Raw genomic sequence first — 57,671 nt, 5'->3', positions numbered from 1 at the left:
GACGTCCTGCCATGTGCGCGGATGATATTCGGCGAGGATGAGCGCCTCCCGCGACGCCCGGTAAGGATCGTCGGACATCAACCTCCAAGCCGTCTCCGCGACGGCTTTGACCGAGTCCGCGGGACAATAATCCGCGAATTTGCCGCCGGCTTCGGGCAGGGAGGAATGGCTCAAGGTGACGCAGGCCTTGCCGTAGCAAAGGCTTTCGGTGATTGGCAGGCCCCAGCCCTCGTAGGTCGAGGAGTAGATTGTAAACAGGCAATTCGAATATAGGCTGCTGAGCTCGCCATCCGAAACCTTCGACAGGAGGATGACCTTGTCCGCGACGTCGGGATGCGCGTTCAAGAAGGCTTGGGTTTGATCGAACTGCCATCCGGCCTTTCCGACGCAGACCAGGGACGGGATGGCGTCCGCACCCTCTTGCGCGATCAAGCGGGCCCAGGCTTGAAGGACCACGAGGTGGTTCTTGCGGGCCTCCAGCGTGGCGACGAATAGAACGAAACGACCGGCCACCCGCAGCCGTTCCAGAATGCTTCGATGCTCGGTCACGGAGAGGCCGAGTTGCACTGCGCTGAAATCGGCATCGAGCGCCATGACGACCGGTTCTCGTGCCACGGGGCGGACGGCGAGCGCCGCCTTGATGACGTCCCGCCGGGTCGAACACGAGATGACCGCCACGGCGTCGGCATGCATGAGCGCACCGCCGAGCCATTGAGCGCATTCGGAGGGCATTTTCGCCGGCAAGAACTCCGGCGTGATGAGCGGAACCAGGTCGTAGATGACGGGGACGTAACGGATGCCGAAGACGTTCTTCGCGTGGCGAAGGTAGAGCATGTAGTCGATGTTCCACCATGGCGCGAGGTTCACTAGAACCCCGCCGCGTACCATCTGCATCGGCGGCGCATCATCGACCGTGGTGAGGAAGCGGTTGATGGCCGCAAGCCAAACCGTTTCGGGCTGGTCCCCTGCCCTACCGGCAAGTTCGCAAACCTGGCGAAGCGCATCCGGGTTTACTTCGATCCACGCGCTGACCGACGGAGAGTAGGTGCACAGCTGCAGGGGGATTGATCCCCGCCAGTCCTTCACCGCCTTCAGGAGCTCAATCTCGACGCGCTGGATGCCCGTCGGATACCGGCCAGTGCGGAAATATGCGACCAGGTCGGAGAAGTCCAGGTAGAAGGCCGGGACCTGATCGCCGAGGCCGGCCATTGATCGGGCGTCCGCTTCTGGGACTTGCCGGTGAGTGATCCGGAATGGAGGAGGCTGATGGGAGCCAGGGGCCGCGGCCTTTGTGATGAAGTCTTGGGCATTGGGATCGTGCGAACCATGCTCGATGGCGGATTGATAATGGGCCAGGGCGTGGGGGAGGTTTCCGCTGACCTTGTAGAAATGCCCGAGCTGCACGAGGAGATCGGCGTCATGCGGGGTGAGCGTCAGCGCCTTCAAATAGGCCCGCTCCGCATCGGGGAAATCACCGGCTTCTTTGAGGGCGTGGCCCAGTTGAACGAGGATGCCGGCGTCATCGGGCTTGACCTGCAAGGCCTCGCCGTAATGTTCGGCAGCCTTGTACCACAGGGCAAGATCGCGGGCGGCATTGCCCGACCGGACCCTCGATGCAAACCTGCTTTTCCGGCCCGGCAGATGGAAGCTGATCGTTAGCTCTGGCATGGGAGAATGCCTCGTGAGGGTTCAGGCATCTTCAAGCGTCATCAGCGCGCATTCGAGGATGGCGAGCCGGGCGTCGTCATCCTCGACGGCGCAGGCCATGAACATCTCGACACCGATGCCGACCTGTCGCGTGTTCGCTGGATCGTATTTCGCCATGGACACCAGCTGGTCCACTTGCAGCAGGATAACGATCGGTCGCTCGCCTGTGGATGGGCCGGCGAGCGGGGCCTGGGAGAGATCGAGCCGGACGATACGCGCCTCGCCGGGCCGTAGGGTTAGCCGGGCGGATAAGGTGCCTGCCAGGGATAGTGTTAGCGACGTCTTCTCCGGCGGGGCGCGTAGCTTCAGGAAGACCACGTGGTCGGTATCGGCCACCGGTGGCAGTTGGAAGGCCAGCCGGGCGCGACGGTCCTTCGACCATGCCGTTGCTGCATCGACACCGTACCAGCCACCGCCCGCGCGAAGCATCTCGGCGATGGCGGCGCCTCGGTCGAGCCGGCGGAAGAATGGCTGGTTTCCTATACGGTAGATGGTTGCCGGGACGATCGGGGCTGCCAAGATGGCGGGCACGGCAGGGGTCGGGAAATGGCTGATGGTCGCGAGCACAAGCGTTTGCAGGGCCGTCTGCCAGTCTTGGGATTGACGCTGCGTTGCAATCAGGTGTTCGCGGCTTTCACGATAGGAGCGATCGAAGATCAGCCGTTCGGCCTGCGACGTCAGGCTTTTGACGGAATCGCCCTCGTAATAATCGGCAAACTGGCCGCCGGCTTCGGGTAGGGAGGAGTGATCGGCGGTGAGGCACGCTTTGCCGTGATGAAGGCTCTCCGTCACGGGCAGCCCCCAGCCCTCGTAGAGCGAGGCGTAGAGGGTGAATTGGCATTCTGCATAAAGCGTTGCCAATTCGGCGTCGGAGATCCCGGATAGGATCATCACCTTGCCATCGAGCTCCGGATGGGCCTCGAGGTAGCTTTGGGCGCGTTCGAATTTCCAGCCCCGCTTACCGACGCAAACCAGCACTGGCACGTCCGAGCGGTCGTGGCTTGCCAGTAGTTTTACCCAGGCCTGGAAGACGAGATAGTGGTTCTTGCGCGCCTCCATCGTGCCGACGAAGAGGACGAAGTCGGTATTTGCCAGACCAAGCCGTTCACGGGTTTGCGCGGTGTGGGCGCCACCATGGCCCTGGCGCGGCGCGCTGGGTGCCGCGTCGAGCGGCATGGCGATGGGGTCATGGGATAGCGGCCGGATCTGGGCCGCGGCCTTGACCAGGTCGTTCCTGGTGGAACTGGACGTCACCGCGAAGAGATCGCCGTGTAGGATCGCGCTGCTGAGCCAGGCGTTAAATGCCGCGGTCACACCGTGATCGACATATTCCGGCGTCATCAATGGAATGAGGTCATGGACGAATGGGACGTAGCGGAGGCCGAAGCGCGCCTTCATGGTCCGGATCGCGGCCATGTAGTTCTCGATGCCCCAGGACGTGCCGAGGTTGATCAAGGCAGCGCCGACGGGAAAGACGCAGGCTGCGCGGGTGTCGAGCGCGGTGAAGAACCGGGCCAGTGCTTCCTGCCAATCCGGGTCGGCGACATTGCCGCGCTGGGCGCCTAGATCGAGCAGAGCCAGAAGTTCGTCCGGATTGACGTCCACCCAGCCCCGCTTTTGATCGGCATAGGCGCAGGCGCGGATCGGGACTGGGCTATCCCATAGGAGGGAGGCCCGAAACAGTTCGATCTGGACGCGCTGTATTCCTGTTGGCGTCCGGTTCGACCGGCAATGATCGAGCAGATCGGTGTATTCGAAGTAGATTGCGGGGATTGCGGTGCTGGCACTCTGCCGGGCCGGGTCCGCCGCCCGGCAATGAACGGATTGGGCGATATAGCGCAGTGCGTGCTCGTCCTGGGACCCGGCGGTCACGGCGCGCTGGTAGTAATCCAGCGCCTTTGGCGTCGCGTCCCGAAGGGCGTGGAAGTGGCCGAGCTGAACCAGCAGGCCCACATCGCCGGGATTGAGGCTATGCGCCTTCAAATAGGCCGCCCCGGCCTGGGAGAAGCTGCCATGCTCCTTGTAGGCGTGGCCTAACTGTTCCCAGATGCCGGCGACGCCGGGCTGGATGCCGACGGCCAGTTCGTAGTAGTGAGCCGCCTCCATCCATTGACCGACGTCGCGGCTTGCATCGCCGAGCGTGACGAGATGGTTGAACCCGGGGGAGGGGTCGGCCCGATCGCGGACATCATCCTGCAGCATGGACATGATTGCGACCCTAGGCCGCGGCGACGAGGTTGCTGGACATCTTGATACTCCGTTCGATGATCCTGAGCCTTGCAGCGGTGTCACCGGTTCGGCAGAGCGCGAAGGATTGGAACCCGACGCCGAGCCGTCGCGTGTCCGCGATATCGACAGGCGCAACCAGGTCGTCGATATCGAGATGGACGATCATCGGGCCGCCATCCTGGTGGTTCGACGCGATCTTGAACGGGATTTGGAGCCGTATCGCGAGGCTTTCATCGGGGTCGATCGTCACAAGCTGGGTTTGACCGGCGACTTTGACGGTGACCGCGACGCGGCTATTCGGTGCACAGAGCTTGAGGTAGAGGATGAGGTCATCGGCCGGGCCCTCCAGCGGCGGGAGCCGGAATGCCAGCTTTGCGTATTTCTTGTTCGCCCAGACCCCCCATGATTCGAGGGGGTGCCAGGTTCCATCATAGCGGAGCATTTCTGCGATCGCACCTTCCTTATCGGGGCGGCGGGCGCGGTGATCTTGGCCGATGTCATAGATTTCGCCGAACGATATCGGGGCCACCAATGGCTCGGCATGAACCAAGCCCACGCAATGGGTCTCAATACCGTCGACCAGGCCGGCCAGGACGTCATGCCAGGGGCGCGGCCGGAACTCGGCGACGATCTGGTGTTCACGCGCCTGCCGGTAGTCATGGTCGAAAAGCAGTCGCTCGGCGTGCTGCACGAAGCTTTTGACTGAATTTGCCTCGAAGTAGTCGGCGAACACGCCGCCGGCTTCGGGAAGGGATGAGTGATCCGCCGAGAGACAGACCTTGCCATGGCAGAGGCTTTCCGTGACCGGCAGTCCCCAGCCCTCGTAGGTCGACGCGAAGGCCGTGAACAAGCAATCGGCGTAAAGCGCATTCAGCTCAACGTCCGATAGGCCGGAGAGCATGATGACCTTGTCTTGCAATTCGGGATGCGACCGCAGGAAGTTCTGGCCGAATTCGAAGCCGTGGCCGATCTTGCCGACGCAGACCAGGGTGGGCATGGCGGCGGCACCATGCAGTTCGATCAGCTTGGCCCAAGCCTGGAAGATGAGCATCTGGTTCTTGCGTATTTCCAATGTGCCGACGACCAGCACGTAGAAGCCGTTTCGTAAGCCGAAGCCGTCCAGTAGGCCGGCACGGTCGGCAGTTCCGGCGGCGCCGTCCTGCATGCCGAATTCGGCGTCGAGCGGAACGATGATCGGTTGACGGGTGAGATGCTTGATGCCGTCGGCCGCTTTGATGACGTCCTGTTGGGTCGATTTCGAGATGGCCAGGATGAGGTCGGCATGGCTGAACACGCTGTTGATCCAGTAGCCAAATGCCGCCACCAGGTCCTGCCCGCAATATTCTGGCGTGATCATGGGGATGAGATCGTAGATCAACGGAATATACCGAATGCCGTAGCGTGACTTCGCTTCCCGGATCAGCGGCATGTAATCTGCTGCCCACCAAGACGCACCGACGTTCACCAGGGCCGATCCCTCGGGCATGATGCACGCGGAACGCTGGTCGATACGGCGCAAGAAGCCGTTGAAGGTTTCCTGCCATTCGTCGTCGAGATGGCTGCCGGGCGTCGAGGCAAGCCGGCAGAGTTTGCTGAAGCCGATCGTGTCGATGTCTACCCAGAATCCGGCCCGTGCGGAGTAGGTGCAGCCGCAGATCGGCGTCGGGCTGTTCCATTCCAGCGATGCCTTGAAGAACTCGATCTGGACACGCTGGATTCCCGTCGGAAACCGGTTGTGCCGAAAATATTCGACCAGGTCGCTATAGTCGAAATAGACCGCCGGGAGCGCACGGCTTCGGATGAAATTCACAGGTCAATGCCTTCGCTAATATACCGTTCGGGCTGATCGACATCGACGGTGATATCGATGAATTTTGCCCGAAATCCGATGTCACAGAAGACCCGGAATTCGACATCCAACGCGGCGGCGTCGATCGAAAACTCGAGACGGATACGATGGTGATTGCAAGCTTCGTGGCCGAAATCGACGGCGCGAGACGCGATAGGATCCAAGCCACCATTCATCGCAACTTCGAACCGGGCAGATCCGCTCAGTCCGGAGAGCTTGTCGAAGGCGAATTCGACGGTGTACTGGCCCGGCGACAATCGCATATAGGGGCCGGATACCCCGTAACCCTCGGAAATGCCATTGAACCAACGCGACTTGCCTTGCATGAGGCCGACGACGCTGAAGAGCAGCGGGCTATCGGCGGCAAAGACCATCGGCCATTGCCGGCCGAAGGAGGATGGTTGCTGATGGATACCTTCGATCATGCCGAATAATTGGCCCGAGACCACATTCCAGTCGTGTTCGCGCAGCCATTGCTCGGCGGCGGCCACGACAGACAAACGCTTGGCGTCGTTGTCGAGGAGGCCCGTGATAGCGTCGCCGAGGCTACTGGCCGTGGTGGCGTCGACCCGGTGCACCGACCCGCCCAGATCGTCGAATATCGGGCTCATGGAAACAGCGACGGGAACGCCGCTTGCCAACGCCAGACGCACTGCGCCGCTGGCAGATTCGGGGGTGGCGCCGTATGGCATGACGATCAGGTCGCATCCGGCAAGCAGGGCGATCGCGTCGGTGTCGGCCAGGTAGTCCTGTTCCCATTCGATCGACTCATAGATCGCAAGCTGCCGTGCCAGAGTTTGACAGGTGCTGCGTTCGATGGCGGAAAGTGGGCTGGGGTATTCCGCATTCACCAGTCGGAGAGTTGCGCTTGGCCATGTCTCCAGGATCTGGGCGAATGCTGCGATCAGGGTCGCGATGCCCTTATGCGGCAGGAAAAAACCGTAGCAGCCGATGATTGGGCTGGCAGTGAGATTTCGCGTCGGGCGCCGAGCGGTTATATCCGTCACGCCCGCCCCGTGGGGGATGAGTGCCACGTTCTGGATAATGCCGAACCGGCGGAGCGTTTCGAGGTCATGCAGGGAATGCACGACGACCCGTTCGACCGCCGCGAGGCCGAGGAGAACGGAGGCCCGCAGGGCGGTTTCGATCAGCGCAATGCTGGCCGTCGAGTGCAGGGTGACGACCGTCTTAATGCAGATAACCCGCGTAAGATCGATGATTTCCACGAGGTCCAGCCAGGAAATAAGGCCAGGCTGGTGCTGAATGACCAGCATTTGTGGCTCGGAGCGCAAGAGCTCGCCGGAAATCTGTCTTGCGATTGAACCGGAGGCGACGTGCCAGGCGGGAACGACACGTCCGCCATGGATCTTCGGGATAGAGGGCATGAAGCCAGTTCTGATATCGCAGAGCACTATGAGCTCTGGCACTTTTGCCAGCCCGCGAAGCGGGCGATGATCGAGGAGAAATCTCGAATACTCTGCGATGCCGCACCTGATCCCCCAACTTGAAAGCCACGCAATACGAGCAGCCGGCGTGGATCGTGTCTGGATAAGACCGGCACACGCATCGATCGTTCGTTCCGCCCAAGCCCGCGTGTCGAATTGGCGGCGCGCAATCGCCCGTGCCGCCGAACTGCGCTCAAGCGCCTGCGATCCGCCTGCCAAATGGTCGTCGAGCGCTTCGCGCAGTGCCAGCGTCAGATCACCGAGGCTTGGCTCGACCCAGAACGAGTGGGCACTGGTGACGTGGCTGCGCGACGGGCGGAAGGTGAAATCGAGAAGCCGGGCGGATCGTGCGTCGACGAAATCCATGTGTCCGCCGTGACCGGTAACGATCAATGGCAGATTTGCGGCCATTGCCTCGGCGGCGACCATGTTGAACCCCTCGCCTCGCGTTGGGAGCACCATGCAGTCGGCGTCACGATAGAGATCGGCGAGCTGGAACGCAGACAACTCCTCGTTGATCAGTTCGATCGGTGCAAGAGTGTCGTCGCTGAGTGACAGGGTTGCGATCTGTTCCGCCGTTTGATTGTGCTCGTTGTGGAATCCCTTGATGACCAGCCGCACAGGGTCGGCACTGGTGAAGGCCCGTGCCCAGGCTGCGAGCAGCAGGTCCACGCCTTTGCGCGGGAAGCAGGACGAGATGTGCAGGAAGACCATCGGCGCCCGGGGAGTGATGCCGTGCGCGGCATTGGCCAGGCGTTCATCCCCAATCCGCAGAAAGGCACCCAATTCGATGGCAAGGCCGGTGATCCGGAGTGGAACGCGCAGGCCGGAATCGACCAGCGCCTTTGCCACCATGGCCGATGCAGCCATCACGCCGGTGAATTTGTTGAGGCTGCGGATGAGGTTTGCGGGGATCAGGCTTTCTTCCCAGGCGAAGAGGGCGATCGCGAAGTCATGGTCGATCGTCGGTAGCCAGGGCGGGTAATGCTGGCTGATGACGATCCTCGGGATGCCCAGGCGACCCGGGCGCTTGAACAATTCGTCCATCAAGGCAGCATCGTTGGCCGGGATCGTGCCGAGTGTGGTGAGCGGTTCGAATTGCACGGGCAGCACGCCGACCCGGCCGGGCAAATGCTGCTCGATCGAGGAGGCGAGAAGCCGGTTTATGGCCGATAGGCTATAGCTGCCGGAGAAATGCCCGGCGACCAGGAAGCTGGCTTTGGCGACGATGGCAGCATGCTCGGTTGGCGTCGCCGGCAGCGCTAGCCCGCATTGGCCGAGCGCATTCCAGATCAGGCTCTCGGGACGCACCGCCGGGTCGATGATAAAATTGTCCTGTTGTGCCTGCGCCAGATCGTCGATGCCTTGGGGGCTGCAGGCGAAATGGTGCAGCAGCAGCGCGATCTCCGCAGCGTTCGGCGTGGTGTCGGCAGCGGATTGGGGCAGGCCGGCGGGCTGCAGAAGGAACGTGATGGACGGAACGGGACGCGCCAGCACCGCCAGACCAGCCTCCACCGCTTCGAGCAGGAAGTCCGGGAACGACGCCGGGTCTTCCAGGAAAAGACCTAGGTTCGCGTTGACGAGACAGGTTTCCCGGTGGGCGGCATCAAGGCTGCCGGTGACGGTGACGCTTTCGGTCAGCCCGTGCGTCGTGATCCGCTGCTGCAGATCCTTGGCGGCCTTTGGCTCCAGCGTTCGTCCCAGGAGGACGAGTTTGGCGGGCTGTTGCCAGAGATGCAGGAAATCGGCGAACGCATCGATGATCAGGCAGATCTGTCGGGCCGACGTGACGTCGCCGGGCACAAGTATGGTGAATGGCGATGCCTCGGCTGGCATGGCCGTCCGTGTGGCGCGAAGTTGCGTGCGCAGTGGCCAGGTGGCGGCGACCGGAAATCCGGCGGTGCGCAGTCGCAATGTCGCCAGCAGATCGCACCCGATGGCGGCGGCGACGAGCGGCTTGAGAAAGCGGAGAGCCGATGTGCAGTCGAGCGATGCAGAAGAGTGGTAGAACAGGATGATCGGGGCGGAGAGGGTCGCCAGAACGGCCAGGTTCTCCACCGGCTCCGACCCGGCGACGTGAGCGATGACCACGCCATCGTTGTGGGTCGGTACTACGCCCGGCGCGTGACGTAACACGGATTGAGATAGGGATTGGCTGGCATTGGCATGGATGATGCGCGTTTCGACGAAGCTGCTTTTGAGGTAGTCCTCGAGTGATGACACGCTCGTTTCAATGCGAGCGGAGCGATGGGTGAAGTAGAGTTGGTCGACAGCGTATCGCTTCTGAGGTCGAGTCATCGATGACATTGCTGCGCTCCTCAGGTCATGGAGGCTTTCTCAAACAATCACATTATACTTTGGGCGCAAGCCATTTACCCCGGGCCAAACTAATGGAACAAGGCTTTATCTCTACTTTCCGGCAAGAGTAGATAAAAGCTGTGTAATTGCTAATTACACCAACCATATTAATCGTTATCTAAACAATACGTCGCGCAAACGCTCTTTCTCAGCTTCGGAAACTACCTACAAACAGGCGGCTGAAATTCGGGAAATACTCATGAGTCTCGGCGCGCGTGGCGGAAGGCGGGAAGAATTTGTTACCCGGCGTTACCAGCGCAACGCAGCGGCGTGGGCCCGATGTGGGTGCCCATGCTTTCTTCATCACGGCGGCGAGATTTGCTCTGGCGGTGCATCAGCCGCTGCTACGCGATTTGGATCATGCCATTTTGCCGGGCGCAGCACCCCGGCGGCGATTGGCAGGCGTTGCAGACGCTTGAGTGACTCAGAAGCCGTAAAGGGCGGCGGGATTGTCGACCAGAATGCGGTTGCGCGTGGGCTCATCGCCGGCCCAGACCGGCAGCAGGTCCAGCAAGACGGCGTCGTCGGGCTTGTGGCGCTCGGTGATGTGGGGCCAGTCGCTGCCCCAGACCAGGCGCTCGGGCGCCGCGGCAACGAAGGCCTGGGCGATACGGGTGGCATCGGCGTAGCCAGGCGCGCCGATTTCGGTGTTCAGGTAGGCGCCCGAGAGTTTCAGCCAGGTTTGCCCGCGCTCCAGCAGCCCGGCAATGATGCGGAAGGCGGGGTGGGCTGGGCCCTGGCCGGGTGGCAAGCGGCCCATGTGGTCGATGACGATCGGGCATGGCAGGCGGGCGATGAGGGCGGCGGCGTCGACGAGTTGGTCGCCCGACATGTGCAGTTGCACGTGCCAGCCGAGCGGCGCGATACGCCGGGCCAGCGGCTCGATCATGGCGACCGTGGTGACGGTGTCGGCGGGGTTCCACAGGCTGAAGCGTAGGCCGCGCACACCGCCGGCATTCAGCCGGGCCAATTCGGCGTCCGATACGTCGGGGTGCACCACGGCGATGCCCACGGCGTCGCCGGCGAATTGGGCAATCGCGTCCAGCAGGCAGGTGTTGTCGGTGCGATAGTGTTTTGCCTGCACGATCACGCCGCGCTTCGTGCCGATGCGGCGCTGCAGGCTGCGGTAGGCGGGTACGTCCATGCCGGGCGGCGTGGTGGCCTCCGGCGTGGGGAAGCTGGCATCCAGGATGTGGAAATGCGCGTCGCAGGCGTTTGCCGGGGCGGGGGACTGGGGCGGCTGGGAGCCGGAGGAGTTGGGGACCATGCTACGCGCCCTTCGTGGTGACGCCGCAAAGGATTGCGGCGTCGGCGAGGGCGTCGACCTGGGCGCCGGTGATGCCGATTTCGGCCAGAAGCTCGCGGTTGTGCTGGCCGAGTTCGGGCGCCGGGGTGCGGATGGAGCCCGGCGTGCCCAGCAGCCGCGGCACGACGTGATGCATGGGGAGTTGGCCCATGTCGGGATCGGGGTAATCGGCGACCAGTTCGCGGTCGATCACGTGCGGGTCTTGCAGGATCTGCGCGGTGTCGTAGATCGGTCCGATGGTGACCTCGGCCGCCTCGAAGAAGGCAACGTTCTCGTCCTGGGTGCGCTGGGCGATGAAGTCGCCGATGATGGCGTCCAGCGCCGCGACGTTCTTCAGGCGGTCGGCGTTGGTGCGGAAGCGGGGGTCGTCCACCAGGTCGGGACGACCGATGGAGCGGAACAGGCGTTCGGCCATTTTCTGGATCGAGCCGGAGAGGCCGACATAGGCGCCGTCCTTGCAGATGTAGGCGTTGCGTGGGGCGGAGTTGGTGGAGCGGCTGCCGGTGCGGGGTTTGATCTTGCCGCTGAGCCGGTAATTGGCGGCCTGCGGGCTGAGGATGGAAAAGAGCGGGTCCAGCAAGGGAAGGTCGATGACCTGACCCTGGCCGCCATTCATTTCGACCTCGCGCAGCGCGATCATGGCGGCGGAGGCGCCGTAGAGGCCGGCGATACCATCGGCGAGATACATGGGCGGCAGCACGGGTTCGCGGTCGGCGAAGCCGTTGATGGCGGCGAAACCGGACACACCTTCGATGACCGTGCCGAAGCCGGGGCGCTGCGAGTACGGGCCGGTCTGGCCCCAGCCGGAGATGCGGATGATGACGAGCGCCGGGTTGATGGCCAGGAGGACGTCCGGGCCGAGGCCCATCTTCTCCAGGACGCCGGGTCGAAAGCTTTCGATGAAGATCTTGGCCGAGGGGACCAGCTTGCGGATGATCTCGATTGCCTTGGGGTCGCGTAGGTTGAGGCAGAGGCTTTTCTTGTTGCGGGCGTAGATTTTCCAATGCGTGCCGACGCCCTCGGTCTTCCAGGCTCGCAGTGTGTCGCCTTCGGGTGGTTCGACCTTGATCACTTCGGCGCCGAAATCGCCGAGCACCTGGGTGAGCGCGTTGCCGGCGAAGAGACGGGAGAGGTCCAGGATGCGCACGCCGTCCAGCGCGCCGCGGCGGCCGGGTTCGTAGTCGCGTTTGTGCAGTTCGGTCATCCTGCGGTCACCACCATGCGGGGGAACAAGCCGGTGATGCTGTCCTGGTGGTCCAGATCCCAGGCGTAGCCGAGGAAATCGTGGATCTGCTGCTCCGGCCAGAATGCCTTCACGTTGCGGCGGAATTTGGCTTCGACGTCATCGCGGGTCATGGGCCGGCCGCCGAAGCCGGGGAGGTCGTCCACCTGTTCGGCCAGCACGCGCCCGTCGTCCAGCGTCACCGTGACGCGGGTCGGGAGCTTCTGCGGATAGATCTTGGTCAAGGCAGGGTCTTCCTCGACCGTCAGTTTGGCCAGCAGGGCGAGAACCTTGGGGTCGTTCAGGGCCTGGGGCGAGTAGCTGGCACTGGTGATCTCGCGGTCCAGCAGGGACCGGGCGACGGCGTAGGGTAGGCTGTGATCCGCGGTTTCGCTGGTTTTCGGCGCCCATTTCTCCGGCGAGTCGGCCGAGTATTGTTTGCCCACGAGGGTGGTTCCGACGACGATGGATTTCACCTTCGCCAGGTCCGGCACGGATGCGCCGATTTTTGCGGCGGCGACGATGGCGGTTTGGAGCAGGGCTTGCGCGGGATACAGTTTCACCGCGCATTCGGTGATCTTAAAGGTCCCTCCCCGGCCGCCAAATTGGCCGACATCCAGGGTGAATGGACCGGAGACATCGGCGAAGAACCCGGCCTTGCCCTCGAACACCGGTGCCGGGCCGGTGATCCCGCCGCGCGCGAGTTGGGCGGCGAACACTGCGCTGCGGCCGGAATCGGCATCCGCCAGGCCCTTCCAGTTGGAAATGACGCCGAGGCGGGTTTGGTTGAACGCGAGGTGCCCGGCGAAGGACAGATTAACCGCCTGCGCCAACTGCGCTGGCGTCAGGTGCATCAGCTTGCCGGCGGCCAGGGATGCGGCGGGCAGGCTGTAATTGGGATGGTCCCAGCCGTGGATGGTGATCTGCGCGGCGTCGAGCAGGCGGCAATTGATTTCGTAGGCCAATACCATCGCCAGGATGAGGTCTTGGCCGGACCGGCCCTCTGACTCCGCCACGGCCAGGCAGGGGGTGATGTTGTCGCTGGGGTGGCCGACTTCGCGCCCGGCGTAGACGTCGTTCAGGTCGAAATTGCGCACCGCGGCGCCGTTGGCGAAGCTGGCCCAGTCCATGGCAGTGCGGCGAGTGGTGCCCATCACGGTGGATTTGCCCTCGGACGTGGCGAGGGCAATGTCGCGGATCGCCCGAACCGGGGGCTCGTTGAAGGCGCCGATGCCGCAGCCGATCGCGTCGATGAAGTGGGCTTTTGCGAGTTCCACGATGGCGGGGCCGAGGTCGCTGTAGTGGAGCGCGTCGGCGTAGGCGGCCAGGTGCTCGGCGATGGTGCCGGGTGCGGCGGTTTGGGCGAAGGCGGGGAGGGCCGCGGTGCCGGCGAGCGCGGCCAACAGAGTGCGGCGTGGCAGGAGCGGTGTCATGGCGGGTTTCCCAATGTTTCTTGGTCCGATGTTCCTGGCTCAGACCAGGAGAAGCAGGGCGGCGCCGTAGACGATGCCGGCGACCAGGAAGGTCACCACGGTGAAGCCGAGCACGCGTTGGATGCCGATGCCGGCGATGGCGACCACGGGCAGCGCCCAGAATGGCTGCAGCATGTTGGCGACTTCCTCGCCCATCGCCACGCCCATGGTGGTGGCGGGGATGGAGGCGTGCAGGGCGAGGGCTGCGGGGATGGTGAACGGCCCCTGCACCGCCCAGTGGCCGCCGCCGCTGGGGACGACGAAGGTGATGCAGAGCGAGGCGATGTAGCCGAGGAATGGCAGGGTGTGCGCCGAGGCCATCGCCGCGACGGAACGGGATATTTGTTCGGCCAGTCCCGTGGCCGTCATGATGCCCATGATGCCGCCGTAGATCGGGTATTGCAGCATCATCGCGCCGGTTTGGCGGGCCGCGTTCTTCACCGCGTTGACGTAGTTCACCGGGGAGCCGTGCAGCGCCAGGCCGGCGATGAGGAAGATGAAGATGACCGTGTTGATGTCGAGCGATGCGGTGCCGGTCCACCAGCCCATGCCGAGGACGCCGAGCCCGGCGGCAACCAGGAGGAGGCTACCGACGGGCGATTGTTCCATTTTGCGGGCGAAAGGCAGGTCGGACCAGGGAATATGCGGCGGCGCGGGTTCGTCCGGTGGGGGCGTGAAGACCTGCATCTCGTCGTCGCGGGGGCGAATGAGCATGAACACGAACGGCATCACCACGACGATGATGAGCGTCGGGACCAGGTTGAGCGTGGTGAAGATCGAGTCGCTGAAGGGCAGGATGTGCCCGGTGATCTTCTCGACGATGTTCAGCGGGCTGCCGTGCGAGGCCTGGGAGAGCGGGATGGAGCCGGAGGGGCCGCTGCCCCAGATGACCCAGCCGGAATAGGCCGCGGCGACGAGCCAGGCGAAGTCCACACGCACCTGGCGCGCGATTTCCCGCGCCAGGACGGCGCCGATGACCAGGCCGAAGCCCCAGTTGAGCCAGGAGGCGCAGGCGGCGACCAGGAAGGTCATCGCGACGGCCTGGTTGGGCGTCTTCACGTACGACACCATCGCGCGCAGCAGGCGCTGGATGATGGGGGCATGGGCGAGCACGTGGCCGGTGACCAGGACCAGGATCATCTGGAACGCGAAGCCGAGGATGCCGAAGATGCCGCCATACCAAGATGACAGAATGACCGGCAGCGTGCCGTGCGGGGCGAAGATCATCGCGACCACGGCGACCAGCGCGGTGAGGCCGATGGCCAGCACGAACGCGTCCGGCATCAGCCGTTCGAACACGTAGGTGGACATGGCGCTGAAGCCGCGGGAGGTGCGGGGCGGCGCTACTTGCTGGTCCATTATGTGGCTCCCCGGCAGGCGTTTCCCCGGTTTGGCATGATGTTCCTCACGATCTTCGTTTGATGGCGATTGGTGGGATTAGGCCCCCACTCCGAGGCTTTCCGCCAGGGCGACGACGGCGCGCGCGCTTGCGAGAAAGGGGGCGTCGATCATCTGGCCGTCGACGAGGTAGGCGCCGATGCCCTTTGCCTCCGCGTCGTGCGCCGCGGCGATGATGCGGCGGGCGCGTTCGATTTCCGGCGCCGTGGGCATGAAGGCGGCGTTGGCGATGGCGATCTGCGTCGGGTGGATGCAGCTTTTGCCGGCGAAACCGTGGCGGCGGGCGGCCTCGCACTCCTCGCGATAACCGTCGGGGTTTTTCACGACGGCATAGGCGCCGTCATAGGCGGCGACCCCGGCCTCGGCGGCAGCGAGGCGGATGGCGATGCGGATATGCGCGAGTGCTGCCGGGTCGTGGCGGTCGATGCCGGTCGGCTCGAACAAATCGGCGTATCCGATCTGCAGGCCGGCGACCCGGGGGTGGGCGGCGGCGAGTTCGGCGGCCTTGCGCAAGCCCATCGGGGTTTCGATGTTGACGAGCAAGCGGATGCGTTGCGCCGGGTCGATGCGGTCCAGCAGGGCGGCGGCCTGGGTGACGGCGGCCGCGTCCTCCACCATGGGCAGGTTTATGAGGTCGAGGCGTGGGGTGGCCACGGCCGCCATGTCGTCGGCGAAATGCGGCGTTCCGACCGCGTTGACGCGCACCACGATGAGCTTACCGGGTGCGACTGCGCCATCCTGCAGGAAGTGGGACAGCGCGGCGCGGGCTTCTGCCTTGCGGCCGGGCGCGACGGCGTCCTCCAGGTCGAAGGACAAGGCGTCGGCGGCCGAGGCGGCGGCCTTGGCGAACAACTCGGGGCGCGACCCCGGGACAAACAACTTGCTGCGCATCAGCATCGCTCTGGAATTCTTCCCATGGCTGGTCTTGTTGTTGTCCGGACAGGATATCCGGTCCTTGTTTGTGTCCCAAATCCAATGGGGCGTAAAATGCATAAATGGCAAGAGTTGATGACAAAAGCGCATGAAACTGCCGATGGACGGCATCCATGCCTTCGTGGAGATCGCTGAATTCGGCACGTTCAGCCGGGCCGCCGAGAAGCTGGGGATCACGCAGACGGCGTTGACCCGGCGTATCCAGCGGCTGGAGGCGTTCATCGGCGTGAAGCTGCTGGACCGCACGACGCGGGCGACGCAGCTGACGCATGTGGGGCGGGAATTCCTGCCGCTGGCGGCGCGGCTGGTGGTGGATTTGACCTACGGGCTGGATCGGCTGCGTGCGACGGCCCGGCTGGCGGTGGGCGAGGTTACCGTGGCGACCCTGCAATCGGTGGCGTTCCACCAACTGCCGCAGGTGTTGCGGATCTATGCGCAGGCCTATCCCGACAACCGGGTGCAGGTGCTGGAACGCTCGGGCGGGATGGTGACGGAGGCGGTGCGGCAGAACCAGGCGGATTTCGGCATTCACATCCAGCAGGAGCCGCAATCGGATCTGGTGGAGGATCTGCTGATGCGGGACCCGTTCGTGCTGGTATGCAGCCGGGACCACGCGCTGGCGACGGCCAGCACGCTCGCCTGGCCGGATCTGGTGGGCGTCGACCTGATTACGCTGGGTGGGGCGAGCGGGAACCGCCGGATCGTGGAGGCGCAGCTGGCGCGCGCCGGGTTGGAGACGCGCGGGCGCTTCGTGGTGGAAACGACGCCGACGGCGGTAGCGCTGGCGGCGGCCGGGGTGGGCGCGGCGATTCTGCCGGCGACGATGAAGGCGACCCGCGTGGCGACGGGGCTGGTGGAGATCCCGATCGTGGACCCGGTGATCCATCGGTCCATCGGGCTGGTGCGGCGGCGCAACCAGACGCTGACGCCGCCGGCCGCGGCACTCTACGCCCTGCTGGCCACGCGGCTGTCGACGGTGGACGCGGCGAGAGAGTGACCTAGCCCAATGACCTAGCCCAGGGACCTAGCCCAAGAAGAAGATATGGCCCCAATTCGGCTCTAGCGTCAGCGTGAGGCGGAAGTTCGCGACGGTCACCGACGTGGCAGCCAACAGATCGGCCCAGGCGCCATTCGCCGGGAATTGCAGTTCCACCGGCTGCGCCTGGTCGGAGAAGTTCAGGGCGATGATGAAACGCTCGAGCGTGCCGGCCGTGCCGGTGCCCCAGCGGTGGAACACGACGACCTGCTGCGCCACATCAACGCCGAAGCCGTCCGCGTCGCGTTGCGGCTGGTTCCAGGTCGGCGGGTAGAAGTTTTGCGACCGTAGCGCGGGATGCGCCTTGCGGATCTGGAATAGCTGCGTGTAGAGCGCGAGGAGTGGCGCGCCGTAGCCGTCCGTGACCTCCGCCCACCGCAGCGGACGCGGACGGATGCGGCGGCCGGTCCCGTGGTCGTCCTCGGGTATCCAGTGATCCTCGGCGAATTCCTGACCGTTGGCGATGAGCGGTGCGGCTGAACTGGTAAACAGCGCGATGGCATGCGGTTGCGTCCGATACCACCGGAACGCGCCCTCGCTGAATTTCGCGCCGGCCTGCCAGGCGACGGCCGAGTGGTCGTGATTGCTGAGATAGCTGGTCGCGATCTTGCCGGGGCCGTTGACGTATTGCGAGTTGTTGAGCGCCGCCAGATAGACGGGATTGATGGCGCCGTTATAGAGCTGAAAGAAGCATTCGCCGTAAAGCTGATTGTCCCAATAGCTGGTGGCGTCCGAACTGTTGACCAGCGCGGCGGCGCTCAAATCCAAATGTTCCAGGGTCATGGAGAAGTTGGATTGCCCGTTCGCGGTCACGTAGGACTGGATGTCGGACAGCAATTGGGGAATGCCGCGCGGATTGCCGGCGACATAGTAGTTCACTGTGTTGTCGAACCGAATGCCGTCGATCCCGAATTGGCTGATCCAGTAGAGGCACACGTCGCGGATGAAGGCCTGCGTGCAGTCGTTGTTGAAGTCGAGGTCTTGCAGGCCAGGAAACGTGCCGCCGAAAGGGCCTGCGGTGTAGGGGCAGTCCGCGTCGTTCCGGTAAAGCTGCTTATAAGGAAAATCCTCACTGCAGTGGTTGAACACACCGTCCATGATGACATGGATATTGGCCTTGTGGCACTCGTCGATCAGCTGCTTGAGCAGGGATAGCTTTTCATTTGGCCGGGCAAGGTCGTTGGCGTAGGCGTATTCGACGGCGAAATACTGGAACGGCGCGTAGCCCCAATCGTAGTCTTTGTTGTGCCAGGCTGTCCAAGGCATGAACAGGATCGCCTCGACCCCGAGAGCGACCAGGTATTGCAGCTTGTCGCGCACGGCATCGAACGGTGCGCGCAGGCCGCGATATTCGTCGGTGAAGTCGCCGGGGTGCATCTCGTAGACCACCAGGTCGCGCAAGGGCTTGCGCAGCGGCAGCGGCGAGACCGTGTTATCCGACGCACGGCTGCCGCCGATGACGACGCCCGCGTTCTGGCTGTCGGTGCCGCTGTAACGCGCATAGGGGTCGGTGACCTTGCGCACCGTGCCATCGGTGAAGGTGACCTGGTATTTGTATTGATAGAAACCGCTGGGGATCGGCGTGGCGGAGACGAATTCCCAGAAATCCCCCTCCGCCTGCGTGGTCTTGGTGAGGGCGAACCCATTGGCAAAGTCCCAGACAACTCCGCCGAGTTGGGGCTGGAAATCGCCCGCGGCGCGGATCTCGGTGATGTTGGGGTCAAAACCGGCAGGGAAGAACAGGCGGAACTTGATCCTGCCGGATGCCTCGTCGCCATCGGACTGCGTGGCGCCGAGCGCCTGGGTTACGTGGAACAACGGAGGCAACATCATCCGATCGCCCTCGGCCGTCAGGGTCCTGAGGCCATGATGGTGAGGGTTTTCGGATTTCGTTGCAAGTTACGATTGATCGGTGGCCGGTAAGGTCATCCCCAAAGTTGGCTGAGCCGCCCGGCCTCGTCGGTGTCGATGATCGGGGCGAGGGCCTTGGCGATGGCCAGCAGGCGGGAGTCGGACATGCGGGGGCCGACCAGGGTGACGCCGACTGGCAGGTTCTTGGGGCCGCGGCCGGAAGGGATGCCGACATTCGGGCCGTGCAGCAGCGTCCACATCGAGTTGAAGATCGCGTTGCCGGTGGTGTGCAGGCCCTCGGGCGCCTCGCCGGGGGAGCTGGGGGTGAGCACGACGTCGAGCGCGGGGCCGAACAGGGCGTCGAACTCGACCCGGCAGCGGTCGGCCAGAGCGTAACCCTGCAGCCATTGTTCGGGTGTGCTGCCGGTGCTGTTTTCGACGCGGTCGCGCAGGGGCTGGGCCAGTTTTTCGTAGGCGTTGACGTATTCGGGCAGGAAGGAGGCAGCGCCCTCCCCGGCCATGATGGCGGCGTGGGCGGCGTGCATGCGGGTAAAGGGTTCGGGCAGCACCAACTCTTCGATGATGGCGCCGGCGGCGGAGAGTTTGGCGGCGGCGCTGTCCAGGGCGGCGACACCGCCGGGTTCGATGGCATGCCAGACGGGGCTGCGGCACAGGCCGATCCGCAGGCCGCGCACGGTGATGGGGGTCGTGTCCTCTGCGATGCGGAAGACGATGCCGACGAGGATGAGGTCGTCCACGCTGCGGCCGTACCAGCCGATGGTGTCGAGCGTCATGGACGACATGCGCACGCCTTCGCGGCTGACCCGGCCCCAGGTCGGCTTGTGGCCGTAGATGCCGTTGAACGAGGCGGGGCGGATGTGGGAGCCGCCGGTCTGCGTGCCGAAGGCCAATGGCACCTGGTAGTCGCCGACTGCGGCGCCGGAGCCGGAGGACGAGCCGCCGGGTGTGTGCGCCGGGTTGTACGGGTTGGTGGACAGGGCCTTGCGGCCGCTGGAGGCGAATTCGACTGTGTCGGTCTTGCCCAGGATGAGGGCACCGGAGCCGCGCACGACGCCCACGCAGGCGGCATCGCGGCCGATCTTGAGCTGGTCGTAGATCGGCGAGTTCTGCGTGGTGGGGTAGTCGAACGTGTCGATCACGTCCTTCACGCCCCAGGGCAAGCCGTGCAGTGCGCCGGTGGGCGGGAGTTTGTCCAGGGCGCGGGCGCGGGCGATGACATAATCGGGGTCGAGCGACAGCCAGGCCTTCACCACCGGGTCGCGCGCGGCGATGCGGGCGAGGCAGGCGCGGACCAATTCCTCGCAGGAGAGTTGCTTGGTCTTCAGCAACGCGGCGGCTTGCGAGGCGGAGAAGGTCGCCGGGTCGGCTGACATGCGGGATGGTGAGTAGTTCATGGCCGCAGCTCCTACGGTGAGACGGTGATGGGGGTGAGGTCCTGGTACCAACTCTGCGCCTGCACGAAGCCGTGCAGTTTGGGCGACAGAGCGCGCGGGTTCAGGTCGTGGGCGACCCAGATCATCACCGCTTCCTCGTTCATGTAGTCGTGCAATTGCTTGATGAGCGTGGCGCGCTTGGCGTCGTCGAATTCGCCGAGCACCTGCTCGATCAGGGTGTCCATCTTCGGGTTGGAGTAATGGCCCCAATTGCCGCCGACGGGCGACCATTGCGGGGTCCAAACGTGGCGGATAAGGCCCATGAACGCGTCCGGCAGGCTGCGGCTGACGTTGATGCCGGCGTATTGCGGGAATTTCTCCGGACCCTGGCGGGAGACGTCCAGCAGGGCGTTCCAGTCCATCACGGTGATGGTAGTCTTGAAGCCGACGGCGTCCAGATTGCTTTTCACCAGCTCGTTCATCGGCAGTGGCTGCATCTGGCCGGAGCCGCTGCTGGAGATGGCGAAGTTGATGGCGCAGGGGTAGCAGCCGGCCTCCTTCAGCAGCTTGGTCGCCATGGCCGGGTCGTATTCGTATTTGATCGGGTTGCCGTAGAACGGGTGGCCCGGCGGGGCGGTGGAGTAGCCGGCGATGGCGGTGCCGCCCATCAGGTCCACCATGTCGGCGCGGTTGATGGCGTAGTTGGCGGCGCGGCGGATGCGGATGTCGTTGAACGGCTTCTTGGTGAAGTCGAGCTGGTAGCCCCAGTTATGCGGATAGATGAGGGTGATGACGTTCATGCCGGCGCTTTTGAGCCGCGGGATGGCGTCGGGCGGGGGCGCTTCGGCAAAGTTCACCTGGCCGCTGAGCAGGGCGGCGACGCGGGTGCCGGGTTCGGCCATCGGCAGCAGCACCAGGCGGTCGTGCTTGGGGATGCGGGCCTTGTTCCAGTAATCCTTGTTGGCAACCAGTTCGAGGCGTTCGTGCGGGACGATCTTGTCGAACTTGTAGGGGCCGGTGCCGGCGGGATTGGCGGCGTAGGCGGCGGGGCTGTAGTTCGTCTCCTTCACCCGGCATGGGCTGACCATGAACATCGTGGCGATTTCGTAGGGAAACAGGCTGTCCTTGATTTTCATGTCGAAGGCGACGTGGTGATCGTCCAGCTTGGAATATTTTTCGAGGTTGGTGAGGCTGGTGCGGGCCAGGGCGAATTGCAGCGGGTCGAATTGCGGGATTTTCGGGTTGGTGAGGCGGTCGAAATTCCACACCACGGCATCGGGGTCGAAGCCGCAGCCGTCGTGGAACTTCACGCCCTCGCGGATGGTGAAGACCCAGCGCTTCGGGTTGGCGGGATCGATTTCCCATTTGGTGGCGAGGCCGGGCACGATGTCGGCCGGTTTGTCGCTGTGGGACAAATCCCAGCCGACGAGCGCGTCGTAGAGCGAATAGCCGACGAAGCGGATGCCCTCCGAGCCTTGGTCGGGGATGCCGTTGGTGATGGGGATGTCGCCGGCGGTCATGGCGACGGTGACGACGGCCTCCGCCCGCGCGGTTGCGATGCCCAGGGCAAGGGCGCCGGCGGCGGCGAGAACTCGTAATGCGAACATGACGGACGGCTCCCAGCATGGCCGCGCCCGGTTTGGGGTCGCAGCGCTCTGTCGATCGGTTGCGGTTCCTGCCCTGTTGTCCGGACAAGCAATTTTGGGGCCAGGAATGATGCGGTGCCGAGATTAGACTTGGCAGGGGACGCCCAACCGGGAATGCTGGCGGCATGAGCGATACGATCTTTGCCCCGGACTTCGTCGAGCGCCCGTTCTGGTGGGAGGCGGCGCCGCCGACCCGGCGATCCGACGCGATTCCGGCCGAGGCGGATGTTGCGGTGATTGGCGGCGGGATTGCGGGGTTGTCGACGGCGTTGGAGTTGGCGCGCGGTGGGTTGCGCCCAGTGGTGCTGGACCGGGAGCCGATCGGGTGGGGTGCGTCGTCCCGCAATGGCGGCGCGCTGGCGGGGGCGTCCGGGCTGGGGCGGTCCCGCAGCAATTTGCAGGAGGCGGTGGACCCCGAGATCCTTGCCGCGATGGTGGAGGAAGGCGAGCAATCCTTCGACGATTTCGAGCAGCTGATCGAGCGTGAGGGTCTGGATTGCGATTATCGGCGGACGGGGCGGTTTACCGGGGCGCACTCCGCCAAGGCGATGCAAACGCTGGCGGTTCGGGGCGACATGCTGAACCGGGCGCGGCCCGGGGAGGCGCAGTTGGTGCCGCGCGGGGACGTCGGCAGTGAGTTGGCGACCGAGCGTTATTACGGGGGTTTGCTGGTGCAGCGCGCCGGGTCGCTGCATCCCGGCAAATACGTGCAGGAACTGGCGCGCGTGGCCGAGGAGGCTGGGGCCTCGCTGCACGGGGGCGTGTCGGTGGATGGGTATGGTGCCGAGGGCAGTGGATTCCGGGTTCGCACCTCCGCTGGGGAGATCAAGGCTGGGGCGCTGATGGTGGCGACCAATGGCTATACTGGCGGGGTGACGCCGTGGCAGCAGCGGCGGCTGATCCCGGTGGGCAGCTATATGATTGCGACCGAGGTGTTGGGGCGGGAGCGGGTGGCGCAGTTGCTGCCGAAGCTGCGGGTGTATGGCGATACGAAGAAGGTGTTGTACTATTTCCGGCCCTCGCCTGCTGGCGACCGGATTTTGTTCGGGGGTCGGGCGAGTTTCGTGGATAGCGATGTACGGCGGGCGGGGGCGCGGCTGCACCGGTTTCTGCTGCATCTGATTCCGGCGCTGGCTGGTACGCGGATTACCCATGCCTGGAAGGGCAATGTCGCGTTCTCGTTCGACTTTCTACCGCATGTGGGGGTCCAGGATGGGGTGCATTACGCGCTGGGTTGCAATGGCAGCGGGGTGGTGACGATGACGCATTTGGGGCGGCAGGCGGCGCGGCAGATTCTGGGGCGGGGTAATCGTCCGTCCGCGTTCTCCCGCCTGCCCTTTCCGACGATGCGGGGGTATCGCGGGAATCCTTGGTTCATGCCTGTCGTTGGTGGGTTGTACAGGTTGCGTGATCGCTTGGATGGGTGGCGCGAGCCGGGTTGGCCATAAATATCGAATAAGGAAGCACCTCATGACGAAGCCGATCGTGACTGGACGCCGGGCCGTGATTGCGGGGGCGTTGGCGACGCCGTTCATCTGGCGGCCGGCGCGGGCGGCGCAGCAATTGGTGATCCGCACGACCGGCGGCGTGTACGACGACATCATGCGGCGTAGCGTCTATGACGGGTTTACCAAGGCGACGGGGATCGAGGTCGTTACCGCCGCGGCGACCATGAGCAAGCTGATCGCGATGTATAAGGCGGGCGGGGCCGAGTTCGACATCATCGACACCGGGGATAGCGGGCTGCTGAATTTGGAGCGGCTGGGGGCGCTGCTGCCGATCGATTATGCGTCGTGGAAATACGGCAATCCGGACGAGATCATCAAGGAGTTGAAATTCCCGTATCGGGTTGGCAGCTATGTCTATGCGACCGTCAGTACTTACAACAAGCAGGCGTTTCCGGATAAGCATCCGTCCAACTGGGCGGAATTTTGGGACATCAAAGCATTTCCCGGGCCACGCAGCCTGCCGGATATGGGCAGCGGGCAGCCGCCACTGGAATTGGCGTTGATTGCCGATGGCGTGGCGCCGGACAAATTATACCCGATCGACCTGGATCGCGCGTTCAAATCGCTGACGCGCATTCGGCCGGCGGTGCCGAAATTCTGGGATACGGGGGCGCTGTCGGCGCAGATGCTGTCGGACAAGGAAGTGGTGTTGAGCGCCGTGTGGAATGGCCGGGTGCAGACGCTGATCGACAAGGGCGCGCCGCTGGCAATCGAGTGGAACCAGAACATGATCCAGGTTCAGGCCTATGGCGTGCCCAAACTGTCCAGCAACCCGAAAGGCGCCCAATTGTTCGTGGATTATGCCAGCCAGGCATCCGCGCAGGTGGGGTATGCGAAGGAATTGCGCTACGGCCCGTCCAACACCAAGGCGTACGCGATGCTGCCGCAGGATTTGTTGGACATCATGCCGGGTGGACCGAAATACCGCGATCTGGGGTTCTACCAGAAGATCGATTGGTGGGAGGATAACCGTGATCGGGTGACCAAGGCCTGGTCCAACTGGGTTCTGGGATGACCGCAGGCGCGGTGGCGCTGGAACGGGTCAGCAAGCGGTTTGGCGGGGTGGCGGCGGTGGAGGATTTGTCCATCGCGGTCGCGCCGGGTGAGTTTTTTACGATCCTGGGGCCGTCGGGCAGCGGGAAGAGCACGACGCTGTCGATGATCGCCGGGTTCGAGGTGCCGGATAGCGGGCGCATTCTGCTGGGTGGGCAGGACATGACGCGAGCGGCGCCGCGGGCGCGTGGCTTGGGGATGGTGTTCCAGAATTACGCTATCTTCCCGCATCTGGACGTGTTCGAGAACGTGGCGTTTCCGCTGCGCGCGCGGGGGCAGAAAGATGTTACGGCGCGGGTGATGGAGGCGCTGGCGACGGTGCGGCTGCAGGGGATGGAGCGGCGGTATGGCCGCCAACTCTCGGGCGGGCAGCAGCAGCGCGTGGCGTTGGCGCGGGCGATCGTGGCACGGTCCGCCATCGTGCTGATGGACGAGCCGCTGGGGGCGCTGGACAAGAATCTGCGGTATCACATGCAGACCGAGATCGCGGATATTCAGCGCCGGCTGGGGATGACGGTGATCTTCGTCACCCACGACCAGGAGGAAGCGATGAATTTGTCCGACCGCATCGCCATCATGGAAGGCGGCCGGATGATCCAGGCGGGGGCGCCGCGGGAGGTTTACGAGCGGCCGGTGAATGCGTTCGTGGCGCGGTTCCTGGGGGAGTCGAATTTGATCGCCGGGGTGGCGGAGGGCGCAGCGTTGCGGCGGGCGGATGGCACGTATCTGGCTGCCGCGAATGTGGGGACGCCGGGGGCGGCGAGCCTGTTTGTGCGGCCCGAGAAAGTTCGCCTGGGCGCGGGTAGCGAGAATAGTTTGAGCGGGCGGGTGTTGCGCAGCTCGTTCCTGGGAACGCTGATCCGCACGGAAATCGACGTGGGTGGCGACCAGGTGATGACCGTGGACGCCACCAACGGGCCCGGCATGCAGGCGTTGGTGCCGGGTGCGGCGGCCATCGTGAGTTGGGCCGCGGCGGATAGCCGGCTGCTGGCTGCCTGATGCCACTGCCGCGGTTGCTGGCGTGGCTGCTGCTGCTGCCGAGCGCGCTGTTGTTGGGGCTGGTGTTCCTGCTGCCGCTAGGATGGTTTCTGGGGAACGCATTGGGGGAATTGGGCTCGGGCAGTGAGATCCTGTCGGAGGCGCTGGCCATTGCCGGGTCGCGGGCGATGCAGCGGTCGATGCTGGTGACGGGGGAGATCTCGTTGGCGACGACGTTGTGTTGCCTGGCGATCGGGTATCCGCTGGCGTTCGCGTTGACGCGAGCGAAGGGGCTGATGTTTCGGCTGGTGATCGCCAGTGTGCTGCTGCCGTATTTCACCAGCGTCATCGTGCGCACCTATGCCTGGATGGTGCTGCTGGGGCGGACGGGGGTGGTGAACAATGCGCTGCAGGCCATTGGGGTGACGCAGGGGCCGTTGTCGCTGTTGTATAATCGCGGCTCGGTCATATTAGGCATGACCTACGTGCTGCTGCCCTATATGGTGCTGACGCTGTTTAGTGCCATGCGCAGTGTGGATATGCGGCTGCTGCAGGCCGCGGCGGGGATGGGGGCGTCGGGCGCGCGGATCTTCCTGCGCGTGTTCCTGCCGTTGACACTGCATGGGGTGATCGCCGGGTCGCTGCTGGTGTTCATCCTGGCGATCGGCTTCTTCATCACCCCGGCGCTGATGGGCGCGCCGGAGGACATGATGGTTGGTATGCTGATCGAACGGCAGGTGGAACAGGCGAATAACTGGCCGGTCGCGGCCGTGATGTCGCTGGTGCTGCTGGCGGTGACGATGGTGGTGTACGCGGTGTACAGTCGGTTCGCCGACATCCGCCGGGCCAACCCGGCGTGAGGCGGGTTGGGTGGGCGGCGGTTTGCTTGCTGTGCCTGTTGTTGTTGGGGCCGATTGCGGTGGTGGTGATCGCCTCGTTCAGCGGGGATGCGTATCTCAGTTTTCCGCCGCAGAGTTTGTCGTTGCGGTGGTACGTGCGGTTCTTTGGCGATGGGCGGTGGCGGTCGGCGCTGTATAACTCGCTGGAGGTGGCCAGCATGTGCGCGGTGTTGGCGACCGGCACGGGGTTCCTGGCGGCGTATGCGTTCGTGCGGGGGCGATTTGCGGCGCGGTCGGTGCTGATGTCGCTGACGCTGATCCCGTTGATCGTGCCGAGCATCGTGACGGCGATCGCGATCTATTTTCTATCGGTGCGGCTGGGGCTGATCGGTAACCGGGTTTGGCTGGCGGTGACCCATGCGGTGATTGCGCTGCCGGTGGTGCTGATCATGACGCAATCGGCGCTGCATGCCGTCGACCCGGCGTTGGAGCGGGCGGCGATGGTGCATGGCTGTAGCCGGTGGGGCGTGTTCCGGCGGGTGGTGATCCCGCTGGCGGCGCCGGGCATCGTGTCGGCGGCGCTGTTCGCGTTCCTGGCCTCGTTCGACGAGTTGGTGATTGCGCTGTTCGTGTCGGGGATCCAGGGGCAGACGCTGCCGGTGCGGATTTGGAACAGCCTGACGCTGGAGTTGGAGCCGACCATCGCTGCCGTGAGCACGCTGCTGATCGCGGTGACGGTGGTGGTGTTGCTGCTGGATGTCTGGCTGCGGTCCTCGGTGGCGCGGCGGCGGCAGGCCAAGGAGGGCCAACTTGTTGCGATGACGGGGCATGATATGGTCGGCCAGCCATCGGGAGGCGCAGAATGATGAAACGACGCAGTTTCTTGGTGGCGAGCGCGGGGCTGTTGGCGGCCCCTGCCCTGGCGCAGGATACGAGGGCGAGCACGCTGCGCTTCGTGCCGCAGGCCAACCTCACGTCGCTGGACCCGATCTGGACCACTGCGACGGTGACCGGCAATCACGGCTACTACGTGTTCGACACGCTGTATTCGACCAATCGGCTCGGGCAGCCTTTGCCGCAGATGGCAGAAGGGCATGAGGTGTCGGCCGATGGGACATTGTGGCGCATCCGCCTGCGCCCCGGTTTGAAGTTCCACGACAACGAACCGGTGCGGGCCGCCGATTGCGTGCAGAGCTTGAAGCGCTGGGCGGCGCGTGACCCATTCGGCCAGTTGCTCGCCGCCGTGGTGGAGGAGTGGCGGGTCGTCGATGACGGCAGCTTCGAAATTCAGCTCAAGCGGCCGTTCCCGCTGCTGCTGGCGGCGATCGGCAAGCCGGAGAACGCGGCGTTCATCATGCCGGAGCGCCTGGCCAAGACCGACCCGAACAAGCAGATCGGCGAAATGGTCGGCTCCGGGCCGTACCGTTTCGTGGCCAGCGAATACAATTCCGGCAGCAAGGTCGTTTACGAGAAATTCGCCGGCTACGTGCCGCGGCCGGAGCCCGCCGATTATGCCACGGGCGGCAAGATCGCCAATTTCCAGCGCGTCGAATGGGTGATCATTCCCGACGCCGCCACCGCCTCCGCCGCACTGATCAATGGCGAGGTGGATTGGTGGGAGCGCCCGCAGGTCGATCTGCTGCCGATGCTGGCACGCAGCCCGAACGTGCGGTTGCAGGTGCTGGACAAGACGGGGCGGCTATCCCTGGCGCGGTTTAACTGCCTGCAGGCGCCGTTCGATGACGTGAAGCTGCGCCGGGCCGCCTGCGTGACCGTCATCCAGGAAAACTACATGCGCGCTGCCGAGGGCGACGACACCAGCGCCTGGACCGAGACGCGCAGCCTGTGGCCGAAATACACCCCATACTATGCCGACAATGCCGACCTGATGCCCGGCGACATCGCCCGCGCCCGCGCCATGCTGAAGGAAGCCGGGTATGGCGGGCAGCGCGTCGTCATCATCAATCCGACCGACTTCCCCGATATCGGCGCGCTTGGCCAGGTGACGGCGGATGCACTGAAGCAGGCGGGCATGAATGTCGACCTGAACGAGAGCGATTGGGGCACGGTGATCCAACGCCGCAATTCCCGCGAACCCGTGGAGAAGGGCGGCTGGAGCATCTTCCACACCACCGGCGGTGCCACCACCTACGGCAACCCGGCGATGTCCCCGTTGATCCGCGGACAAGGGGCGGCGGGGTGGTTCGGCTGGTGGAAGAACGACCGGGCGGAGGCACTGACCGACACATGGCTGTACGCGCCGGACGAGGCGACGCAGAAGAAAGCGGCGGCCGAACTCGGCCGGCTGGGGCTGGAGCAAGCGCCGACCCTGCCGCTCGGCCAATTCACCCTTCGCACCGCGGTCCGGCGTTCCGTCACCGGATTGGTGGAAGGATTGGCGCCCTACCCCTGGGGCGCGCGCCGCGTTTGAGGCTGGACCTACGACGCCGCCTTCTCGATGTTCCAGAACACCGTGACCAGCGATGGCGGGTGGACGAAGCCGGTGATGTTGTTGCGCCAGGCGTAGAGTTGTGCGCGCTGGCCGAGCATGATGGCGGGCATGACCTCCCACAGTCGGGCGCTGAGCTTTTCCAGCACGGCGCGCTGCTTGTCCAGGTCGGGTTCGTGGATCCATTCGTCGCGAAGCTTGGCGGCTTCCTCGTCGCAGGTCCAACCGGCGAAGTTGCGGGCGCCGCAGGTGGTGTCGGCGATGGAGTTGCTGAGCGGGGAGAACGTGCCGCTGCCGGAAACGCTGGTGATGAAGATGTTCCAGCCGCCATGGTCCGGCTCGGCCTTGTTGTTGCGCCGGGTCATGAAGGTGCCCCAGTCGCTCTCGATCGTGTCGACGTTGAGGCCGATCTGCTTGAGGTTATCGGCGGCGAAATCGCCGGCCATGCCGACGAACAGGGTTTCGTGGGAGTTGATCAGCGTCACCTTCTCGCCCTTGTAGCCGGCGTCGGCCAGCAATTGCTTGGCGCGGGCGAAATCCTGGTGGGCGTAGGGGGCGGACCCGGTGGTGATGCCGTTGGGGCTGCCGCAGACGAAGAAGGAAAGGCAGGGCTGGCCCCAATCGGGCTTCACGAAGGAGACGGCCATGTAGTCGGGTTGGTTGATGGCGAGCATCAACGCTTGGCGCGCCTTGGGGTTGTTGAACGGCGGGAATAGCGCATTCGGGCGCATGAAGAAGGTGTTGTAGGTGTCGGACAGGCGGCCGACGGTGATGCCGCGGCGTTTGGACAGCACCTCCGCCTGGTCGAACGCGAGCGCGTCGATGAAGTCGATTTCGCCGGTTTGCAGGGCGGAGGATTTGACCGAGGCGTCGGGCATGACGTGAAAGACGATCTTGTCCAGCTTCGGGATCTTGCCACCGGCCAGGCCGTCCGGCGGCTCGGCCCGGGGGACGTAGCCGGCGAATTTGGCGTAGACGAATTTGTCGCCGGGCACCCATTCATCGGGCAGGAAACGGAACGGGCCGGAGCCGATGATCGCTGTATTGCGGGTGAAGACGCCGCCCGTCGCCTCCTTTTCCCGCATGATGACGGCGAGGCCGCTGCCACTATTGGCCAGCGCCTGCTCGACCGGGAAGGGGCGCTTCATGTGGATGATAAAGGTACGCTCGTTCACCGCCTCCATGCTGGCGACGTCGATGGCCAGGGTGCGGCCGACGATGTCCAACGTCATCCAGCGCTTGAGCGAGGCGATGACGTCCTTCGTGGTGACGGGCGTGTTGTCCTGGAATAGCAGGCCGGGGCGCAGCGTCATCGTGTAGGTGAGTTTGTCGGGGGCGACAATTTCCTCACCGACCATTTGCGGGCGGATGGTGAGTTTTTCGGTCTGCGCGAACAGCGTGTCGTAGACCAGCATGCCGTGAATGTAGGTGCCGGTGGCAGCCGGGCCCATCGGGTCCAGCCCGGTGAGGTCGGCGGAGGCGGCGATCTGCAGCACGGACTCCGCCCGCGCCGGGAGGGCCAGTAGCAGCAATAGGGCGAACCAACGCATCATCAGGCCTCCGTGGCGGCGTACCGGCTGGTCGGCGGCGGCAGACCGAGGTTTTCGCGCAATGTCCGGCCCTCATAGGCCGTACGGAACGCACCACGGCGTTGCAATTCCGGGACCACTTCGGTGACGAAATCCTCGGCTCCGCCGGGGAGATGGGCGGGGATGATGTTGAAGCCGTCGGCCGCCTTCGCCTCGACCCATTCCTGCATGGTGTCGGCGATTTGGCCCGGGGTGCCGATGACGCTGCGGTGGCCGCGGCCGACGCTGGCCTGCATGTAGAGTTGGCGGATGGTGAGGTTGTCGCGGCGCGCCAGGTCCAGCAGCACCTTGGCCCGGCTGCGCAGTTCCGGGTCCTTCGGTTCCGGCACGGGGCCATCCAGATCGTATTCGGACAGGTCACCCATCGGGCCGTAGAGGTTCTGTAGGCCAACCAGCGGGTGGGTCAGGTTTTGCAGATGGGCGAATTTATCCTCCGCCTCGGCCTGGGTGCGGCCGATGACGGGTAATAGGCCGGGCAGGATCAGCAAGTCGGCGGCGGCGCGGCCGTGGCGTTCGAGCCTGCCTTTGACGGAGGCATAATAAGCCTGCGCGGGTTGCAGATCGATCATGGCGGTGAAGACGATATCGGCGCTGGCGGCGGCGATGTCCTGGCCCTGTTCGGAGGTGCCGGCCTGGACGATGATCGGGCGGCCCTGGATACTACGCGCGACCGTCAGCGGGCCGCGGACCTGGAAGTGGTCGCCCTTATGCGCCAATTCGTGCATGCGGTCCGGGTGGAAGAACAGGCCGGTTGCCTTGTCATGCGCGAAGGCGTCGGCGTCCCAGCTATCCCACAGGCCCTTCACCACCTCCACGAACTCGGACGCGCGGTCGTAGCGGGCGTCGTAGTCCAGGTGCTCTTCGCGGTTGAAGTTGCGCGCCTCCGCCTGGGACCAGGAGGTGACGACGTTCCAACCGGCGCGGCCGCGGCTGATGTGGTCCAGCGAGGCGAATTTGCGAGCGACGTGGTAGGGTTCGTTGTACGTGGTGCTGGCGGTGGCGACCAGGCCGACATGCCGGGTCATCATCGCCACGGCGGAGAGTAGGGTTAGTGGTTCCAGTTCCACGTTCTGGTTGGAACGGCTGAGCGAACCCGGCGGCTCGTCGCGTTGACGCAGGGCGACGCCGTCGGCCAGGAAGACCATGTCCAGCAGGCCGCGCTCGGCGATTTGCGCCACGCGGACGTAGTGGTCGATGTCCATGGCGCCGGCGGCGGGGACGTCTTCGTGGCGCCAGGCGCCGGCGTGGTAGCCGAGTTGGCGGATCGACAGGCCGAGCTTCATCATCCGGCGTAGTCGGAGCCTTCGCGGTCCAGAACCCGGCGCCAGGCGTTTAGGTGTAGCCTTGCGTCGATGCGATCGCCCCAGGGGCCGTGCCAGTGGCGCCGGGCAGAGTCGGGCAGGACATGGATGGGGCGGCCGGTGGACATGGCGGTGACCTGGTACATCGCGGTGCGCTCGGCGATGAAGCATTCGTCGAAGGCGTCGGCGATGGTGGGTCCGACGACGGTGACGCCGTGCCCGCGCATGATCATGACCGTCTTGCCGGGGCCGAGCAGGCCGGCGATGCGCTCGCCCTCCTCGCTGGCATGGGCGGGGGCGTCACCCGCCGGGTCGTAGATGGTGCGGTCGTTCAGCAGCAGGTTGTTGTGGTGGGAGAGCGTCATTTCGGATTGCAGCAGGGAGAGCGCGGTGAGGTTCGGGGGGTGGATGTGGACCACGCAGGCGGCGTCCGGGTGTTTCATGTGGATGGGCACGTGGATGTTGAAGGCGACCAGGCGGAGTTCGCCGTCGCCCTGCAGCACCTTGCCCTGCAGGTCGCAGATGATGAGGTCGGAGGCGCGGAGTTCCTGGAACAAATAGCCGCGCGGGTTGATGAGGAAGCGTGGCGGCCCCTCACCCGGCAGCATGACGCTGATGTGGTTGCCGATCTGCTCGTTCCAATCGTGCTTGGCGAACACGCGGAACACCGCGGCCAGGTCGCAGCGGAGTTGCCACTCCCGCTCCTCCGCTTCGGTCCGGGTTAGCCCTTCGATGGCTGTGCTCATGAGAGTTCTCGCTTCAATAGGATGGGGCTAATCGACCAGGAGCGCCATGCCGTCGCGCTGTGGGTCGGCGCCGCCTTGGGGGACGCCGTTCTCGACGCGGATGCCGTGCAGGGCGGCGAAGGCGTAGCTTTGCCAGGAGCGTTTGATGTCGTAGCCGTCGGCAGCCAGTTCGTCGGTGACCCGGCGCAGCACGCGGTTCGACACGTCGATCGAGTCGGATACGGCGACGATGCGGGGGGCGGCCACGGCCTCCAGCATGCCCATGTCGAAATCGATGACGTTCATGATGCCCTGCGCCACGGCGGGGGCGATGTAGCTGCCGCCGGGTGCGCCAAGGACGATGAAGGGCTTGTCGTCGCGGAACACGATGGTGGGGGCGGCCGAACTCGCGCGACGCTTGCCCGGCGCGATGGAGCCGGCGCGGCCGGGGCGTGGGTCGAACCGGCTCATCGTGCCGTTCCACATGAAGCCCATGCCGTCGGTGATGGCGCCGGAGGGGCTGCCCAGGGTGTGGGTGAGTGCCACCGCATTGCCGTGCTTGTCGGTGACGGAGATGTGGGTGGTTTCGCGTTGGGAGCGGTCGAGGCGCTTGACGGTGGCGCGTTCGCCGCGGCGGATCGAAGCGGCCAATTCGCCGGCGTAGTCGCGAGAGGTGAGCTTGGCGACGGGCACATCGACATAGGCCGGATCGCCCATAAAGCGATCCTTGTCGATGGTCATCCGCTTCATCGCCTCGGCGAGGGTCCGGATGTGCTCGGTGCTGCCGTGGCCCATGGCGCGAAGGTCGAAATGGTCCAGGATCTGCAGCAATTGCAGCATCAGCATGCCGCTGGCGGGGGGCGGCGTGGTGGCGACGCGGTGGCCGCGGTAGGTGCCCCAGACCGGTTGCACGACGGAGAGTTCGTAGGCTGCGAAATCCGCCGCGGTGAGCAAGCCGCCGTTCTTTTGGAAGTCGGCGCCGAATTCCTCCGCCAACTCGCCGTGGTAGAACAGCTCGGGGCCGCCCTGGGCCAGGCGCTGCAGCGTGGTGGCCATGTCGGGGTTGTGCAGGAGGTCGCCGGGCCGTTTTACCTGACCGTCGGGGCGGAAGTAGATGTCGCGCCCGGTGCGGCTCATGCGCAGCTTGTCCTGCGTGTTCACCTGGCCGCTGCCGCTTTGGTCCTGCGTCCACATCCAGTGCATGTGCGGGCGAACCATGACGCCGCGGTTGGCGAGCGTGATGGCGGGGGCCATGGCGTCGGCCCAGTCGAATGTGCCGTAGCGGCGCAGGGCCTCGGCATAGCCCTTGACGCTGCCGGGTGTGCAGGCGGCGAGGTAACCGGCCTCACTGATGCCGCCCTGCAGCAGGAAGGCGAAGCCGTCGCGGGATTGGCCGAGCAGCAGGTCGGTCCACATGTCGGGGCGGGCGGCGAGCGGGGCTTTGGCATAGAACTCCAGTACCTCGTGCACACCGCGTTGCGGCATGTAGACGTGCATGGAGCCGAAGCCGCCGATGCCGCACATTTGCGGGTCGGCCACGCCCTGCACGAAGGCGGCGGCGATGGCGGCATCGATGGCGTTGCCGCCGCGCGCGAGTACCTCCGCGCCGGCTTCTGCGGCTTCTGGCTGCGGGGCGACGATCATGCCGGGCATGGCGTTATCCCTTCCGCTTGGCGGCGAGGACTTCGGCCAGGAAGGATTCGACGTAGGGGAGCGCCTTCATGCGGTCATGCGCCATGCCGGGCACCAGGTCGAAGCGGACTTTCACGCCCGCCTGCTCGAACGATTTGGCCAGGGTGCGCAGGCGCTCTGGCCTTGTGGTGCCGGCGTCGTTGGCGCCCTCCATCCAGTAGGTGCCGCCGGGTTTGTGGGTGATCTCCCAGGTTTCGAGGTCGGCCTCGCCCACCACCATCTGCACGGGGACCCGGGCCAGGGCGGTTTGGTCGAACTTGATGCCGAAAGTCGCCTCGAGGTCACGGATGCCGACCCAATAGTTGCGGGTTTGGTCCAGCAGGGTGACGGAGCCGGAGGCGCCGATGCAGGCGGCCCATAGTTTTTCCGGGTGCAGGATGGCGAAGCGGTGGGTGAAGTGGCCGCCGCCGGAGAAGCCGAACATGGCAAATGTCGACCAATCCTGGCCGTATTTCTCCGCGACTTCGGCGACCATATCCAGCATCACCTGGTCGTAACGGATGTCGCCCTCGATCATGTATTTGTAGCCGCTGCGGGCACCGTCGCCGCGCACGCCCATCGGGAAGATCGGGCACAGGATGGCGACATCGTTCCAGCGGCCGAAGGCGGCGAAGCCGTCGCGGAACTCCAGGAACGAGGTGCGGCTGGTGCCGTGCACGGCGACCAGCAGGTCGACCTTGGTGCCCTTGCCCACGGCAGGGGGCACGTACAGGCAGTAGTGGAACCGTGGGTCGGCCTTGCTGGCGAACATCGCGGTGGCGCCGAGGTCGTAGATCGCTTTGGCGCGGTCGGCGGGCGCAATCTGGTTCATGGTGGGGTGCCTCGTTCTAGGTGTTCGGATTGGGTCAGGCGCGGCCGACGCCCATGGCCAGGGTATATTGGTCGGCCCGGGTCGCGTAGGTCAGCCCTTTGCGCGCCGCCAGGACCGACTTCTCGTGATGCAGCGGCAGGATGGCGGTGTCGTGGAAGGCCAGGCTGCACGCCTGGCCCAGCATCTGGTTACGCTTGTCGTCGTCCATGATCCCCAGTGCCTGCTTCAGCTTGGTGTCCAAGGCCGGGTTGGTATAGCGGCCTTCGTTGGCCTCGCCGAAGCCGGCAGACCGGTCCTGCGTCGCGACCAGGGAGGATAGCGGATTGGAGGTCTCGCCGGTGTTCACGCCCCAGCTCGACAGCATGACGCTGAAATTGTTGGTGCCGCTTTTGGAGGCGTAGACCGACCAGGGCATCACCTCGGCCCGGGTTTCGATGCCGATGCGGGAGAACATCTGCGCCACGGCCTGCACGATCTTGCCGTCGTTGATGTAGCGGTCGTTCGGGCCGTGCAGGGTAATGCCGAAGCCATTGGGGTAGCCGGCCTGGGCCAGCAGCGCCTTGGCCTTTTCCGGATCGTAGCGTGTGGGCTGCACGTCCGGCGCATTGCCGCGGCCACCTGGCGGCAGGAATTGGGAGGCGGCGACGGCGTTGCCCTGCATCACGCGGTCGACGATGGCCTGGCGGTTGATTGCCATGTCCAGCGCCTGGCGCACGCGCAGGTCCTTCAGCGGATTGCGGTCCAGCGGTTTGCCGTCGCGGCCGGTCACGTATTGGGCGATGTCGTTGTGCTGGTCCATGGCGAGATAGACCAGGCGGCTGGATACGCCGCTGATCAAGTTCAGCTTCGGGTCGGTCCGCACCCGCGCCTCCGCCTCGGTCGGCACTGCCTCGATAATGTCGCGGTCGCCCGACAGGAGGGAGGCGAGGCGTGCGCCGCGGTCGGTCGCGATCTGCAGGTGCACGGTGGCCCAGGGCTGCTTGGCGCCCCACCAGGCGTCGTTGCGCGTCAGGATAAGGTGGGAGCCGGGGACGTAGGTTTGGAACACGAACGGGCCGGTGCCGATGGCGGCGCGGCCGCTGTTGAAATCCTCGGTCGGGGCGTCCTTGAACTTGGCGGCGATGATGTGGATGCGGCTGAGCGAGTTCAGCAGCAGCGGGTCGGGGCGCGTCGTCTCGATCACCAGCGTGTGCGGATCGGGGGCGGTCATGGCCTTGATGCTGCGGGTGTAGGTGCGGAACGACGCCATGCTGGGCAGCGTCGTCGCCCGGTTCAGCGAGACGATGGCGTCCTGCGCTGTGAAGGGCGTGCCGTCGGTGAATGTCACGTTGGGACGCAGTGTCAGCTCCCAATGCGTGTCGTCGATCAGGCGCCAGGACTGCGCCAGGCCGGGCGTGGAGCGGGATGTTTCGTCGTTGGTGATGAGCGCATCGAAGATGTGGTTGGCCATGGCGTTGTTCGGCGCGTTGCTCTGCAGATGCGGGTCCAGTGTGGTGAAGGGCGCGGCCATGCCGATCTTCAGCGTGTTGCCCGGCGTGCCGGCAGCGTCGGCGGCATGGCCGTGGCCGGGCAGCCCCGCGATGGCGGCGCCGAACGCGCCCCCCAAAAGGGTTCGGCGGGTTGGATGATGCATCATCGTGCCACTTCGTGGGTACGGGGTTGCTCTGGATGAACTCTACAGGCGACCAGCCGGCTTGCGAAGCGCTCCGCATCCAGGCGGCCGAGGCGGGCGATCAGGACCAGGCGCACCATCTCGCCGGTGGCGGTTTGGGGTGGCGCGGGGCCGATGGTGGCGCGTTCGCCGACATATTGGAACAGCATCGGTTGGCCGGGGTGGCTGGCGAATTGGACGAAGCCCTTGGCCCGGATCAGCCGGCCGGCCATGTGGCCGATGACCGTCTGAAACCGCCCGAGGTCGAGGGCGACGGGCGATGTCCAGGTCGTGGACTCGAAGCCCGGCGTGGAGAAGCGGGGGGCGGCCCGTGGCGCCGGCCAAGGCTGGTGCAGGGCGTTGTCGAACAGCAGATCCAGGGGGAATTGGCCGTGCTGGATGTCGAAGATGGCGTTGTCGGGCTTCAGCGATCGCAGACGTTCGCGCATGGCCGCGGGGTCCGCCAGGTCGGTCTTGTTCAGCGCCACAAAATCGGCGGCCTTGATTTGGGCCCGGCAGATCGGGTCGTCCAACAGCGCCGGGTCGTCGGTCAGGTGTTTTGCGTCGGCGAGGCACAGCACGGTGTCCAAGGCGGCCTCGCGCCAGATCACCGGGTCGAGGAGGGCGCGGACGATTTCCGCCGGGTCGGATATGCCGCTGGTCTCGATGACGATCGCGTCCGGGGCGGGTGTGCGGCGGAGGATCTTGCTGAGGGTTTGCAGCAGGTCGCCCTGCAGGCTGCAGCAGATGCAGCCGTTCTTCAGGCTGACGATGTCGTCGGCGACGCCGCCCAGCAATTCGGCATCGATGTCGATGGCGCCGAAATCGTTCACCACGGCGGCCAGGCGGCGGCCGGCGGCATGGGTCAGCAAATGGTTGATGAGCGTGGTCTTGCCGGCGCCGAGGAATCCGGTGACCAGTAGAATGGGAACGGGCAGGATCGGGGCGGGCACTGGCCTAGGCCGGCGTTACCGGACGGCGCACGGGGCGGCCGGGGCGGGCGGCCAGGTCCAGCACGCCGGCGGTGATGATGGGTTGGCCGTTGACCAGGACGTGGCGCATGCCGTCGGCCACGCGGTTCATCGCCTTGAAGTCGGCGCGGTCGGCCAGCGCTTCGTAGTCGAACACCACCAGGTCGGCGTCGCAACCGACTTGCACCCGGCCCTTCTTGCGGATGCCGGGCGTGCTGTCCTGCAGGATCTGCGCGGGGATGAGGGTGCATTTGCGCAGACCCTCCATCAGCGACACGGCCTGGCGTTCGCGCACCCAGCGGCTGAGGAAGCGGGTGAAGGTGCCGGAGGATCTTGGGTGGGACACGGCGTCGTCCGGAAGCGGCCAGGCATCGCCGTTATAGGTGACGCCGTCGCGGGTCCAGGGCACGGCGTCGGACGCGATGGCGCCGCCGGGGAACAGGACGGAGACGTCCAGCAGGTCGCGGTGGCGGGCGTTCACTTCGACGTCCAGGAAGTGGATGAGGACCAGGGCGCCGGGGTCTTCGGCCTGGGCGGCGAGGACGTCCGCGCGGTCGGCGAAGCGGTGGCCGGTGTTGACCATCTCGATCGCCTGATAGCCGGTGCCGAAGCGGATGGGGAAATCCGGGTCGGAGAAGAAGTTGGCGCCGACGACGGTGGAGCCGGTGCCGTAGGGGTAGGCCTCCACCGTGACCTTCAGGCCCTGGCGCTGCGCGGTTTGGACGAGCTGGGCGGCGCGCTCCACATCCGTGAGGCTGGTGCTGTTGAAGTGGCAGATGTGCATATGGGCGCCGGTGGAGCCGGCGTAGCCGATGAGACGGGTGTAGGCCTCGACCGAGCTACGGGGATCGACATTGGACATGTAGGCGACGTGGGTGAAGGTTGGGGCGTTGGCGTCGGCAGCCAGACTGCAGAGTTCGGACATTTCCTTCACCCCGGTGCCGGGGGCGTAGGCGTTGGGGAAGCCGATGCCGAGGCCGCCCTGCCCTAATCCGGTGCGGACACGGTCCAGGATGTCGGCCATTTCGCTGGAGTTCGCGACTTCGTTTACCCAACGCGGGTCGCGTGTGGCTTGGCCCATGCCCTCGATCGTCGGGTCGACCTGCTGGGCGGTCATGGCGGCGATGCGGGCGAAGACCCAGCCGGTGGAGGCGCCGTAGTTGAGCAGGCGGCCGGCATGGGCCTGTTCGTCATACCAGCGCGCGACGGGGAAGACGCCGAGTTCCAATTCCAGGGCGGTCGTGACGCCGTCGAAGGCCTGCATGCGGTCCGCCGGGATGGATTGGCCGTGGGCGTGCAGGTCGATGAAACCGGGCGCCACCACGAGGCCCGTGGCATCGATGGTGTGGGCGGCGGTGCCGAGGTTGGTGCCGATGGCGGCGATCCGGCCGGCGGTGATTGCCACGTCGGCAATGACATCGAAGCCGGTTTCCGGGTCCATCACGCGGCCGCCGTGAATGATGAGTTCGTATGCTTGCATCCCAGACCCCTACGTCGCCCGGTGCGTGTTGTCGTCCCTTCCCCGCTCCAGTTCAACGTTTTGCGTATATGTCATCAGCCGACAGCGAACGTAGGCTGCTGGGGCGGCGAGGCATAAACGAATGTTCATCGGCAGGCCACGTGGCGGCCGCGCGGTCCGCCCAAGAAACGGGCCCTCGATAATGAGGACATTCCTAATGAACACGATGATCCTGGCAGCCTTGGCCATTCTTGCGTTCGGCTTTGCCAGCACCGCCATGGCGGAGAGCGAGGGTTCGGGCGATCCATTCCCGGTGCGCACGACGCTGCAGACCGTTCGGATCGACGCCGCCGCCATCGACACTGGTGCCGAGCAGAATCCGGTGAGCAATAATTCGCTGGCGAACGAACCGGTTCCGCCGCGGATGTACGCTGCCATGCAGCCAGCCCCCGCCCGGCGACGCTAGGGCCGCGGGACCGGGGCAGGATGCTATTCCGCCGCTAGCCCGGTGTTGCTGAAATAGGCGTTGTCCGGCTTGGGCAAGCCCATATGGTCGCGCAAGGTCGGGCCGTCATATTCCTTGCGGAACAGGCCGCGGCGCTGCAGTTCCGGCACCACCAGATCGACCACATTGCGCAGGGCGACCGGCATGATGGGGTTCGAGATCATGAACCCGTCGCAGGCCTTTCCGGCGTACCAGTCCTCCAACGCGTCGGCGACTTGCGCCGGGTTGCCCTTGATGACCGGGCTGCCGAAACCGGGGACGACGCGCTGGTAGGTTTGCCGGATGGTCAGGTTCTCGCGCCGGGCCATTTTCAACACGAAGCTGCGCACGCTGCTGCCGCCGATGACGGTGTCGGGTACCTCGGGCAACGGGCCGTCAACCGGGAATTCGGTGAGGTCGCGGGTGACGATCTTGGACAGATAGGCGACGCCGAGGGCGGGTGAGATCAGTTCGTTCAGTTCGCCGTAGAGATCGTCGGCCTCGCCGCTGGTTTCGGCGACGAAGATGCTGACGCCGGGGATGAAGCGGAGGGTGTCGGGGTTGCGGCCGAGGCGGACCATGCGGGACTTGATGTCGGCGTAGTCGGCCTGGCACGATTCCTTCGAATCGCCGGCACCGAACATCGCGTCGGCCTGGCGGGCGGCCAAATCCTTGCCGCGGGCGGACTGCCCGGCCATGAACACAACGGGGTGGCCTTGCGGCGTGCGGGGCACGTTGAGCGGGCCGGCGACCCTGAAATATTTGCCCTGGTGGTTGAGTTTGCGGACGCGGGCCGGGTCCAGATACTGGCCGGCGCCTTGGTCCTGGACGAATGCGTCCTCGGCCCAGCTATCCCATAGGCCGCGCACGACCTCGATGAACTCCTCCGCCCGGCCGTAGCGGTCTTCGCGGCTGACGAATTCGGAATGGTTGAAGTTGAGCGCATCGCCTGGGTTGGAGGCGGTGACGAGGTTCCACCCGGCGCGGCCGTGGCTGATGTGGTCGAGGGAGGCGAAGCGGCGGGCGATGTGGAACGGCTCGTCGAAGGTGGTGGTGGCGGTGGAGACCAGGCCCAGGCGAGTGGTGTGAGTGGCCAGGGCGGTCATCAGCACGACCGGGTCGAACACGCCGGGGCGGGCGGAGGGATGGTTGGCGGCGAACAGGGCCGGTTTGTCCATGTCGCGCACGCCGTTGCCGTCGGCGAGGAACACGCCGTCGAACTTACCGCGCTCGGCCAGCTTGGCGACTTCGATCGCCTGGTCCAGGTTCATGACCGTGTTGGCGTAGGCTGCGGGATGCCGCCAGCCGCCCAAATGTGCGCCACCCAGGTTTGGTATGGTAAACAGGCTCATCATGGCTTGGGACTCCGATCGGGTCGTGCGCATTCCCTGTTCTAGCAAAGTTTGGTCCAACCCGGGTGGGCTGGGCCGGTGATGGCGCATTCACATGTGGCGATCGGCGTGGTGGCGTGGATTGCCGCGGCGCCGCTGCTGCATTTGCCGGCGGCCGATCCGCTGCTGTTGGGGCTGGCGATGGCGGGGGCGTTGCTGCCGGATGTGGACCACCCGCAATCCTGGGTGGGGCGGCGGGTGCGGCCGATTTCGACCGGGGTCGCGGCGGTTTTGGGCCATCGGGGCGTCACCCACTCCGCCCTGGCAGTGGTGGGGCTGGTGTGGGCGCTGGCGCATGCGGGGGTTCGGCAGCCGGCGGCCAGCGCGTTGGCGGTGGGGTATTTGTCGCATCTGGCGGCGGATATGCTGACGCCGGCGGGGCTGCGGCTGGCATGGCCGGCGCGGTGGCATTGGGGGCTGCCAATCTGCCCCACAGGGTCGCTGCGGGAGCGGGTGTTGGTGATCCCGCTAGCCTGCCTGCTGGGCTGGTGGCTGCTGTCGCATGGGCGGTGGCGCTGACCGATCGTCGTTGCCGGGTCCGCTGCGACCTCGTAGCGTCCATCTGACACACGGCCAGCATAAGGCCGGTGTTGGGGGGGACATGCCATGCTGACGATGCGTCGACGGCTGCTGCAGACCGCTTTGGCCGCGAGTGCGGTGCCATTGGTGGGGGCGCGGGCGCAGGGAGCCAAACCCACCATCAAGATCGGGGTGCTGACCGATTTGTCCGGCCCGTATCGCGACAGCGCCGGGCCGACGAGCGTGGCCTGCACCCAGCAGGCGGTGCAGGAGGCGATGGCGGCCGCGCCGGGGCTGAACGTGGAGGTGGTGCAGGGCGACCATCTGAACAAGCCGGATGTGGCGCTGACCATCGGGCGGCGGTGGTTCGATCAGGAGGGGGTGGACGTCATCACCAACTGCAACAACAGCGCCATTGCCCTGGCGATCGGTGGTCTCGCAAGGGAGCGCAACAAGGTGCATTTGAACACTGGCGCGGCAACGGTGGATTTGACCGGGCCGAATTGCAGCCCGAATTTGGTGCATTGGACCTACGACACCTGGGAGATCGCCCATTCCACCGGCGTCGCCACGGTGAAATCCGGCGGCGGCAAGTGGTTCCTGGTGGCCGCGGATTATGCGTTCGGCCACGCCATGCAGTCGGACCTGACGCGGTGGGTGAAGTCCGCGGGCGGGGACGTGTTGGGCACGGTGTTCTATCCGTTTCCCGGGACGGCAGATTTCTCGTCCTACATGGTGCAGGCGCAGGCGAGCGGGGCCAACATCGTGGGCTTCCTGAATGCCGGGGCCGACTTCATTAATTGCGTGAAGCAAGCGCATGAGTTCGGGCTGCTGCCCCCCGCGGTGCGGCTGGCGGGGACGGCGGTGTTCCTGACCGACATCCACTCACTAGGGCTGACCACGGCGCAGGGGCTGACCTATACCGAGTGTTTCTATTGGGACCGGGATGACCGGACGCGCGCGTTCACCGAGCGGGTGAAGAAACGGTCGCCGAACAACTACCCGAACCAGATCCATGCCGGCGATTACGCGGCGACGCTGCATTACCTGAAGGTGGTCAACCAGATTGGGGTCACTAAGGCCAAAACGTCCGGTGTGGAGGCGGTGCAGGCGATGAAGGCGATGCCGACGGACGACGATGCCTACGGGCCGGGCACGGTGCGGGTGGATGGTCGGCATATTCACCCGGCGTTCCTGATGCAGGTGAAGACGCCGGCGGAAAGCCGTGGAGAGTGGGATCTGCTGAAGATCATCCAGACGACCCCGACGGATGAAGCCTTTCGACCGCTGAATGAGGGCAAGTGCCCGTTGGTGCAGACCTAGCCTTGGGGACCGATGATAACGGTACGCTTGGCCGTGCCCGATGCGAAGGGTACGGCCGGGCGATGCCGGTAGTACGGGGAGCCGGAGTCGCACCGATGATTCCGGTATGCGACTCCGGCGTTAAACCGATGAGAGAGGTACTATACCTAAGGCTCTCTTCCGTTAGAGAGTCCTGAGGGGGAGCCTTGGTCGATCGCTTTCAGCGGTGACGGCATATCATCGGTCAACTTGCACATTCGGCAGCTTGAAACGGGATATTGTGAAAGTCATTGGGGATCGCCTCTTCTTGTGATAGCGCAGGGAAAAGGCTCGCATGATGCGAGTCGGAATGGATCGACAGCACGTGCCAAGACCCCCGATCGGCCAACAGGTTCACGCTGCCCTGGTGACGCAGGGGCACCAGGCGGCCATCGATTTGGCGGTGGGCGCCGGGCAGCCGGATTTGTTCGAGCGTGTGCGGGCGGTGGCGCATGAGGAGCCGGCGCCGAGTTTCCTCCATTCCGCGTTGTGCGCCATGTCGCTGCCAGTGCGGCGGCCGGTGGATGACCAGCAGCCGATCATTCGCCAGGACGGCCAGTACACGCTGGTGATCACGCCCAAGGCGACAGTGCAGATGGTCGATGGGCAGCAGGCATTGCAGGTGCTGGGGGTGCCGTATGGGTCCCTGCCCCGGCTGGTCCTGATCCACATCATGACCGAGGCAGTTCGCAGCAAGTCGCGCCATGTGATGCTGGGACATTCGTTCACCGACTGGATGCGACGGATGGGGTTCAAGACGATCAGCTATGGGCCGCGGGGGTCGGCCACGCTGATTCGCCAGCAACTGGACCGGCTGCTCGCCTGCGAATGGATGATCCGGTGGGACAAAGAGGACGCGCAGGGCAATACCGAGTTCGCGGTGCGCGAGATCAAGTTGGCGAACGAGTATACCGGCACGGATGGCAAGGGTGGGGCGTTCCGGCGGGAGATTTTTCTGACGGAGGGGTTCTTCGAGCATTTGCGCAAGCATGCCGTGCCGCTGAACGAGCATGCGATCCGCCAGTTGCGGGATTCGGCGACGGCGTTGGACCTGTATACTTGGCTGGCGTATCGGCTGCCGCGGATTACGCCGGGTCGGCCGGCGACGCTGAATTGGCAGCAATTGGCAGTGCATTTCGGCAATGAGGGCACGCATATCCGCAAGTTTCGCCAGACGGTGCGGGATGCCTGGGAGCGGCATGTGTCGGCGGTGTATCCGGAGGCGCGGGCGGATTTCGACACGACGATCATCCGTCTGCACGCCTCCCCTGCCCCGTTGCAGCGCAAGCTGGTGCCGGGTGCGCATCTGGCGATGGTGCCGCCCTCCCCGCCTGCTGTATTTGTCGAGCCAGACGCGGGTACACGGTTCTTTGCCGCGTTGTCGGTCGCGCTCGGGCCCGTGGATTTCCGCGCCTGGTTCCGTGATGCCAAGTTGGAGGCGGTGGAGCCAGGCTGGCAGTTGGTGGTGCCGACGGCGTTCAAAGCGGACTGGATCCGTGGGCGTTACCCGGTGGCGTTGGAGGCGGGCCGGGTGGCCGCCGGGCTGGACCAGGTGCCGGAGATCGTCGTTCGTCGCGCCTGAGGGTTGCCCCCTTCCCCTGATTTCCTGGCTTCGGAGCATGTCCTTTGGACCCGACCACCGAAACGATTGCCGACCTGTATAGCCGTTCGCTGGATATCCTTGCCTCGCTGCGGGCACGGGGTGATGCGGCGGGAACGACGGAGCGCCAGGCGCCGCGGTTTTCGATCACGCGCACGGCGGAACTGGTGGGGCGAAGCGGCGCCGCCATTCGCGAGGCGGAGAAGGACGGGCGGCTGCCGACGGTGGAACGGACGGCGTCGGGCCGCCGGGTGGGCTACACGCTGGCGGAGATCAACCAGATGCGGGCGGTGTTCGGCACGCGGCCGTGGCGGGCGCCGGGTGATCCGGTGTCGATCATCGCGGTGCAGAACTTCAAGGGCGGCGTGGGAAAGTCGACCGTATCGACGCATCTGGCGCAATACCTGGCGATCAAGGGGTATCGGGTTTGCCTGATCGACTGCGACAGCCAGGGGTCGTCGACGACGATGTTCGGGTATGTGCCGGATCTGGATATCACCGAGGATGACACGCTGTATCCGTTCATCCGGAATGCGGAGATGTCGAGCCTGGCGTATGCGGTGCGGGCAACGCACTGGGATGGGCTGTACTTGGTGCCGGCCAATTTGAAGCTCTACTCGGCGGAGTATGAGCTGGCGGCGCGGATCGCGCGCGCGGATCGCAAGCTGCTGAACCGGTTGTCGGAGGGCATTGCCTCGATCGAGGAGCATTTCGACGTCATCATCCTGGACCCGCCGCCGGCGCTGGGGACGATCTCGTTGTCGGTGATGCGGGCGGCGAATGCGCTGTTGGTGCCGATCCCGCCGACGGTGGTGGATTTCACCTCGACCACGACATTTCTCGCCATGCTGTACGAGACGATGGGCGTGCTGGAGGAGCAGGGGATGCCGATCAACCTCACCTGGATGCGGATGCTGGCGACGCGGGCAGACGAGCAGAAATCCATGCAACGGGAGTTGCTGGGCGTGATGCGCAACCTGTTCGGCGACACGCTGCTGCGCACGGTGCTGAAGGATAGTGCGGAGATCGACAATGCATCGGCCAGGTTGATGACGGTGTATGAGTTGGAAGGGCCGGTGACATCGCGCGAGACCTACCAGCGCGGGCTCACCTACCTGAATGCGGCCAATGCCGAGGTGGAAACGCTGATCCGGCTGACCTGGCCGAGCCACGCGGAGCGATTGCGGTCGGATGGGGTGATCTAGGCGGGTTGCAGGTCTGCAACTTTGCTTCAAGTCGCTGTAATTGCGGGGGAAACTGGCATGGCATCGGGTAATAAGGGGTTTGCGGACCTGGTGTCGGGCGGGATGGCTCGGCCGGCGGCGCGGTTGCCGCCGCGCACCGGCATCTTGGGTGCGCGGGAGAACCGGTTGGCGGAGATTGCCTCGGGCGCCGCGGTGGCCCGGGTGCACGAGTCGATCGACCCGGCGCGGTGCCGGATTTGGGACGGGCATAACCGGGATTATGCCGCGCTGAGCGAGACGGTTTGCGCCGATCTGATCGAGAGTTTTCGCGCGCAGGGACGCCAGGAAGTGCCGGCGATCGTTCGCCGGGTAAGTGGTGATCCGGCGCACGAGTTCGAGGTGATTTGCGGCGCGCGGCGGCATTGGACTGTGTCCTGGCTGCGCGCGAATACCTACCCGGATTTCAAGTTCCTGATCGAGCCGCGGGAATTGACCGACGAGGAGGCGTTTCGCCTTGCCGATCTGGAGAACCGCAGCCGCAAGGATCTGTCGGATTACGAGCGTGCCACCGACTACGCCCGGGCGATCGAGCGGTATTACGGCGGCAGCCAGCAGAAGATGGTGGAGCGGTTGGACGTCAGCAAAAGCTGGCTGAGCCGGTATTTGGAGTTGGCGCGGTTGCCGGATCAGGTGATCCGCAGTTTCGGGTCGCCGCACCAGATCGGGATTAGCCACGCGGCCGCGCTGGCGCCGTTGCTGCGGGCGCCGAAAACGCGGGAGCGGGTTTTGGCCGAGGCGGAGTTGCTGGCCCGAGACGGGCGGGGGGGTGCGCCGGCGGCGGTGGTGCGACGGTTGGTTGGGGCGGCGGCGGGCAAGCCGGCCAAGCGGCGCGCCAAGGAGGTCGAGGTGAGGGATGCGGCGGGCGCGGTGGTCGCAAAGGCGCTGCGCAGTTCGGGGGGCGCGCTTAGCATCACGGTGCCGGGATTTGGCGTCCGGGCACGGCCGGACGTGTTGGCGGCGTTGGCCGAGTTGCTGGAGAAAATTGGCTAGGCAGGACCGATGATAAGGGTACGGTCGGTTACCTTGCGTTAGCCTCGTCCGCCCCAGTCATTTCGCTGGAGCGGAGGCTTTTGGCTCAGGCGACGGCGGAGAGTTTGGTGCGGCTTTTCATCAGTGGCTGGATGTATTGGCCGAACTGTTCCATCCCGATGATGAAGTCGTCGAACGTGAGCATGATGCCCTTGAGGCCGGGGATTTCGGCGACCTGGTCCAGCATGGCGGCCACGCTGGCGTAGGAGCCGATGAGCTTCAGCATCCCGGTTGGTTGCGGGGTTTTCTGGTTCGCCGTCATGCGCGCGACGGTGGAGTTGGCGGGGGCGTTCACGTCTGCGGTTGCCTGGGTGTATTGCCAGGCGAGCGCTTCCAGGTCGGTGCCGTCCTTGTAACGATCCCATTTGGCGAAGGCGGCTTCGTCGGTTACGTCCGCGATCACCATCATCAGGGCAAAGGCCCCGACGTCGCGGCCGGTCTTGGCGACGGCGGTCATCAGGCGACCGACGGGTTCGGTGACGCGCTCCGGCTCGTTTAGGCCGCCGGAGCCGACGAAGTTGTAGTCGCAATGCTCGGCCACGAAGCGCATGCCGCGGTCGCTGGAGTTGGCGCCGACGATTTCGACCCGCTGGGAAGGTTGCGGGCTGAGGCGGCAGTCGTCCATCTGGAAGAATTCGCCTTTGAAGTCGGAGCGCCCCGTGTCCATCAGGTCGCGCATGATTGTGACGTATTCGGACACGTAGTCGTAGCGGCGGGCGAAGTGTTGCTCGCCAGGCCAAAGGCCCATTTGCTGGTATTCCTTGGGCTGCCAGCCGGTGACGATGTTCACGCCGATGCGGCCCGGCGCGATGGAGTCGATGGTGCTGGCCATGCGGGCGGTGAGCGCGGGCGGCATGGTGAGCACGGCGACGCTGGCGAAGAGTTGGATGCGGTGGGTGACGGCGGCGATGCCGGCCATGAGGGTGAAGGCTTCGAGGTTATGGTCCCAATACTCACTGGGGCCGCCAAAGCCGCGCAGCTTGATCATGGCGAGGGCGAAATCCATCCCATAATGCTCCGCCCGCTGCACGACGGTGCGGTTGAGGTCGAAGCTGGGCATGGTCTTGGGAGAGGTGGTGGAGATCAGCCAGCCGCGGCTGCCGATGGGGATGAACACGCCGATCTTGATCATGTCTGGTCCGGTCCTTCCTGCTGCGGGGTGAGTATAGGCACAGGTGCTGCGATGCAGCACAGCCGTTGCCTTGCAGTATGGGCCGTTTTGTTGACAAGGCCTGGGGGCGCCGGTCCTATGGATGGGGTGTTCGAGGGGAAAACGGCATGGCCAGCGGTCTACGCAAAGGTCTCACCAGCTACGGCGATGCAGGGTTTTCGCTGTTCCTGCGCAAGGCGTTCATCAAGGCCGCCGGGTATTCGGATGATGCGCTGGACCGGCCGATCATCGGGATTACCGACACCGCGAGCGACTTCAATCCGTGCCATGGTAACGCGCCGCAATTGATCGAGGCGGTGCGGCGCGGGGTGATGCTGGCGGGCGGCTTGCCGATGAACTTCCCGACCATTTCCATCCATGAATCCTTCGCGCACCCGACCAGCATGTACCTGCGCAATTTGATGGCGATGGACACCGAGGAGATGGTTCGCGCGCAGCCGATGGATGCGGTGGTGCTGTTGGGCGGCTGCGACAAGACGCTGCCGGCGCAGATCATGGGCGCGGCGTCGGCGGGAATCCCGGCGATCGTGCTGCCGGTGGGACCGATGGTGGTGGGGCATCACCGGGGCGAGGTGCTGGGCGCGTGTACGGATTGCCGGCGCATGTGGGGCCAGCACCGCGCAGGCAAGATCGATGAGGCGGAGATCGAGATCATCAGCGGCCGGCTGGCGCCTTCGGTGGGGACCTGCATGGTGATGGGTACTGCCTCCACCATGGCGTGCATGATCGAGGCGATGGGGTTGTCGCTGCCGATGAGTGCGGCGATCCCCGCGCCGCATGCGGAGCGGCTGCGGTGCGGCGAGGCATCCGGCAAGGCGGCGGTGGCGATGGCGACACGGCATGGCCCGGCGCCACGCTCGCTGATAACGGCGGCGTCGTTGCGCAATGCCATGGTGGTGTTGCAGGCGATTGGCGGGTCGACCAATGGGCTGGTGCATCTGGCGGCGATTGCCGGGCGGGTCGGGATCAAGCTGGATCTGGCCGCGTTCGACCAGATCGGGCGCGAGGTGCCGGTGCTGGTGGATCTGAAGCCGTCCGGCGATCACTACATGGAGCATCTGCACCATGCCGGCGGCGTGCCGCGGCTGCTGCAGGAATTGGCGCCGTTCCTGGATTTGGATGCGCCAACCGTGATTGGCGGCACGCTGCGCGACTATGCGGATGCGGCGGAGGATGTGCCGGGGCAGACGGTGATCCGGTCGCGCAACGCGCCGTTGAAATCGACCGGCGGGATGGCGGTGCTGCATGGCAATTTGGCGCCGGGCGGGGCGGTGATCAAGCACGCGGCGGCGACGGCGGGGTTGTTGCAGCACACCGGGCGGGCCGTGGTGTTCGACAGTGTGGAGGACATGACCAACCGCATCGACGACCCGGAGCTGGACGTGGCGGCGGAGGATGTTCTGGTGCTGCTGAACGCCGGGCCGAAGGGGGCGCCGGGCATGCCGGAGGCGGGGTATCTGCCGATCCCGCGCAAGCTGGCACAGGCCGGGGTGAAGGACATGGTGCGCATTTCGGATGCTCGGATGTCGGGCACGGCGTTCGGCACGATCGTGCTGCACATCACGCCGGAATCCGCCGTCGGTGGGCCGCTGGGGCTGGTGCGGACGGGGGATATGATCAAGCTGGATGTGGAGGGACGGCGGATCGATTTGTTGGTCGATGCGGCGGAGTTGGCGTTGCGGACGCCGATCGAGGCGCGCAAGGCGCCGAAGCGGGGCTATGCCAAGCTATTCCACGACACTGTCACGCAAGCCGACCAGGGATGTGACTTCGACTTCTTGATCGGCGAGGCGGAGGAGGAAGAGGCGTGAGCATCGGCTTCATCGGCCTGGGCGTCATGGGCGAGCCGATGTGCCGTAACCTGGCGACCAAGCAGGCCGAGCCGGTGTTTGCGTTCGACCAATCATCTGCGCCGTTGCAACGGTTGGCGGCGCATGGCGTGACGGCGGCGGAGAGTTTGGCGGCTTTGGCGGCGGCGTGCGACGTGATCTTCATGGCGCTGCCGAGTGGCAAGCATGTGCAGGCGGTGTGTGCGGATCTGCTGGCCCATGCGCGGGCCGGGCAAACGCTGGTGGACCTGGGCACCTCGCCGGTGGCGTTGTCGCGGGAACTGGCGGTGGCGTTTGCGGCGAAGGGCGTGGCGTATGCTGATTCGCCGATCGCCCGCACCCGGCAGGCGGCGGAGGCGGGGACGCTCAGCATCATGGTCGGGGCCGACCCGGCGTTGTTCGAGGCGATCCGGCCATTGCTGGCCTGCATGGCGTCCGACATCACGCATTGCGGGGCGGTGGGGAGCGGGCAGATCGCGAAGATCATGAACAACATGGTGCTGATCCAGACCGTCATCGCGCTGTCCGAGGCGGTCGCGGTGGCGGAGCGGGCGGGGATGGATGGCAGGGTGCTGCTGGAAACGCTGTCCAAAGGGTCTGCCGACAGCTTCGCACTGCGCAATCACGGGCTGAAGGCGATCATCCCAGGCGCGTTTCCGGAACGGGCGTTTTCGACCGACTACGCGCGGAAGGATTTGCTGTATGCGCTGGAGTTGGCGCGCGACGCCGGGTTGACGCTGCGGGGCGCGGAACTGGCGGATGGGCTGCTGCAGGAGGCCATCGGCGCCGGGTATGGCGCGCAATATTGGCCGGTGGTCAGCAAGGTCATTGCCAAAGGCCAATCCTAAGCCGTGCCGACGTTCGATGTGCTGGTGGTTGGCGGCGGGGCGGCTGGGATTGGGGCCGCGGTTGGGGCGGCGCAGGCCGGCGCGCGGGTTGGGCTGATCGAGGCCGCGGGCTGCCTGGGTGGCGCCGGCACGATGCGCAACGTGCTGACCTATTGCGGCCTCTATACGCTGGGTGAGGCGCCGCAGCAGGCGGTGGGCGGGGTTGCCGACCTGGTGCTGGCGAAATTGCGCGGGATGGGAGCGGTGACGCCGCCGCAGCGGCATCGCGGCGTGTTTCTGGTGTTCGACCCGGAGGGGGCCAAGCGGGCCTATGACGAAGTGTGCGCGGAAGCGGGGGTCGAGGTGCTGTTGCACGCCTTCGTGTCGGGCGCGGAGCGGGAGGGTGGCGTGCTGCGGCGGGTCCGGTTTACCGACCATGGCGGCGATCACGTGGTGGCAGCGGCGGCGTTCGTCGATGCCAGTGGCGATTGTGACCTGGCCTGGCATGCTGGGGCCGCGACACGGTATGGCAATGGTGGGGCGGTGAATTTGGGCACGCTGGGCACGCGGTTCGGCGGGGTGGCGCCGGATGCGGATGTGTCGGCGGCTGCCGTCAGCCAGGCGATCGAGGCGGCGAAGCTGGCGGGGGCGGCGGTGACGAAAACCCGCAGCGTCATCACGCGGCTGCCGATGTCGGGGGATGTGGTCGCCTACCTGGCCTCGGCCGATTACGACCCGCGCGACGCGGCCAGCATGGCGCGGGCGGAGCGGGAGGGCCGGCGGCAGGCCTGGATCTATCTGGACATTCTGCGCGGGCTGAAGGGGTGGGAGCGCGCGTATCTCGCCTCCACCGGTCCGCAATTCGGCACGCGGGAGAGCCGGCACATCGACAGCAAGGGGCAGTTGCGCTGGGCGGATGTGATGGCGGGAAAGCGGGCGGAGGATTGCATCGGGCTGGGCGCGTGGGGGGTGGAGTGGCATGACCGGACGAGCTTCGAGAGTTCGTTCGCGTATCCGCCGGGTAAGGGCGCCTATGATATTCCGCTGTCGTGCCTGATGTCGGTGGATACGCCCAATCTGTTCGCGGCCGGGCGCACGGCGGATGCGGACCGGGAGGCGGGGGCGTCGCTGCGGGTGATGGGCACGGCGTTTGCCACCGGGCAGGCGGCGGGGGTGGCGGCGGCCTGCCATGCCCGGGCGGGCGAAGGCTGGGGGGGCGAGGCTCGCGCGGCGGCGGTGCGGGCGATTTTGCGGGGGCAGGGTGCCATCCTAGATCCCGCCGCCATGCCGCCGCCGGTGTCGTTCGCATGAGGCACCGAGCCACGTAGCGGGTTATTCCAATCATCATGCAACCCGGCTGAAACTGCCCCCATCCCGTCACGTTCGGGGACGCAAGAAGCCACGTCGGATCGGTCGCTTCCAGTGGATTTCCAGATAGGGGCGAGGGATGGGCGTTTCGACGCGATGTCGTAGATGGGCTTGGCGCGCGCTGGTTGGCGCGAGTCCCATACTGCTGACGGCCTGCGGAGGCGTGCTGGACCCGAAGGGACCAATTGGCACCGCGGAACGGACGATCCTGATCGACTCGCTGGCCATCATGCTGGCGATCGTCGTTCCGACGTTGCTTGCCACGATGGGCGTCGCCTGGTGGTTCCGAACGTCGAACACGCGGGCGCGCTACCTGCCGACATGGGCGTATTCCGGGCAGTTGGAGCTGATCGTTTGGGCGATCCCGCTGTTGACGATCATGTTGCTGGGCGGTGTCGCCTGGGTCGCGTCGCATGAGTTGGACCCGGCGCAGAAATTGGCCTCGGACAAGCCTGCCCTCGAGATCCAGGCGGTGTCGTTGGATTGGAAATGGCTGTTCATCTACCCGGACCAGCATATCGCCAGCGTCAATCAATTGGTGGTGCCGGCCGGGGCGCCGGTGCATTTCGCATTGACGTCGGGCAGCGTGATGAACGCGTTCTTCGTGCCGCAACTGGGCAGCATGATCTACACCATGAACGGCATGACGACGCAGTTGAACCTGCAGGCGGATGCACCGGGTCATTTCGCTGGAATGTCGTCGCATTACAGCGGTGACGGTTTTTCCGACATGCATTTTGAAATGCGCGCGGTGCCGGCGGCGGAGTTCCAAAGCTGGGTCGACGCCACGCGCAGGACTGGGCCGGTGCTGGACGCGGCAGGATATGCCGACCTTGCGAAACAAAGCACCAACGTAAAGCCTTCGCTGTATCGGGATATCGATCCGGCGCTGTTCCACAAGATCGTGTCGCAGGAACTGCCACCGGGGCCCGGACCAAGGGCGGAGCAATAGCATGTTCGGAAAACTAAGCTGGGCTGCCGTTCCACTGGACCAGCCGATCCCAATGATCGCCTCGGGCGTGGTGGCGCTGGGGATTTTCGGGGTCATGGCCCTCGTGGTGCTAAAGGGATGGCTGCCGTATCTGTGGCGGGAGTGGATCACCAGCGTCGATCACAAGCGGATCGGCGTGATGTACACTTTGCTGGCGATGGTGATGCTGTTGCGCGGGTTCTCCGATGCGATCCTGATGCGGTCGCAGCAGGCGCTGGCGTTTCAATCGCCGGGTTATTTGCCGCCGGAGCATTACGACCAGATCTTCTCCGCGCATGGCACGCTGATGATCTTCTTTGTCGCCATGCCGTTCGTGATCGGGCTGATGAATTTCGTCGTGCCGCTGCAGCTTGGCGCGCGGGATGTGGCGTTTCCGACACTGAACTCCGTGAGTTTCTGGCTGACGGCGACTGGGGCGTTGCTGGTGAATATTTCGCTGGTGGTGGGGGAATTCGCGCGCACGGGGTGGTTGCCGTATCCGCCACTGTCGGAGATCGCGTATTCGCCCGGCGTTGGCGTCGACTATTATCTGTGGGCGTTGCAGATCTCCGGTGTCGGCACGTTGCTGTCGGGCGTTAACCTGGTGACGACGGTGCTGAAGATCCATGCGCCGGGCATGACGTATATGCGCATGCCGATGTTCTGCTGGACAACGCTGGCGTCCAATCTGCTGATCGTGGCGGCGTTCCCGATTTTGACGGCGACGCTGGCGATGCTGTTGCTGGACCGGTATCTGGGGTTCCACTTCTTCACCAACGAGGCCGGTGGGAACGTGATGATGTTCATGAACCTGATCTGGGCCTGGGGCCATCCGGAGGTCTACATCCTTATTTTGCCGGCATTCGGCATTTTCTCCGAAATCATCCCGACCTTCTCCGGCAAGCCGCTGTTCGGATATCGTTCGATGGTGGCGGCGACGATGGTGATCTGCATTCTGGCATTCATGGTGTGGCTGCACCACTTCTTCACCATGGGCGCCGGGGCGGATGTGAACGGGATCTTCGCGGTGACGACGATGATCATCGCCGTGCCGACAGGGGTGAAGGTGTTCAATTGGTTGTTCACGATGTTCGGCGGCCGGATCGTGTATTCGGTGCCGATGTTGTGGTCGCTGGGGTTCATCGTCACCTTCGTGATCGGCGGGATGACGGGCGTGCTACTGGCGGTGCCTCCGGCGGATTTCGTGCTGCATAACAGCCTGTTCCTGGTGGCGCATTTCCACAACGTCATCATCGGCGGCGTGCTGTTCGGGTCGTTCGCGGGATATACGTACTGGTTCCCGAAGGCGTTCGGCTTTCGCCTGCATGACCGGCTGGGCCGGGCAGCGTTCTGGTTCTGGATCGTCGGGTTCTATCTGGCCTTCATGCCGCTCTATGTGTTGGGGCTGATGGGGATGACCCGGCGGATGCAGCATTACGACGTGCCGGAATGGCATCCGTGGCTGATCGCTGCGGCAGCCGGGGCGGCGCTGATCCTATGCGGCATCATGCTGCAAGTCGCTCAGCTCGTGGTCAGCATCCGGCATCGTGAGTCGTTGCGGGACGAGACGGGCGATCCGTGGAACGGCCGTTCGCTGGAATGGGCGACGTCGTCGCCACCGCCGGCGTTCAACTTCGCCATTCTGCCGAATGTAGAGGGCGAGGACGCGTATTGGGGCATCAAGCAGCACGCGCGTGATCAGGCGCATTCGAACGAGGAGCCGGAGTACGAGGATATCGAGATGCCGGCCAATACGCCGACCGGCGTGATCTGTGCGTTCTTCGCCACCTTCATGGGCTTCGCGCTGATCTGGCATATCTGGTGGCTGGTCATCGTGGGCGGGATCGGCGCCTATGCCACCTTCGTGGTGTTCGCCTGGCGGAACGAGACCGAATACAAAATCGACGCGGATGAGGTGGCGAAGATCGATCGCGCTCATCGCAGGGCGATACGGGCCCATTCAGATGCCGCGTTGGCCTCGTCATGAGCGGGCATCACTCGACCGCCGGGATGGATCCGAACCATATTGGGCACGCCGGGGGAAGTGGGCCGCCGAGCCATGCGGCGCGTGCGGCAGGGTCCAAGCGGGTTATCGCCGGGTATGGGTTCTGGATCTTCCTGCTGAGCGATATCATCATGTTTGCGGCGTTCTTCGCCAGCTACGCGGTGCTGACGGACGCCACGGCGAAGGGGCCGAGCGGGCGCGATCTGTTCGACCTGCATGGCGTGGCATGGGAGACGGCGTGCCTGCTGTTGTCCAGCTTCACCTCCGGCATTGCCACGATCGGCGTTTGGGCGCGGCGGAAATCCTGGTTCTATGGCGGGATGGCGGTGACCTTCGTGTTGGGCGCCACGTTCCTGGGGCTGGAGCTGCGGGAGTTCACGTCGCTGGTGGCGCGGGACGCCGGGCCGAGCCGGAGTGCATTCCTGTCCGCATTCTTCACGCTGGTTGGCTGCCATGGGCTGCACGTGACCGCCGGGCTGCTGTGGCTGCTGACGATGATGGCGCAGGTTTGGGCCAAGGGCTTCCGGCCGGACATTCTGAGGCGGGTCCTATGCTTCAGCCTGTTCTGGCATGCGTTGGATATCGTGTGGGTGGCGTTGTTCTCGGTCGTGTATCTGATGGGAGCCGGTCGATGAGTGAGCATGCGCGTCAAGCCGATATCGCGCCGGGTGACGAGCCGATCGATGACCGGGAGATTGCCAAGGGGGTTCGCGGCTATCTGATCGGGTTGGGCCTTGCGACGCTGCTGACCGTCGTGTCGTTCGTCGTGGCCGGCACGGGCTGGGTTTGGGCGCCCAGCATTCCGATCGCGCTGGCGGTGCTGGCCGTGGCGCAGATGGGCGTTCATTTGGTGTTTTTCCTGCACATCACGACTGGGCCGGACAATGTCAACAACGTGATGGCGCTGGCGTTCGGCGTGTTGATCGTGTTCCTGGTGATCGCCGGGTCGCTGTGGATCGTGTCGCATCTGAACCAGAACATGCTGCCGATGGATCAGATCATGCAGATGCAGCGATAAGGTCCAGCACGGCCCGGGCGGCGGCCAGGATGGCGGTGACGATGAGGAGGGCGAGTGCCACCATGCGGTAGCGCTGGTCCGAACTGCCCCGGTACATCCGGGCGCCGAGCCATGACCCAGCCCAGACGGCGGGGAAACCGGCCAGGGCCATGATCGCGATCGGCCAGCCGAGCATGCCCAGGGTGGCGAGCGGGATGAGCGCGAAGATCGAGGTCGCCAGGAAGAACACGATCATGGATGCTCGGGCCACGCCGGTGGTGATTGGCGAGGCGAGGTAGAATGCGATGACCGGCGGACCCGGCATTCCGGCCAGGCCGTTGAACAGGCCGGACACAATGCCGAACGGGAGGATGCCGCGGCCCGCCACCAGGCCGACCCGGGTGCCGCGGGCCAGCACCAGGACTGCCAGCAGCACGATGGCGGCGATGCACAACCGGACGGGGGAGGCGGGCAAATGGGCTAGGCTCCACACGCCCAGCGGCGTTGCCACCGCGGCGCCCAGGGCCAGCCAGCCGACCGAGCGCCAGTCGCAGATGCGGACCGCCGGGACGAACCCGTTCACGCTGACCAGCAATTGCAGGACCAGCACGATGGGCACGGCTTGGGCGGGTGGCACGATGAGGCTCAGCAGGGGGACGGCGGCGATGCTGAAGCCGAAGCCGGTGAAGCCGCGAATGAGGGCGGCGATGAAGACGAAGGCCAGGCCGAGGGCGAGGAGGCCGGGGCTGGGAAGGCTGCCGGTCATGAGTGGCGCGAGCGGGCGGGGCGCGACATGCGGGGTTCTCTCGGGCGACACTGATCGTCCTGCATCCGCCAAATCGGCCTTGGCGACAATGGGCCGGTCAGCCGTCCAGCCGGCCGCCGGAGTCCGCTTCGCCTGCCCGCCAATACCCGGCGGCGCGCACCTGGCTGCGGGCGAGCCCGGCCTGCTCCACCAGGTAGGTGCGAAGCTGGCGCATTACGCCGATTTCGCCGGCGAGCCAGGCGTAGGTGTCGTCCGGCGGCAGGGCCAGTGCGCGCAAGGCCTGTTCCAGCAGTGGTGAGGCTTCGGCGGGGGTTTCGCCGCGGTGCAGCCAGGTGATGCGGGCGTTGGCGGCGGTGGGGAGGTGACGTTCCTCCTCGCGGTCGGCGACCTCGATGAGGGCGTGGACGCGCTGGCCGGCTGGCATTTCCTCCAGGGCGCGGGCGATGGCGGGGAGGGCGGTTTCGTCACCGGCGAGCAGATAGGTGCCGAAGCCTTCGGGCGAGAGGATCGATCCCTTGGGGCCGCCGATGCCGATCCATTGGCCGGGGGCAGCCTGGGCCGCCCAACTGGCCGCCGGGCCGTCGCCGTGCAGGACGAATTCGATCGCGAGTTCCCGTGTTTCGGGGTCGAAGCGGCGGGGGGTGTAGTCGCGGACCGCGGGGCGGGTGGCGCCTTCGGCATAGACGGGGCCGTCGGGACCGAAAACCGGCAGGTCGGGCTTGTCCTGGCCAGGGGCGGGGAAGAACAGCTTGACGTGGTCGTCGGGGGCGAGGGTGGTGAAGCCGTCCAACTCCGCCCCGCCAAAGGTGATTCGGCGCATGCGGGGGGAGAGCTGTTCCACACGCACGACCTGCACCAGGCGGCGGCGTAGAGTGTGGCGGACGCGCAGGGGCACGCGGAGCGGGGTGTGCATGTTCATGCGTTGTCCTTCCGCTTCAGAATTTCGGCCGTCGCCTGGTCCAGGATCGCGGCGATGCGGCGTGCTTCGTCGGGGGTGCAATCCTGCTTGCGCATCAGCGCGTGCTTCAGGGCGTGGCGGGCCTGGTGCAGCTCGTCGGCGGCCTTGGGGTCGGCGCTGTCAACGCCGGCAAATGCCTCCCGCACCTGGCCCATGCGGGCGCCGATACGGGCGAGGGTTTCCAGGATCATCATGCCCTGCTCGCGATTGGCGTCGAAATGGGCGCGGCCGGCCTCGGTGATGGTGTAGAGCTTGCGGTTGCCGTCCTGGGTGACGGAGGCGTGGCCGATCTCCTCCAAA

Annotated in this window: 45 protein-coding genes and 2 pseudogenes (1 of these 47 cut by a window edge); 21 read left to right on the top strand and 26 right to left on the bottom strand. The window is 65.3% G+C overall.

Annotated elements, in window-relative coordinates; translation table 11 throughout:
• The 4 genes from GSQ76_RS05870 to GSQ76_RS05855 form a co-directional block, all read right to left on the bottom strand.
• Positions 1-1,668: the 5' portion of a glycosyltransferase family 1 protein gene (locus tag GSQ76_RS05870; RefSeq protein WP_158742972.1), read on the bottom strand. It extends 594 nt beyond the left edge of the window; 1,668 of the gene's 2,262 nt are visible here — the first part of the coding sequence; the start codon lies at positions 1,666-1,668; the stop codon falls past the left edge of the window.
• 21 nt (positions 1,669-1,689) lie between these two features.
• Positions 1,690-3,915: a glycosyltransferase gene (locus GSQ76_RS05865; protein ID WP_158742971.1), complete on the bottom strand. Its 2,226-nt coding sequence runs from the start codon at positions 3,913-3,915 to the stop codon at positions 1,690-1,692.
• A 10-nt stretch (positions 3,916-3,925) separates the two neighbouring features.
• Positions 3,926-5,365 (bottom strand): glycosyltransferase family 1 protein, encoded by a 1,440-nt coding sequence (locus GSQ76_RS05860; protein ID WP_158742970.1) that lies wholly within the window; start codon positions 5,363-5,365, stop codon positions 3,926-3,928.
• Between the two features lie 377 nt (positions 5,366-5,742).
• Positions 5,743-8,361, bottom strand: a complete 2,619-nt coding sequence (locus GSQ76_RS05855; protein WP_254070262.1) for a glycosyltransferase — start codon at positions 8,359-8,361, stop codon at positions 5,743-5,745.
• Positions 8,362-8,502: 141 nt separating this feature from the next.
• On the opposite strand from GSQ76_RS05855, the gene GSQ76_RS31680 reads away from it, so the two are divergent.
• Positions 8,503-8,799 carry a hypothetical protein gene (locus tag GSQ76_RS31680; RefSeq protein WP_254070261.1) on the top strand — a complete coding sequence of 99 codons (297 nt, stop codon included), beginning with the start codon at positions 8,503-8,505 and terminating at the stop codon, positions 8,797-8,799.
• Here the strand turns inward: GSQ76_RS31680 and GSQ76_RS32590 are convergent.
• The 6 genes and pseudogenes from GSQ76_RS32590 to GSQ76_RS05830 form a co-directional block, all read right to left on the bottom strand.
• Positions 8,761-9,066 (bottom strand): annotated as a pseudogene (locus tag GSQ76_RS32590) (hypothetical protein); the annotation flags it as partial. The gene GSQ76_RS31680 and the pseudogene GSQ76_RS32590 sit on opposite strands and share 39 nt — an antisense overlap.
• Before the next feature lie 946 nt (positions 9,067-10,012).
• Entirely contained in the window at positions 10,013-10,855 is an 843-nt protein-coding gene (locus tag GSQ76_RS05850) for an amidohydrolase (RefSeq protein ID WP_158742968.1), read from the bottom strand.
• A gap of 1 nt (position 10,856) precedes the next feature.
• Positions 10,857-12,098, bottom strand: a complete 1,242-nt coding sequence (locus GSQ76_RS05845) for a CaiB/BaiF CoA-transferase family protein (RefSeq protein WP_158742967.1) — start codon at positions 12,096-12,098, stop codon at positions 10,857-10,859.
• A complete protein-coding gene (locus GSQ76_RS05840; RefSeq protein WP_158742966.1) occupies positions 12,095-13,549 on the bottom strand; it encodes an MmgE/PrpD family protein in 1,455 nt (484 codons plus the stop codon). Before GSQ76_RS05840 ends, GSQ76_RS05845 begins: the two co-directional genes overlap by 4 nt.
• Positions 13,550-13,588: 39 nt before the next feature.
• Positions 13,589-14,947 (bottom strand): short-chain fatty acid transporter, encoded by a 1,359-nt coding sequence (locus GSQ76_RS05835; RefSeq protein WP_158742965.1) that lies wholly within the window; start codon positions 14,945-14,947, stop codon positions 13,589-13,591.
• A gap of 78 nt (positions 14,948-15,025) precedes the next feature.
• A complete protein-coding gene (locus GSQ76_RS05830) occupies positions 15,026-15,877 on the bottom strand; it encodes a CoA ester lyase (RefSeq protein ID WP_158742964.1) in 852 nt (283 codons plus the stop codon).
• A gap of 130 nt (positions 15,878-16,007) precedes the next feature.
• Between GSQ76_RS05830 and GSQ76_RS05825 the strand changes: the two genes are divergently transcribed.
• Positions 16,008-16,916 carry a LysR family transcriptional regulator gene (locus GSQ76_RS05825; protein WP_158742963.1) on the top strand — a complete coding sequence of 303 codons (909 nt, stop codon included), beginning with the start codon at positions 16,008-16,010 and terminating at the stop codon, positions 16,914-16,916.
• A 27-nt stretch (positions 16,917-16,943) separates the two neighbouring features.
• Here GSQ76_RS05825 and GSQ76_RS05820 read toward each other — a convergent pair whose 3' ends face one another.
• The 3 genes from GSQ76_RS05820 to GSQ76_RS05810 form a co-directional block, all read right to left on the bottom strand.
• Complete coding sequence (locus GSQ76_RS05820; protein WP_158742962.1) at positions 16,944-18,788, bottom strand: alpha-amylase family glycosyl hydrolase; 1,845 nt, start codon at positions 18,786-18,788, stop codon at positions 16,944-16,946.
• A 92-nt stretch (positions 18,789-18,880) separates the two neighbouring features.
• Complete coding sequence (locus GSQ76_RS05815; RefSeq protein ID WP_216850917.1) at positions 18,881-20,221, bottom strand: amidase; 1,341 nt, start codon at positions 20,219-20,221, stop codon at positions 18,881-18,883.
• A gap of 11 nt (positions 20,222-20,232) precedes the next feature.
• Positions 20,233-21,807, bottom strand: a complete 1,575-nt coding sequence (locus tag GSQ76_RS05810; RefSeq protein WP_158742961.1) for an ABC transporter substrate-binding protein — start codon at positions 21,805-21,807, stop codon at positions 20,233-20,235.
• Positions 21,808-21,971: 164 nt separating this feature from the next.
• Between GSQ76_RS05810 and GSQ76_RS05805 the strand changes: the two genes are divergently transcribed.
• Genes GSQ76_RS05805 through GSQ76_RS05780 form a run of 6 tightly spaced genes read left to right on the top strand, consistent with a single transcriptional unit; the run spans position 21,972 to position 28,655 of the window.
• Positions 21,972-23,294, top strand: coding sequence for an FAD-binding oxidoreductase (locus GSQ76_RS05805; protein WP_158742960.1), 1,323 nt, complete (start codon positions 21,972-21,974; stop codon positions 23,292-23,294).
• Positions 23,295-23,316: 22 nt separating this feature from the next.
• Positions 23,317-24,369, top strand: a complete 1,053-nt coding sequence (locus tag GSQ76_RS05800) for an ABC transporter substrate-binding protein (RefSeq protein ID WP_158742959.1) — start codon at positions 23,317-23,319, stop codon at positions 24,367-24,369.
• Positions 24,366-25,406, top strand: a complete 1,041-nt coding sequence (locus GSQ76_RS05795) for an ABC transporter ATP-binding protein (protein ID WP_158742958.1) — start codon at positions 24,366-24,368, stop codon at positions 25,404-25,406. The genes GSQ76_RS05800 and GSQ76_RS05795 overlap by 4 nt, the downstream gene beginning before the upstream one ends.
• Positions 25,406-26,245 carry an ABC transporter permease gene (locus GSQ76_RS05790; RefSeq protein WP_158742957.1) on the top strand — a complete coding sequence of 280 codons (840 nt, stop codon included), beginning with the start codon at positions 25,406-25,408 and terminating at the stop codon, positions 26,243-26,245. The genes GSQ76_RS05795 and GSQ76_RS05790 overlap by 1 nt, the downstream gene beginning before the upstream one ends.
• Positions 26,242-27,090 (top strand): ABC transporter permease, encoded by an 849-nt coding sequence (locus GSQ76_RS05785; protein WP_158742956.1) that lies wholly within the window; start codon positions 26,242-26,244, stop codon positions 27,088-27,090. Before GSQ76_RS05790 ends, GSQ76_RS05785 begins: the two co-directional genes overlap by 4 nt.
• Complete coding sequence (locus GSQ76_RS05780) at positions 27,087-28,655, top strand: ABC transporter substrate-binding protein (RefSeq protein WP_335904884.1); 1,569 nt, start codon at positions 27,087-27,089, stop codon at positions 28,653-28,655. The genes GSQ76_RS05785 and GSQ76_RS05780 overlap by 4 nt, the downstream gene beginning before the upstream one ends.
• An 8-nt stretch (positions 28,656-28,663) precedes the next feature.
• Here GSQ76_RS05780 and GSQ76_RS05775 read toward each other — a convergent pair whose 3' ends face one another.
• The 8 genes from GSQ76_RS05775 to GSQ76_RS05740 are packed head-to-tail and all read right to left on the bottom strand — an operon-like array spanning position 28,664 to position 38,893.
• The gene (locus tag GSQ76_RS05775) at positions 28,664-30,226 is read right to left on the bottom strand and encodes an ABC transporter substrate-binding protein (RefSeq protein WP_158742955.1); all 1,563 of its coding nucleotides are present in this window, start codon (positions 30,224-30,226) and stop codon (positions 28,664-28,666) included.
• The gene (locus tag GSQ76_RS05770) at positions 30,226-31,548 is read right to left on the bottom strand and encodes an LLM class flavin-dependent oxidoreductase (RefSeq protein ID WP_158742954.1); all 1,323 of its coding nucleotides are present in this window, start codon (positions 31,546-31,548) and stop codon (positions 30,226-30,228) included. Before GSQ76_RS05770 ends, GSQ76_RS05775 begins: the two co-directional genes overlap by 1 nt.
• Positions 31,545-32,309, bottom strand: coding sequence for a class II aldolase/adducin family protein (locus GSQ76_RS05765; protein WP_158742953.1), 765 nt, complete (start codon positions 32,307-32,309; stop codon positions 31,545-31,547). The genes GSQ76_RS05770 and GSQ76_RS05765 overlap by 4 nt, the downstream gene beginning before the upstream one ends.
• A 27-nt stretch (positions 32,310-32,336) precedes the next feature.
• Complete coding sequence (gene ggt / locus GSQ76_RS05760; RefSeq protein WP_158742952.1) at positions 32,337-33,941, bottom strand: gamma-glutamyltransferase; 1,605 nt, start codon at positions 33,939-33,941, stop codon at positions 32,337-32,339.
• A gap of 4 nt (positions 33,942-33,945) precedes the next feature.
• Entirely contained in the window at positions 33,946-34,791 is an 846-nt protein-coding gene (locus GSQ76_RS05755; RefSeq protein WP_158742951.1) for an alpha/beta hydrolase, read from the bottom strand.
• Between the two features lie 34 nt (positions 34,792-34,825).
• On the bottom strand, positions 34,826-36,427 hold the full coding sequence (locus GSQ76_RS05750; RefSeq protein WP_158742950.1) for an ABC transporter substrate-binding protein: 1,602 nt from the start codon (positions 36,425-36,427) through the stop codon (positions 34,826-34,828).
• Entirely contained in the window at positions 36,424-37,395 is a 972-nt protein-coding gene (locus GSQ76_RS05745) for a GTP-binding protein (RefSeq protein WP_254070259.1), read from the bottom strand. The genes GSQ76_RS05750 and GSQ76_RS05745 overlap by 4 nt, the downstream gene beginning before the upstream one ends.
• A gap of 4 nt (positions 37,396-37,399) precedes the next feature.
• Positions 37,400-38,893 (bottom strand): amidohydrolase family protein, encoded by a 1,494-nt coding sequence (locus GSQ76_RS05740; protein ID WP_158742949.1) that lies wholly within the window; start codon positions 38,891-38,893, stop codon positions 37,400-37,402.
• A gap of 196 nt (positions 38,894-39,089) precedes the next feature.
• Between GSQ76_RS05740 and GSQ76_RS05735 the strand changes: the two genes are divergently transcribed.
• On the top strand, positions 39,090-39,338 hold the full coding sequence (locus GSQ76_RS05735; RefSeq protein WP_158742948.1) for a hypothetical protein: 249 nt from the start codon (positions 39,090-39,092) through the stop codon (positions 39,336-39,338).
• Between the two features lie 23 nt (positions 39,339-39,361).
• Here the strand turns inward: GSQ76_RS05735 and GSQ76_RS05730 are convergent, their stop codons facing one another.
• Positions 39,362-40,711, bottom strand: a complete 1,350-nt coding sequence (locus GSQ76_RS05730) for an LLM class flavin-dependent oxidoreductase (RefSeq protein ID WP_158742947.1) — start codon at positions 40,709-40,711, stop codon at positions 39,362-39,364.
• Positions 40,712-40,789: 78 nt separating this feature from the next.
• Here GSQ76_RS05730 and GSQ76_RS05725 point away from each other — a divergent pair, with 78 nt between their 5' ends.
• The 5 genes from GSQ76_RS05725 (at position 40,790) to GSQ76_RS31670 (ending at position 46,441) form a co-directional block, all read left to right on the top strand.
• Complete coding sequence (locus GSQ76_RS05725) at positions 40,790-41,266, top strand: metal-dependent hydrolase (RefSeq protein ID WP_254070258.1); 477 nt, start codon at positions 40,790-40,792, stop codon at positions 41,264-41,266.
• Positions 41,267-41,353: 87 nt separating this feature from the next.
• Positions 41,354-42,589, top strand: coding sequence for an ABC transporter substrate-binding protein (locus GSQ76_RS05720; RefSeq protein WP_158742945.1), 1,236 nt, complete (start codon positions 41,354-41,356; stop codon positions 42,587-42,589).
• 343 nt (positions 42,590-42,932) lie between these two features.
• Entirely contained in the window at positions 42,933-44,189 is a 1,257-nt protein-coding gene (locus tag GSQ76_RS05715) for a replication protein RepA (RefSeq protein ID WP_158742944.1), read from the top strand.
• A 44-nt stretch (positions 44,190-44,233) separates the two neighbouring features.
• Positions 44,234-45,412: an AAA family ATPase gene (locus tag GSQ76_RS05710; protein WP_158742943.1), complete on the top strand. Its 1,179-nt coding sequence runs from the start codon at positions 44,234-44,236 to the stop codon at positions 45,410-45,412.
• A 57-nt stretch (positions 45,413-45,469) separates the two neighbouring features.
• Complete coding sequence (locus GSQ76_RS31670; RefSeq protein WP_158742942.1) at positions 45,470-46,441, top strand: ParB/RepB/Spo0J family partition protein; 972 nt, start codon at positions 45,470-45,472, stop codon at positions 46,439-46,441.
• An 85-nt stretch (positions 46,442-46,526) separates the two neighbouring features.
• On the opposite strand, the gene rutA is transcribed toward GSQ76_RS31670, so the two are convergent.
• On the bottom strand, positions 46,527-47,612 hold the full coding sequence (rutA, locus tag GSQ76_RS05700) for a pyrimidine utilization protein A (protein ID WP_158742941.1): 1,086 nt from the start codon (positions 47,610-47,612) through the stop codon (positions 46,527-46,529).
• A gap of 146 nt (positions 47,613-47,758) precedes the next feature.
• On the opposite strand from rutA, the gene GSQ76_RS05695 reads away from it, so the two are divergent.
• The 7 genes from GSQ76_RS05695 (at position 47,759) to cyoD (ending at position 55,668) form a co-directional block, all read left to right on the top strand.
• Positions 47,759-49,462 (top strand): IlvD/Edd family dehydratase, encoded by a 1,704-nt coding sequence (locus GSQ76_RS05695; protein WP_158742940.1) that lies wholly within the window; start codon positions 47,759-47,761, stop codon positions 49,460-49,462.
• A complete protein-coding gene (locus GSQ76_RS05690) occupies positions 49,459-50,328 on the top strand; it encodes an NAD(P)-dependent oxidoreductase (protein WP_158742939.1) in 870 nt (289 codons plus the stop codon). The genes GSQ76_RS05695 and GSQ76_RS05690 overlap by 4 nt, the downstream gene beginning before the upstream one ends.
• A gap of 3 nt (positions 50,329-50,331) precedes the next feature.
• Entirely contained in the window at positions 50,332-51,618 is a 1,287-nt protein-coding gene (locus GSQ76_RS05685) for an FAD-dependent oxidoreductase (RefSeq protein ID WP_158742938.1), read from the top strand.
• 136 nt (positions 51,619-51,754) lie between these two features.
• Positions 51,755-52,627, top strand: coding sequence for a ubiquinol oxidase subunit II (gene cyoA / locus GSQ76_RS05680; RefSeq protein WP_158742937.1), 873 nt, complete (start codon positions 51,755-51,757; stop codon positions 52,625-52,627).
• A gap of 1 nt (position 52,628) precedes the next feature.
• Positions 52,629-54,632, top strand: a complete 2,004-nt coding sequence (gene cyoB / locus GSQ76_RS05675; RefSeq protein ID WP_158742936.1) for a cytochrome o ubiquinol oxidase subunit I — start codon at positions 52,629-52,631, stop codon at positions 54,630-54,632.
• Positions 54,629-55,285: a cytochrome o ubiquinol oxidase subunit III gene (cyoC, locus tag GSQ76_RS05670; protein WP_216850915.1), complete on the top strand. Its 657-nt coding sequence runs from the start codon at positions 54,629-54,631 to the stop codon at positions 55,283-55,285. Before cyoB ends, cyoC begins: the two co-directional genes overlap by 4 nt.
• Positions 55,282-55,668, top strand: coding sequence for a cytochrome o ubiquinol oxidase subunit IV (cyoD, locus tag GSQ76_RS05665; RefSeq protein ID WP_158742935.1), 387 nt, complete (start codon positions 55,282-55,284; stop codon positions 55,666-55,668). The genes cyoC and cyoD overlap by 4 nt, the downstream gene beginning before the upstream one ends.
• On the opposite strand, the gene GSQ76_RS05660 is transcribed toward cyoD, so the two are convergent.
• The 3 genes and pseudogenes from GSQ76_RS05660 to GSQ76_RS31660 form a co-directional block, all read right to left on the bottom strand.
• Positions 55,649-56,413: a sulfite exporter TauE/SafE family protein gene (locus GSQ76_RS05660; protein ID WP_158742934.1), complete on the bottom strand. Its 765-nt coding sequence runs from the start codon at positions 56,411-56,413 to the stop codon at positions 55,649-55,651. The two genes, cyoD and GSQ76_RS05660, sit on opposite strands and share 20 nt — an antisense overlap.
• A 97-nt stretch (positions 56,414-56,510) precedes the next feature.
• Positions 56,511-57,332, bottom strand: coding sequence for a siderophore-interacting protein (locus tag GSQ76_RS05655; protein ID WP_254070257.1), 822 nt, complete (start codon positions 57,330-57,332; stop codon positions 56,511-56,513).
• Positions 57,329-57,671, bottom strand: a pseudogene (locus GSQ76_RS31660) (PadR family transcriptional regulator); the annotation flags it as partial. The pseudogene GSQ76_RS31660 and the gene GSQ76_RS05655, both read right to left, overlap by 4 nt.

The organism is Acidisphaera sp. L21 (assembly GCF_009765685.1).
In the GTDB taxonomy this organism is placed as follows: Bacteria; Pseudomonadota; Alphaproteobacteria; order Acetobacterales; family Acetobacteraceae; genus LMUY01.
Note: the sequence above shows the minus strand (reverse complement) of the source record. Positions and strands in the feature narration are given on the sequence as shown.

What these genes read in the sequence shown, in the direction of transcription:
- GSQ76_RS05865 (WP_158742971.1), bottom strand. Translation starts at nt 3,915, where the DNA reads ATGTCCATGCTGCAGGATGATGTCCGCGATCGGGCCGACCCCTCCCCC.
- GSQ76_RS05860 (WP_158742970.1), bottom strand. Translation starts at nt 5,365, where the DNA reads ATGCCGCTGATCCGGGAAGCGAAGTCACGCTACGGCATTCGGTATATT.
- GSQ76_RS05850 (WP_158742968.1), bottom strand. Translation starts at nt 10,855, where the DNA reads ATGGTCCCCAACTCCTCCGGCTCCCAGCCGCCCCAGTCCCCCGCCCCG.
- GSQ76_RS05845 (WP_158742967.1), bottom strand. Translation starts at nt 12,098, where the DNA reads ATGACCGAACTGCACAAACGCGACTACGAACCCGGCCGCCGCGGCGCG.
- GSQ76_RS05840 (WP_158742966.1), bottom strand. Translation starts at nt 13,549, where the DNA reads ATGACACCGCTCCTGCCACGCCGCACTCTGTTGGCCGCGCTCGCCGGC.
- GSQ76_RS05835 (WP_158742965.1), bottom strand. Translation starts at nt 14,947, where the DNA reads ATGGACCAGCAAGTAGCGCCGCCCCGCACCTCCCGCGGCTTCAGCGCC.
- GSQ76_RS05830 (WP_158742964.1), bottom strand. Translation starts at nt 15,877, where the DNA reads ATGCGCAGCAAGTTGTTTGTCCCGGGGTCGCGCCCCGAGTTGTTCGCC.
- GSQ76_RS05825 (WP_158742963.1), top strand. Translation starts at nt 16,008, where the DNA reads ATGAAACTGCCGATGGACGGCATCCATGCCTTCGTGGAGATCGCTGAA.
- GSQ76_RS05820 (WP_158742962.1), bottom strand. Translation starts at nt 18,788, where the DNA reads ATGATGTTGCCTCCGTTGTTCCACGTAACCCAGGCGCTCGGCGCCACG.
- GSQ76_RS05815 (WP_216850917.1), bottom strand. Translation starts at nt 20,221, where the DNA reads ATGAACTACTCACCATCCCGCATGTCAGCCGACCCGGCGACCTTCTCC.
- GSQ76_RS05810 (WP_158742961.1), bottom strand. Translation starts at nt 21,807, where the DNA reads ATGTTCGCATTACGAGTTCTCGCCGCCGCCGGCGCCCTTGCCCTGGGC.
- GSQ76_RS05805 (WP_158742960.1), top strand. Translation starts at nt 21,972, where the DNA reads ATGAGCGATACGATCTTTGCCCCGGACTTCGTCGAGCGCCCGTTCTGG.
- GSQ76_RS05800 (WP_158742959.1), top strand. Translation starts at nt 23,317, where the DNA reads ATGACGAAGCCGATCGTGACTGGACGCCGGGCCGTGATTGCGGGGGCG.
- GSQ76_RS05795 (WP_158742958.1), top strand. Translation starts at nt 24,366, where the DNA reads ATGACCGCAGGCGCGGTGGCGCTGGAACGGGTCAGCAAGCGGTTTGGC.
- GSQ76_RS05790 (WP_158742957.1), top strand. Translation starts at nt 25,406, where the DNA reads ATGCCACTGCCGCGGTTGCTGGCGTGGCTGCTGCTGCTGCCGAGCGCG.
- GSQ76_RS05780 (WP_335904884.1), top strand. Translation starts at nt 27,087, where the DNA reads ATGATGAAACGACGCAGTTTCTTGGTGGCGAGCGCGGGGCTGTTGGCG.
- GSQ76_RS05775 (WP_158742955.1), bottom strand. Translation starts at nt 30,226, where the DNA reads ATGATGCGTTGGTTCGCCCTATTGCTGCTACTGGCCCTCCCGGCGCGG.
- GSQ76_RS05770 (WP_158742954.1), bottom strand. Translation starts at nt 31,548, where the DNA reads ATGATGAAGCTCGGCCTGTCGATCCGCCAACTCGGCTACCACGCCGGC.
- GSQ76_RS05765 (WP_158742953.1), bottom strand. Translation starts at nt 32,309, where the DNA reads ATGAGCACAGCCATCGAAGGGCTAACCCGGACCGAAGCGGAGGAGCGG.
- ggt (WP_158742952.1), bottom strand. Translation starts at nt 33,941, where the DNA reads ATGCCCGGCATGATCGTCGCCCCGCAGCCAGAAGCCGCAGAAGCCGGC.
- GSQ76_RS05755 (WP_158742951.1), bottom strand. Translation starts at nt 34,791, where the DNA reads ATGAACCAGATTGCGCCCGCCGACCGCGCCAAAGCGATCTACGACCTC.
- GSQ76_RS05750 (WP_158742950.1), bottom strand. Translation starts at nt 36,427, where the DNA reads ATGATGCATCATCCAACCCGCCGAACCCTTTTGGGGGGCGCGTTCGGC.
- GSQ76_RS05740 (WP_158742949.1), bottom strand. Translation starts at nt 38,893, where the DNA reads ATGCAAGCATACGAACTCATCATTCACGGCGGCCGCGTGATGGACCCG.
- GSQ76_RS05735 (WP_158742948.1), top strand. Translation starts at nt 39,090, where the DNA reads ATGAACACGATGATCCTGGCAGCCTTGGCCATTCTTGCGTTCGGCTTT.
- GSQ76_RS05730 (WP_158742947.1), bottom strand. Translation starts at nt 40,711, where the DNA reads ATGATGAGCCTGTTTACCATACCAAACCTGGGTGGCGCACATTTGGGC.
- GSQ76_RS05725 (WP_254070258.1), top strand. Translation starts at nt 40,790, where the DNA reads ATGGCGCATTCACATGTGGCGATCGGCGTGGTGGCGTGGATTGCCGCG.
- GSQ76_RS05720 (WP_158742945.1), top strand. Translation starts at nt 41,354, where the DNA reads ATGCTGACGATGCGTCGACGGCTGCTGCAGACCGCTTTGGCCGCGAGT.
- GSQ76_RS31670 (WP_158742942.1), top strand. Translation starts at nt 45,470, where the DNA reads ATGGCATCGGGTAATAAGGGGTTTGCGGACCTGGTGTCGGGCGGGATG.
- rutA (WP_158742941.1), bottom strand. Translation starts at nt 47,612, where the DNA reads ATGATCAAGATCGGCGTGTTCATCCCCATCGGCAGCCGCGGCTGGCTG.
- GSQ76_RS05695 (WP_158742940.1), top strand. Translation starts at nt 47,759, where the DNA reads ATGGCCAGCGGTCTACGCAAAGGTCTCACCAGCTACGGCGATGCAGGG.
- cyoA (WP_158742937.1), top strand. Translation starts at nt 51,755, where the DNA reads ATGGGCGTTTCGACGCGATGTCGTAGATGGGCTTGGCGCGCGCTGGTT.
- cyoB (WP_158742936.1), top strand. Translation starts at nt 52,629, where the DNA reads ATGTTCGGAAAACTAAGCTGGGCTGCCGTTCCACTGGACCAGCCGATC.
- cyoC (WP_216850915.1), top strand. Translation starts at nt 54,629, where the DNA reads ATGAGCGGGCATCACTCGACCGCCGGGATGGATCCGAACCATATTGGG.
- cyoD (WP_158742935.1), top strand. Translation starts at nt 55,282, where the DNA reads ATGAGTGAGCATGCGCGTCAAGCCGATATCGCGCCGGGTGACGAGCCG.
- GSQ76_RS05660 (WP_158742934.1), bottom strand. Translation starts at nt 56,413, where the DNA reads ATGACCGGCAGCCTTCCCAGCCCCGGCCTCCTCGCCCTCGGCCTGGCC.
- GSQ76_RS05655 (WP_254070257.1), bottom strand. Translation starts at nt 57,332, where the DNA reads ATGAACATGCACACCCCGCTCCGCGTGCCCCTGCGCGTCCGCCACACT.